Below are 57,671 nucleotides of genomic sequence, written 5' to 3'. Positions count from 1 at the left end.
CCAAATCACGATCACATTCCAGCGTGCGGTAACCCAGTAACGTTGGTTGTACGGAAGTGGAGACACCAACATGCAGACAAAAGCCCAAACGATGGTTAATAAGGTGACCAAAATGGTGAACACGAGAGAACGTACAAACAGGGTGAAACGATGCATCTTATCTCCAAGGGTGAGGCTAATTAACGAATCATCTGGGCGTTAAAGCGGCATTAATTTTCTGCTTCGAGCATCAAAAATTTTTCCACAAAGGTAGCTAAATTGAGATGTACTTGCGCGCCCGGTGGAAGTCCCCCGGCGGCTAAGGTTTTCTCGCCTTTGCCGGTCAGCACCAAATGCGGCGCGCAGCCGACGATGAAACCGGCTTGCAAATCGCGCAGCGAATCACCGACTACAGGAACACCTTTTAAATCGATGTCATAACGTTGGGCGATTTCTTTAATCATGCCCGGCTTGGGTTTGCGGCAATCGCAATTAAAGTCGGCGGCATGCGGGCAGAAAAATACAGCGTCGATCGAAGCACCTGCTAGTTGCGCGGCATCGTGCATTTTGGCATGAATCGCGTTTAGCGTTTCCATGTCAAACAATTTGCGCGAAATCCCTGATTGGTTGGTTGCCACAACCACCTTGTAACCAGCCTGATTCAATTGCGCAATCGCATCCATCGAACCATCAATCGCAATCCATTCATCGGGTGATTTGATGAAGGCGTCCGAATCATGATTAATGACTCCGTCGCGGTCCAAAATAATGAGCTTCGTTTGCGCCATGATAATTGACTTGGTTAGTTTTAACTGTGAAAGAAGTTTTCTGAAACGTTATGCAGCTAGTTTTGAAATGTCCGCTACCTGATTCAAGACCGCATGCAATGACGCCAATAAAGCAATCCGGTTGGCGCGCAACGCAGCATCTTCGGCGTTGACCATCACATCGTTAAAGAACGAATCCACTTGTGGGCGGATCGTTGCCAAAATCTGTAACGCATTATTAAAATCAGCGGCAGCATAAGCAGATTTCACTTTGTCGGCCACTTCTTGGGTTGCCGCAAACAAGGCTTGTTCGGCTGCTTCTTGTAATAAAGCCGGATTCACCGCAGCGTCAACTTGCTCGGATTTTTTCAAAATATTGGTAATGCGTTTATTGGCAGCGGCCAACGCGGCGGCCTCTGGCAACGCGGCAAACGCTTGTACCGCATTTAAGCGCTGGGTAATATTTGCCAGCGAATCCGGTTGCGGAGCGACGACGGCTTCGACTTCGGCAGGACTAAATCCTTGGTCTTTTAAAATCCCGCGCAAACGATCGTAAATAAAAGTAGTCAGCGCGGCGCTAGGATCGGTGAAAGCAGGATTGTCGGCAAATAAAGTCACGGCATGTTGCAGCAGCCCAGACAATGTTAGTGGCAATTGTTTTTCAATGAGCATACGCAAGACGCCGAGCGCATGGCGACGCAAGGCAAATGGATCGCGGTCGCCGGTGGGTTGCAAACCGATTCCCCAAATACCGACTAGGGTTTCGAGTTTGTCAGCCAGTGACAATACCGTTCCCGTGATTGACGTTGGCAACGCATCGCCCGCAAAGCGCGGTTGATAATGCTCCGTCATCGCCAGCGCAACTTGCTCATCTTCGCCATCGATGCGCGCGTAGTACGTGCCCATGATGCCTTGTAATTCAGGGAATTCGCCTACCATATCGGTCAACAAATCAGCCTTAGCTAATTGCGCTGCGCGCTGCGCTAATTTGACGTCAGCGCTTAATTGCGTCGCGATGTAAGCGGCTAACTGTTCAACGCGTTGGGCGCGCTGTGCTTGGTTGCCTAACTTGTTGTGATAGACCACGTTGCTCAAGCCTTGGGCGCGTTCGGTTAGTGGTTTCTTTTGATCTTGTTCAAAGAAGAATTTGGCGTCCGATAAGCGCGGGCGCACGACGGTTTCGTTACCGCGAACGATGTGTTCTGGTGTTGCAGTCGCTAAGTTGGAAACGATTAAAAAGCGTGGGCGCAGTTTGCCTGAGGCATCGGTTAAGGCGAAGTATTTTTGATTGGTTTGCATCGTCAAAATCAAACACTCTTGCGGAACGCTTAAAAACTTTTCTTCAAAATGGCAGTTGTAAATAACTGGCCATTCGACCAGCGCAGTAACTTCGTCCAATAACGCCTCTGGCATCAACACGTGGTCAGCGCCGGCTTGGGCTAACAGGTCGGTGCGAATCTGTTCTTTACGTGTGTCGAAGCTAGCGATGACTTTGCCGTGAGTCTGTAAATCGTTGGCGTAGTCATCGGCATGGTTGATACTGATTTGGCCTTGCGATAAAAAGCGATGACCTTGCGTGATGCGTCCAGCGTGCAAGCCAAGAATGCTCAGATCAACAATTGCTGAACCGTGCAGCGCGATTAAACGGTGCACTGGGCGCGCAAACTGAATATCTTTGCCATTGCGTTGGTAGGTCATTAATTTGGGAATCGGTAATTTGGCAACGCTATCTTCTAACGCTTGCTGCAAGCCCGATGTTAAGTCCACGCCTTGCGCCGTGTAGCTGTAAAAAAAGCTGTCAGCTTTGCCGTCAGCCGCACGTTCTAATTGGCTTACCTGCACATCGGCGAAGCCCATCGCCGCTAATTTTTTTAACAGCGGCGCTGTAGCGTTACCGTTCGCATCCAGTGCGACCGAGACTGGCAACACTTTCTCACGGCATTGCTTATCGGGCGATGTGGCGCGCACTTTTGTGATCGAAACCGCCAAGCGACGCGGTGTCGCATAACTGGTGGCGATGGAATCGGCGTCCAGGAATTCGTTCGTTTTTAAATGGTTGAAGATACCAGCGGCAAACGCTTCGCCCAATTTAATCAAGGCTTTTGGTGGCAATTCTTCGGTAAATAATTCAACTAATAATGTTTGCGTCATGGCGTGTCTGTCAAAAAATGGTATTGGCGTAGCGGTGCTTTATCGTGCTGGGGCTAAGTTAGGCTTGGGCTGCCTCGGTTGGCTTAGATAGCATCGGAAAGCCCAAAGCTTCGCGTGAAGCGTAATAAGCACTGGCAACGGCGCGCGATAAATTACGAATGCGACCAATATAGGCGGCGCGTTCGGTAACAGAAATCGCGCCGCGCGCATCCAATAGATTAAACGTGTGACCGGCTTTTAATACCAATTCATAGGCAGGAAGCGCCAGCGGCACTTCAATCAAACGTTTGGCTTCGGTTTCGTAATTGGTGAACAGCGAAAACAAGAATTCGGTGTTTGAGTATTCAAAGTTAAAGGTCGATTGCTCGACTTCGTTTTGATGGTACACATCACCGTAAGTCAACGTTTTGGTGACACCGTCTTCTTCCCAAGTCGTCCAAATTAAGTCGTAGACGTTTTCAACGTTTTGCAAATACATCGCTAAGCGTTCGATCCCGTAGGTAATTTCGCCCAAGACTGGTTTGCAGTCTAAGCCACCAACTTGTTGGAAGTAGGTGAATTGAGTGACTTCCATTCCATTGAGCCAGACTTCCCAACCCAAGCCCCATGCGCCCAAGGTTGGATTTTCCCAATCGTCTTCAACAAAACGCACATCGTTTTGCTGCAAATCTAAACCGACCGCTTCTAAGGAACCGAGGTACAAATCCAAAATATTTTCTGGCGCTGGTTTGAGCGCGACTTGGTATTGGTAATAGTGTTGCAGGCGATTTGGGTTTTCTCCGTAGCGGCCATCTTTAGGGCGACGCGATGGCTGAACATACGCGGCGCGCCAGGGTTCTGGGCCAATCGCGCGTAGGAAAGTTGCTGGGTGCGATGTGCCAGCGCCGACTTCCAAATCCAGCGGTTGCAGCAGGGCGCAACCTTGTTTGTTCCAATAATCTTGCAGCGTCAGAATAATTTGTTGAAATGTCAGCATGGTGTGAGTGTAATGAGGTTTATTGCTTTAAAGAAATTGCGAATGCGACGTTAATTTGCCAGACAAATGCGCAAATAACCAAACCGCCGATTTTAGCGGTTTTTGTCGTGTCAGTCTGTGTGACTTTGAGGAGGAAGGGGGAAATTGCGTTTTAAAAACATAAAAATGCTTTTTTATGTTTTTAAAAAAATAACTGGATCAGGCGATTAGGGAAGAATGCGCCCTAACCGCCGGAGTGCTTAGTCTGAATCAACTAGTGCGAAGATACCGAAGTTTTGCCGAACGTAATACCTTGCTTACTTAAAATCGCACCGACTTTCCAAGCATAGAAAGCCAAATAAGCGAAGCACAGCACGCCCACAATGTAGCTGACATGAATATTGGTGTAATCAGCCAAAACGCCTTGCACCCAACTCACAATCCCGCCGCCCATAATCATCATGATTAAGAACGCGCTACCTTGGCTGGTATTTTTGCCCAAGCCACTGATTGCCAGCGTAAAGATACACGGCCACAAAGTGCTGCAAAATAATCCCACGCTGGTGAAGGCATACACGCTGATTAAGCCGCTGGTAAACATGCCAATTAACAGCGCAAGAATGCCCAGCGACGAAAAGATTAACAACATCCGAACCGGACTACCTTGGCTGGCAATGTCAGCCGCGATCAACACTAAAATGACCAAACCATACACATAGAATGGCGTTAAATCATGTTGCGCGATCGCGTTGACCGCCAAGAAAATCGCGAACGCCAAATAAGGCACGATAAATTTCAAGGTCTTTTGCAAACTGGCATCCGAACTAAACGCTTCCACCGCGCCAGTCCAACGTCCAATCATCAAGCTAGCCCAGTACAACGAAATAAACGGTGCCGTTTGTTGAATCGAAAATCCCAAGCCGGTGCTCATGTAGGCTGGTAGATTACTCGCAGTCGATACTTCCACGCCGACATACACAAATATCGCGATCATGCCCATGACAAGCTGCGGATACTTTAACGCCGAACTACGGTCGCCAGACGAAGCGCCATCATCGGATGAACTCAACGCTGGTTTGTCGGGCAGGGGAGAGAATTTTAAGATTAGTGCCGCCACCAAAAATGCAAAGCCCAGCACCAGATAAGGGACTTTAACGCTTTCAATACTCATGCTAGCGGCGGAATCATTGTTATGGATGACCGAGCCAAAAATAGCAAAAGTCACGATCAATGGGCCGATGGTCGTGCCTAAATTGTTGATCCCACCGGCCATCGTTAAGCGCTGCGATCCGGTGCTAATCGGGCCTAAGGCAATGGCGAGTGGATTGGCCACCGTTTGCTGCAGCGAGAAGCCCAGCGCAACCGTAAATAAGCCCGCCAGCATTAAAGGGAAGGAACTGGTATTGGCCGCCGGGTAAAACAACAGCGTACCCAAAGCCGAGATAACCAAGCCCAACGCCAAGCCGTTTTTGTAGCCGATTTTATTGACCAAATCTTCTTTCAGTAAAACGGATACGCCCATGTAAATAATCGAGCCGACGGTGTAAGCGATGTAAAAAGCGAGCGAAACTAATTGGCTTTCGCCTTGGCTGAGATCAAAGGTTTTTTTGAAGACCGGAATCAAAATATCGTTGCTGGCCGCAACAAATCCCCAAAAGAAAAAAACAATGATTAGTGGAATAAATTGAGCCCATTTGGTTTGTGTGTTTTCTGGTGTCATGGCATGCAGTCATCAAATTATTGGGAGATTGCACAGCGTCTCGCAATATAGGTCAACACGGCCTCCGCCAATTGAGCTTAATTTTGATACTGCCAAAATCGCGCATTGGCTTTGGGATGGATTTAATCGCTGGATTAAATTTGGTCGAATTATTCTAGTGGAGGATTTTACTTTTTGATAGCAAAAAATATTAAAATTTTTGTAATGATTCAGGATTCGGATTGTTAACAAATTCCGCAAACGCATCGCGAATCTGTGCGCTCGCGCCTATCGTCTGCTGCCACTCCGCAATCCGCGCACCATGATTGAGTCCATGAAATACAAAGTCGTTGCGGTCGGGAATCTTTTGACGCGGCAGGGAACGCACAAACTCGGACGACGGTGCGACCAAGACGACATTGTCGAGCCAATGCAGATTTTTGCCTTTATGGGCCCGACGCCACGCAAATGCCTTATCGAGCCAGCCTGGAATGATGTGGTCGGTAAAGTGTGGGTACAGCACTAAATTGGCCGAAGTTGACTGCGCCGCTTGCATGCAAAGGCGTGAATAAGGAAGTGCCAAATGGTAGTCGATCAAGCCGCCATCCCAATAGGTTCCGGCAGGCGCATCGGGAATGTGACGCACCGGATCCATGATTAATGGCAGCGTGCCGGAGGCCAATAACGCGGTTTGCAAATTGGCCTTGGTGAGCGCAGCGAATTCGGACGGAAACGCATCAAACTTGGTTTTCATCCACGCTAAATTATCGCGCTGGTCACTAAAGATCACCCGCTCCATGTGGCGCGCTAAGTTGGAGCGCGAAGTGATGTTGGCCAATGTCGCCGCAGCAAATCCGGCCTTGGTGCTGAAACTACGTTGTGGCGCGCGCAACAAGCCGCGTCCTTTGATCGTCAAAATATGCAAGCGGTGCAAAGGTTGATCGACGATTTCGTCGATGTGTGCATTGACTAACTCATGCAATAAATCCGACAGCACTTGGGTCACTTCGCTGCTGCTTGGCTTAGCACTATACGTTTGCTGGCAATACAAATCGGCTAAGCGTTTAAATCCTTTAGCCGGATCGGCCATGCTAGCCGCCGCCATGCGCCACGATCCAATCGAAGCACCGATTAAGCTGCGCTGGCGCGGCGAATTGGCTAACCAGTCGCCAAACAACCATTGATCCAACTCGTTGAGAATTAAGCCTTTAGGCCCTCCAGCGGCGGCTGGAATCACAGCGATGTCGCTGGCTTGTAATCCATTTTTGCGGATATGTTCTGCTGCTTTAGGGCCCGCGCGCAGAATGATAGGGGATTTAGTTAAACTCATTTGGTGTGTAATTGCATGGTGGCTGCTTCGAATTTGCCTTCGCACAGCATCGGGATGATTTGCAAACTTTTAGCAAGTGCATCATCGATCAAATGTTGTTCTTCTTTGCGCGGGCGATGCAACACAAAATCAACTACTGGTTGCTGTAAATTCAAGCTGCGCGGATGACCGATGCCCAAGCGCAAGCGCCAATAATCTTGAGTTCCTAATGCCGCGGTGATGTCTTTTAAGCCGTTGTGGCCGCCGGAGGAGCCGCCTTTTTTTAGTTTTGCCACGCCCGGATCAATGTCGAGTTCATCGTGCACCACTAAGATTTCATCGGGCGCGATTTTATAAAAACGCGCTAAAGCGCCGACCGATTGTCCGGAGCGATTCATGTACGTTTGCGGCTCCAGCAGCCAGACTTCTTGTCCACCGATGCTAGTTTTAGCGAGCAACGCGTTCATTTTATTGTCGCGTTGCAGGTGGCAATTGGGCAAACTTTGCGCCAAATTATCAATTAACCAAAATCCAGCATTGTGCCGAGTTTGCTCGTATTCCGGACCGGGATTGCCTAATCCAACAATGAGACGAATAGCCATAATGGTGCGCAGCAAAAAATAAAAGCATCATTATAAGTTGTTCGGCTAGTTCGTTGAGCGGGCGCTTAGAAAAGAAAATGCAGCCTCCGTGGCGTAACTAGTTGTCAGAGGCCAGCAAGTTTTGGCGAGGATTTGCTATTTAATTTTAAAAATAACATCCACGCTTTGCACGATCTTAATCGCCGCGGGTGAGGAAAAATTACGGATCGAATTTTCCCGCCGCGGCGCGTCGTCAAAGTACGGATTACTCACTAAATTTAATTCAGCCCCCAAGTTCATTAAGCGACCAGACGAAACCGCAGCGACTGCGCCCAAATGCCTCCCAAACGATTCAGCGATGATGGTACCGTTTTGCTTGGCGTGATTGATTGCTTCAACAATTAAATCTTCACGCGCTTGTTTGCGTTTGGTGTAATCAAAGGTCGCGTCAAAATTGCCCAGATTCTCTTTGGCTAGTAACGGGGGGGTGAGCAATTCCCATTTACTTAAATCGTGCACATCGATCTGCATTCCTTGTTTCACCTCCACGATGACGCGAGCGGGTTTGCCATCGATGGCTTCCATCGTTCGACTCTTTTTTTGCACCGCATAAATCGTTAAATCGGTTAGCGGAATTTGCAACTGTTCTAGCAGCGCGACGATTTCCGCATTGATCGCAGCCGCTTGCTCAGTCGCCTGCTCTGCCTGGTCGCTCGATGTGGTGATTTCAAAACTAATTTGGCCTAGATCGGGTTGCACATACACGTCGGCATTACCGGTTACATGGATGAAGGGATAATCGGGTAGTTGTGACGCGGCCGAGAGATTTGTAGCGCAAGAAAATGCTATGAATACGATGGGCGTAAGAAGTCGTTGAACGAGTGTTGGAATCATTGGATTTCCTTATTTTGCAGAATTATTTGATACTCAATCGAATAGTTGAACACTATTCGATTGAGTCGCTGAATTTAATCTGGCAGTTTCCAGACGTAGTCAACTTTCGTCCATGCGCTAATGATTTTCCCGCCTTTGGTTGCAGGCGTGAATTTACATTTATTGAGCGCACTCAATGCCGCTTGGTCGAGAAGCGCATGTCCGCTGCTGGAAGTGATTTTTGATTGCGTAATGGTGCCTTTGGTGCCGACTAAAAACGCCATGCGAACAATGCCGACTTCTTTATTGTTCAATGATGTTTGCGGGTAATCCGGTTTGTCGCAGGTTTTAAAATCGATGACTGCTATTGTGTCTGCACTTGTCGCCGCAGCTGCGTTAGTCGTATCCGCCGCGTTGGCATAAAAGGCCGCGCCAGCCAGTATTAAACTCATTGCAGCAAGAGTCGCTTTCAGCCCAATTGGTGGCGCGTTGCAGTTCTCATTCGCTTGAACTAAGCGCTTGATGCGAGCTAATAAATTGCCGCCATTGGCCGCCAAAGCCAACTGATTTTGGCTGGATTGAAATTGTTCCAGCTCGTTCAATGCTAGGGCTAAACGGTGTGGTTCGCCGATCAGTCGGGCTGCCAAATCATCGGCAATTTGCTCACGTTCAATGCGAATTTGGTGCGAGATAAACCACACGGCAGGGTGGTAGAACAACAGGATTTCAACCGCGCCTTGTAATAAATTGACCAAATAATCCATGCGCCGAATGTGGGCCACTTCGTGCGCCAATAAGGCTTCTAGCAAATCGGGTGGCATACCCGAAATCAGTGATGCAGGAACCAGTACAACCGGACGCAGCCAACCAGCAACGGCGGGCGTATTTAAATCCTGTGCAACGCGCAAACGTGGAGTATGTTTGAGGCCGATTTTTTCGCTGAGCGCAGTTAAACGGGTTTGCCAATAAGCATTCTGCCCGTTGCTTTGACTTAGTCTTGCTACCCAGATTAAGCCGCCGAACATACGGATGGAAAATAGCGCAACACAGGTTGCCCAAACGGCCACCATTTGCAGCAAGTGCGCCTGCACCCACAGCATGGTGCTTGAAATTGGCGTGCCGGTCAGTATTGGGCCGTCGAATTCAAACAAACTATCGCCTGCTGATAGCGCGGTGCGCTCAGCCAGTAACGACGCCAAAACGGTATGCAAGGGCAGCGCAAAACACAGTAACAAGGCCATACAAGCGACCAGATAACGCAATTGTGGCGAGGCTTTATGCAGTGTTTTTAAAATAGCTGCTGTGACCAATCCAATGACAGTGCCTTGCCAGACAAAGCTGACCAAACCGAGTCCGATGGCGTTAAATACTTCAGTCAATGTTGCAGTCGAAACGAGATCAAATACGGTCGTCATTTTTTATCTCCTTTGTTATTGAGCAAAGCTTCAATTTCTTCGCGTTCTTGTTTGCTAACATGCGAGCGTAACGCTTCCATCACCAAGGCTTTGCCTGAACCGGCAAATACTTTTTGAATTAAGTCGCTGACCAAATTCGATTGCAACGCGTCTTGGGGATGCGCTGGCGCATAGACATGTGAGCGCTGGCTTTCGTCCCGAATCAACAATCCTTTGGTGTGCATGATTTGTAGTACGCGCAAAATCGTGGCGTAGCTGGTTTCGGGTTGTTCTTTTACGGCTTCTTCAAGCACTTGTTTGGCGGTCGATGGGCCAAGTCGCCACACAAGGCGTAAGACATTCATTTCAACGGCGGTTGGTTTAGGAATCGATGTTTTTTTACTCACGATAAGTCCCTTGAAGGGTTGAACGTGAAACTAGAATAAGTTATCTAGATATGTTTGTCTAGAAATATTTTTCTAGATGTTTTGCTGTTGTATTTGGTGAAACTTTTACACCAAGGCTTGCAGCGACTCGCCCAATTTGGTGCAAGCAGATTGAAGTTGAGCGGTGGAACAATTTGATGCCAGTAATTGTTCGATTTCGACGCAAGCCTGTGCGAGCGGATGGAGTTGATTAATGTAGGCGGCGCCTTTTAGACGATGAATGGCACGCTGTAGGGCGCTGAAGTCAGATTTAATCAGCGCTTGTTGAATCGAGAACCAATCGCGCTGCGATTCGGCTTTAAATAGCGCAAGCGCCACTTCGCTGGGCCTAGAACCGAATGATGGCGCGGCGTTTGGCTTCGGCTTCACGCTGCACCACGCCGCAATCAACTGCCTTAATGCCGGCAGGCGCAGCGGCTTGGTTAATACGCCGTCCATGCCGCTGTCCAAGCAACGCTGGGTGTGCTCGGCATCGTTGGCAGCCGAAATGGCGATAATCGGTAAATGGCGCCCTTTGCTTCGCTCGCTGCGTTGCTCGTGGTTGCGGATCATACGCGCCACCGTATAACCATCCAGCTCTGGCATATTGCAATCAAGTAGCACCAAGGAGAAGTTGTGTTGTGCGATTAAATCTAACGCTGCTTTCCCATCGCTGGCCAGTACCGCATTGCAGCCTAGCTCATGCAATTGTTGTTCTATGACAGCCAGATTGCTGGGGTGATCATCGACCACTAACACGCTCGCCTGAACTGGTTGGTGTGCCACGGTGGTCGGCGGCGCTTCTTGTGCGATTTCGGACTTGGATGCCGCTGGCGCCAATTGTGTAGGTAAAGTTAAGAACAAGGTTGTGCCCAGACCGACTTCACTGGCTAAACTCAATTTGCCGTGCATTGCGTTGACCAAGTCGCGACAAATAGCCAATCCCAAACCAGTGCCGCCGAATCTTCTGCTAGTGGAAATATCGGCCTGCGAAAACGGCTGAAACAATCGAGCTTGTTGCTCCGCGCTGATGCCAATGCCAGTGTCAGCAATTCGAATGGCGAGATGAGCGGCTGTTTCTTGCGTATCGATCGCCAGAAGGCTTAGCGATAGTTCGATGGTGATTTGGCCGCGCTCGGTAAATTTGATCGCATTCGAGATTAAATTGAGCAAAATTTGCTGCAAGCGAGTTGGCTCCAGCATCAGATAAGTATTTTTTCGAATCTTGCTTGCGACTATAAGTACTAAATTTTTTTCATCGGCTTTAGGACGCAGTAGGCTAACAACTTGCTCAAGTACTTCGTTGATGTTGGTCGGGCGGAATTCTAGTTCCATGTGGCGTGATTCGAGTTTGGATAGGTCCAACACATCATCGAGCAAATTTAGCAAACTCTCTGCCGCGTCCTTAGCGAGCTGTGTGAGCTGCTTCTGACGGGTGTCTAATGTTGTGCGGTCAATTAATTCGAGCGCAGAAAGAATTGCGTTCATCGGCGTGCGTATCTCGTGGCTCATCATCGCCAGAAAACGCGACTTGTGTTGTTCGCTGCGTTGCGCGGCAAGTTGCGCCGCTTTAGCTCGATAAGCCAATAGCAGAACCAATCCAATGGCGCTCAAGAGGCATAGCACTTCAATCCGGTAATACAGCAAAAGGCTTCCCCAAGTTGGGGTGCCATAATTGATTCCTTCGAGCCACTTATTCATCATCGAGTTGGCCTGCTTGGCCGTGATTGCATCCAACGACTTATTGAGGATGGCAAGTAGCTCGATTTGATCGCTGCGAATACCAAAGGACACTGGAAGTGGTAAGGATGCCACTGTTCCAACAAGTTGCAGCGTCCCTTTAAAATGCCGTTGCATCGGCGGAATCAAGGCCGCATTCAATCCAAGCGCGGCATCGGCGTTGCCGTTCGCGACTGCCTCTAATAGATCCGCCGTGGCGTTTAATTTAAGTAGCTTCAAGTCCGGAAAGCTCTGCGCTAGTACTGCCTGATAAATCCCATCTTGGTAAATCGCGACCGTCTTGCCATCGAGCTTATGTAAATCGAAAATAATCGATTCCGCCGCTGGACCAATAATCACTGTCGCACCGACAAAATAGGGTTGGCTTAACTGGATTTTAGATTGCCAATTGCTAGGCAAAAACGGTGGTGCAAGTGCCGAGATCAGATCGACCTTTTGTTCAAGTAGCTGTTGCGTGGCTTGACTAAAATTGGCGCTGTTTATGAAGTGAAATTGAAGCCCACTTATTCGACTAATTTGGGTTAAATAGTCAACCGTCAAGCCTTTGTGCTGACCATGCTCGATGTATTGTAGCGGTTGCCATTCGGGATTAACTGCTACGGTAACCGTCGGATGGGCCGCAATCCAAGCTAGTTCTTTGTTTGTAAAGATTGGATTTTTAGTGCTTTGTTGAGCGGGTAATGCCGTCCCGATGAGCGTAACGAAGATGACTGCCATCGACTTTATCCAATAACGAAACATAAGATTTTTCATCGAATTTTAGATTGCGCATGAAGCGTAAATAATTCGCTATCAGTTCGAATGCCGAGTTTGCGAAAGGCTGAGCGTTTTTGTGTGCTGACTGTTTTTACGCTGCGATCAAGCCGTTGTGCAATGTCTGTTACAGAATGCCCGTTTAAATAGTAAGAAAGTACTTCTCGCTCGCGGTTTGATAAAGCCGCATCAGACAACAACACGCTGTTCTGCCGGTAATGACGCAGTTTATTATTGTGGGCGCTGCGTCGTTCATCGATTGCGCTGGATGCTACGGGACGACGCGCGTCATTCGGCATCCAATGGCCTTTGTTTAATTCGAGGAGCTCCATTGATAAATTGGGCGGCAAGTAGGTACGCCCTAAGGCCAGAGTTCTGGCTGCGCCGACTAATTCCTGTAGTGCTTGGTCTTTGCCGATAAATCCATGCGCCCCAGCTTTCATGATGAGTGATACAGCGGCTAAATTATTTTGTCCCGAAAACACCAGAATTTTCGTGTCAGGGAAGCGCTGGCGTAAGGTGCTAATTAAATTCAAACCATCCATATCCCCAGCGGCGAGATGGTAGTCAACAATGAGTATGTCGATTGCGGTATTTTTTGTGTCATCGAGCAGCTCACCGCTGGTTGCAAATGCCGCTACAACTTCAAAGTCAGCCTCTTTTGCCAACAATTCGGTCACGCCGAATCTTACGGCCACGTGATCATCAATTAGGACAATTTTAAAAGGGCGTTGGGCAGGGCGAATCATTGTGGACGATCTTTGCATAGAGGTTGCTATTAATAATACGCACCGCGTTGGTATTTTCAAGATTGGATTGACCATCGCGGTAAAGAGAAATTCGCTCAGTGCGCTTGAATACTGATTACGTTAAATCGTCTGATTTCGATTTGTTAAACAGCTCCACTAATTCTTGGTCGCTGTGGACGTTGAGCTTACTGAAGGCCGACATTTTTTGTGCGCTAATAGTTTTGCGGCTTTTAAAAAATTTATGCGCGATCTGAGTGACCGACATGCCCTCTAATACGCAACGAATGACTTCGTTTTCTCGCGCCGTGAGCAGTCTTGATAGCGGCACCATGTTGGCATTACGAGCCACATAGAATCTATTCGGATCAAGTATAAAGTCGCCGCTGGTTTGTGCTAACTGAAAAATAGCGCCAATCAAAACGTCAAGCGGCTGTGCTTTGCTAACAAAGAGGTGCGCGCCCGCATTTTTTATCAAGGCGATTGTGGTTGCATCGTCAAAAGAAGACATTGCGATGATTTTGCATTCTGGGAATTTGATAGCGAGCATACGCAATAAATTAATTCCATCCATGTCGTGCGCTTGCAAGGAATAATCGACAATTAGAATCTGCGCAGGTTTGGATAGAAGTCCTTTGAGCAACTCTTGGCTGCTGCTGTACGCGCCAGTTACAACGAAGTTTTTTTGCGTGGCCAATGCAAGCTCAATCCCATGCCGGACGATAACGTGGTCATCAAGGATGGCGATGTTGATTGGATTGATGCGATTCATTAACTTCTTGCGCCACTTTATCTAACAGAATTGGTACTAAAGAATGTGTGTAAATCATTCTTAAATTTCCGAGCGTTTTGCAATACCCGCGACTACATTTAAATCGATTAGGACAATTCCTATTTTTATGTTGAGTCTTACTACCTACAATCCTGCGCTGTGATGAGGTGAATTCACTTTATCTAATTTTACTAGCGCCAATTTGCTCGCTAAGCCTTTTCTTAGACGATTAAGTTTGGGCGTTTTTGATCAAATTTTAAAGGACTATTTTTCATGAAAAAAGCAGCATTCGTTTTGGCATTAGCAGCGCTTGGGATGCATCAAGCGGCTAATGCAATTGACGGAACCATTTCATTTAACGGCAGCGTTGATAGCACCACCTGTCCAGTAACTGTTACCGATGTAAATTCCGAAAACAAAAATGGAGTCGTGACCTTGGGCACCGTTCCAGCGTCGATGTTGAGTAAAGCAGGCGAAGTCGCTGGTCACACCGCATTTACGTTAACAATCGATAACAAGGCCGCAGGTTGTTCAATGACTGGTCGCAGCGCAAAGGTGAGTTTTATCACTATGGCTGGCGTGGCGGGACCTAATGTTCAATGGTTGGGATTGGTGCAAGAACAGGGCGCGGCAAAGAACGTAGCAGTGCAAATTCGAGATGCGAATGGCTCAGAAATCATGTTGGGCGAGCGTTCCGCCGTCTACACTGATCTCAATCAACCGCTACGCTTTTATGCCAACTATATCGCAACAGGAAAAGCAACTGCTGGCCCAGCGAATGCAAAAGCGGGCTTCACTATCTATTATCAATAAGTCGAATTTGGCTAGCTGTCACGCGCATTGGTGTTGAGTAGTTTGCTAATGCCGTGGCGCTTGTCTCACCCGAAATCAGTTAAGGCTGAGGTGACAAGGAAAGTCACCTTTTGAACGCGCAATGTTGATACGGTAAGTGGTAAAAGTCGCTCGATAGGAATGAGGATGAGTAAATTCAGTAGCTCCATGGAACAAGCAACTTGCTTAATGCGGCGGCAGCTTCTAGCGTCCCATTTTGCAATGTTGATGATCTTGGTATTAACCACCATCCTCAGTTCTAATGCACATGCCGATATCATTTTGAACGGCACGCGGATTATTTACGACGACAATAAACGTGATGCACTCGTCGTGGTGAGCAATCCTTCCGACCGACCGTATGCTGTTCAAGTTTGGATTAATACCGATTTAGACGATAACTCCACCATCGTGCCGTTTGTGACGACGCCACAGTTATTTCGCTTGGATGCAGGTAAAGAGCAAAGCGTGCGTATTTTGCGCTTACCGGCCAATTTGCCGAGCGATAGAGAGTCACTCTTTTTTCTTAACGCACAAGAAATCCCAAGCGCCACTCCCTCGGCTGAGAACAGTTTGAAGATTGCCATTAGGACGCGGGTGAAATTATTTTTTCGACCTAAGCAGCTTAGAGGCTCATTGTATGAAGCGCTGGCCATGCTTAAGTGGAGCCTAGTTCAGAAGGCAGGGCAATCGGTTTTGCATTTAACCAATCCGAGCGCTTTTCATATTTCATTCGTGGGAATTTATGTTGAAGAAAATGGGAAAAAAAGTGAAATTGCCGACCCAAAAATGGTCGCGCCGATGAGTGAAATCGACTATTCCCTAGCCACACCGATTACTGGTAATGGCGCGCAGGTCAGCTTTTCTGCCATTAATGATTCCGGTGGATATACCGAACTTAAACCGGTTGCATTGACCTCGACGCGTTAATTCGATGATCTGGCGCTGAGATTACCAGACTGTCTGGCCCAAGTTGTGCCGATGTATGAAAGTTTTTATTACCACTTTGTTTGTGATGCCGCGCTTACTTTGCCTGTACGCGTGGCTGATCGCTATGTGCTGTGGCTGCTGTATCCAAACAGTATTTGCTCAAGGTGTTGAGTTTGACGCTGCGTTTATGCAATCCTTGAACGGAGCGAGCGCGCCCAAGATTGATTTAAAACTTCTGACCGAGAACGCTAACATCATGCCGGGTGCTTATCCGGTGACGATTTTTATCAATCAATCCTATTTTGCGCGCCGTGAGCTTATGTTCGATTTTGATGCCGAACTTGGCAAACTTCAGCCTTGCTTGTCGGCGCACTTGTTGACGGATATGGGAGTGAGAATCGACACCGCTGTCAGTTTGATTCCTCCCGACGAGGCCTGCGTGGCGGCTCGCGCAATCAGCGCAGATGCTGCCTATGATTTTGATAGCGGCAAGTTGACGTTAGCAATCAGTATCCCGCAACTCAACATGACCCGAGATGTGGCTACTTATGTCGATCCAACGCAATGGGATCGTGGAATAGACGCGGCAATGTTGAGTTATCAGGTCTCCGCTTCCAATGGCACGGTTGGGACGTCGAACAACCAAGACCAATATAGCGTGTATCTCAATGGCGGATTTAATTGGGGTGATTGGCGCTTTCGTTCCAATGCAGCGTTACAAAGAAATGGCCGCCGATCAGCGCAATGGCAAAACGGGTATAACTACGTGCAACGCGATTTGCCGGGGACCTTAGGCCAGTTCACGCTAGGCCAGTCTTTTACGCCGGGTGATACATTTGATTCGGTGTCGTTCAAAGGCTTGCAAGTCGCGACAGATACAGCGATGCTGCCCGATACGATGCAGGGCTATGCGCCCGTGATTCGGGGAATTGCTAATTCGCGCGCGAAAGTGGATGTGCATCAAAATCGGTTTTTGATTTACACCACCTTTGTCTCGCCCGGCCCGTTTGAGATTGTCGATCTCAATACCCGCTCTGGCAGTGGTGATTTGGTGGTTACGATCACCGAAAGTAACGGCAAGGTCACGCGCTTTGTTCAGCCTTTTTCAACCATGACTAATCTGCTGCGCGAAGACGCTTGGCGCTACAGTGCCGCGCTCGGCTACTATGACGCGCCAGCGCGACCGGGCTTTCATCCCGCCTTTTTGCAAGTCACCGCCGGTAAAGGTGTGGGTTGGGATGCTACCGTTTACGGTGGCTTAATGGCTGCTAGTTTTTATCGCGCCGTTAGTGTGGGTATTGGTAAAAATCTAGGGCGATTGGGCGCGCTGTCGGTCGATATGATTAATGCTGATTCTAGGCGACCAGAACACCTGGATGAACGCGGCCAAAGTTACCGGCTGCAATATAGCAAAACGTTTGAAACAGCGACGAGTTTTAGGCTGGCGGGTTCGCGCTATTCCGAATCTGGTTATCGCAGTTTTGACGAAGTCGCTAGGCAGCAAGTAGTTGTGGGGACAAACGAGTTAATCGCAAAACGCAGCCAAGTAAGCGTTAGCATCGCACAAAATGTATCCTGTTGTGGCTCGCTCTATGTCAATCTTAATCAACGCGATTTTTGGACTTCCAGCCGCGTTGATCGGGAAATCCAAGCGGGCTTTACGACTCAGTTTAAATCTATTTCTGCTGGTATTTATTTCAGCAGCACGCGCTCTCGTAACGCTGCCAATAATGATCAAATCATGTTCAGCGTAAACATTCCAATGGGGATTGGCGCATCGGTGAGCTATAACCCAACGCTAAATCGCAACGGTAGTCTTGATCACCAACTTGGTATCACTGGTCGGCTCAATGAAGATAATCGTTTTACCTATAACTTGAATGCATCGCGTTCTGCCAATAATGGAACAAACCTCGGCGCAACGAACGGTTCTGGCTCGGTGAATTACGCCAGTAACTTTGGTCAAGTTGGCTTGGGTTTTAGTGTGGGTACAGGTGCGGGCACAGATTATCGTCAAACTAGCGCCAATTTATCGGGTTCGATGCTACTGCATGCTGGTGGCGTGTATTTTGGCCCATCACTGGGCGAGACGAGCGTGTTGGTTGAGGTGCCGCAGACCAAAGATGTCGGGCTAGTCGGCGCGCTCACTAAAACTAACGCTGACGGTTTTGGCGTCATCCCTTACGTAGTGCCTTACCGTAAAAATCGGGTTGAGTTGGACAGTAGTTTATTGGATGTCGATACCGATATTGAAAATAGCATTGCAACTGTTATTCCGCGTCGTGGCGCGATTGTTAAAACCACCTTTGAGGTGAGTAAAACGTCCAAAGTATTAGCCACCATTACCACCCAAGACGGCGTTGCAGTGCCGTTTGCGGCTCGCGTTTTGTCGCCGTCCGGCGAATTGCTGGCAATGATTGGGCCAGCGGGACGAGCGTTGTTATCGCTGGGTGCGCAAGCGGAGTTAATGATTATTTCGGGCGATGCGATCAATCAAAAGTGCCGCTTACCGGTAAAGATTGACTCCACTATGTCTAGAGAAGAGGGCTTTTATATTTTGTCTCTAACTTGTTTCCCTCTAGCTTCTGCTGAGCAGCCTTAAGTTTTATTTGGTAATAAAGAATGGTTTTCTTGATGCCTACTTCAATGCAAAAATTTGCCCGCTCAATGGCAACTTGTTCAGCGCAGACGGCGCGTTTGATGCTGTTCGTTGCGGCTTGGTTTTGCTGGGCTCCGCTTTGCGTGGCGCAGCAAACTTGTAATCCGACGCCCTTGAGTGCCGATAATAGTTTTGGCAGCGCGCGGATTCCCTTGGATGCTCCGATTGGTTCGGTAATTGTGCACGACAAGCAATCGCGGTTTGTGACGATGCAGTACCGTGGCACCGATGGCGGTAATGATTTCCTCGATTGTCGCGTGGTTGGTGGCAAGAGCGGCGTACTGCTGGGAAGCGCGATCAATATCGCTGGTTTAGATAGTATCTGGGGCAATTCGGTCTTTAAAACCAATGTTGCCGGCATTGGCCTTGCTGTGCGGTTTATCGGATCGTTCCATCCAGTTGATGGTAGTCAGACCGGATCTGTGGTATTCCCAACTCGGTTGAAGAATCGCAATAGCGCCAATTTCAAAACAAGTTATTACTTGGTTAAAACAGGGCCTATTCCCTCTGGCAATCATGTAGTCAATACGCGCTACGAAGTTGGTTATGAGCAAAGAGGTGTGTATACCGCTGCCTTCACTTTTGCTGTTACTGGCACGGTATACCAAGATGGTTGCAAGGTTAATGCGGCGGCTGCGAATCAAATTTCAGTCGGATTAAAAAATTGGGATCAGTTTCACTTTAAACTGCCCGGTTCGACCACGAGCGCTGTTGGGTTTCAGATTGGTCTAAATTCCTGTACTACTGGGGAATACAGCACCATCCCGAATAACTGGTTTTCCAATGTTTATGCGATGATTGAAATCGAACCAATTAAAGGTTCTGCAGTGATTGATAATGCCAATGGTGTTTTTAGTTTAGATTCAACCTCGACCGCTTCGGGTGTGGCGATTCAATTGTTGGGTGAAGATGGCGTCACGCCACTGCCGATAGGTGCGGGAATTAGCACCGCATTAGCCAAGCTAAGCAACGGAGCGATGTCGTTACCCTTATCGGCGCGCTATATTCGCACTAGCATCGATGCTTTTCCTAGCCCGGGTTCGGCTAACGGGGCGGTTAATTTCACGATTACTTATCGTTAGGTCGGACAAATAAAATACCCAAAAGCGCCCATAAAAAAACCGCCCGAAGGCGGCTTCTTTAACAACCAGAAATAAATCTGATTATTTCTTTTCAGCTTCGGCTTCAGCAGAAGTAGCACCTGCTGGAACAACGGCGATCGCAACAGTTTGGTTGTCGCCGTGAGTAATTGCTGTAACGCCTTCTGGCAATACGATGTCTTTCACGTGCAATGATTGACCAGCATCTAAGTTGGACAAATCAGCAGTGATGAACTCAGGCAATTGACCTGGCAAGCAAGAAACTTCCAATTCAACCATGACGTGGCTGATAACAGCAGCGTGCAATTTCACCGCTGGAGAAACGTCAGCGTTGATGAAATGCAGAGGAACCTTAACGTGGATCTTGTGGTTAGCGTCAACACGTTGGAAATCAGCGTGCAAAACTAATTGTTTGTACGCGTGGACTTGGAAGTCACGCAACAATACTTTTTCTACGACGCCATCAATTTCCAAATCCAAGATGGATGAATGGAACACTTCTTTTTTCAACGCATGGTAGAGCGCGTTGTGATCCAAAGTAATCGAAACTGGCGCTGCTGCACCGCCGTAGACGATACCAGGAGTTTGACCAGATTTACGCAGGCGGCGGCTCGCTCCGGTGCCCTGTAATTCGCGTTTAAATGCAATAACTTTCATGTGATACTCCAAAATGTGCAAAAGTGACCTTTTGCGTTAAGTTCCCCGCGACCAGGGAACAAAAAAGAATAATCAAAACGATTATCCCAAAAACTAAACTTATTCTTAATCAGCAAACAAGGACATCACCGAATCGCCCTTGGTAATACGACGAATTGTTTCTGCCAAAATCGCGTCGCACGACAACTGACGGATTTTGCCGCAAGCTAATGCTGCTGCGGACAAGGGAATCGTGTCGGTAACGACTAATTCATCCAATGGTGAATCGCTAATGCGCTGAATTGCTGGGCCCGATAACACTGGGTGGGTGCAATACGCTAATACTTTTTTCGCGCCGCGTTCTTTTAATACTTCCGCCGCTTTAGTCAAGGTGCCTGCGGTGTCAACCATGTCATCCATGATTACGCAGTTACGACCTTCGACTTCACCGATGATGTTCATGACTTCAGACACATTGGCTTTTGGACGGCGTTTATCAATAATGGCTAAGTCGCAGTTCAAATGTTTAGCCAAAGCGCGGGCGCGAACCACGCCGCCAACGTCTGGTGAAACAACTAATAAATCTTCGTAGTTTTTGGTCAATAAATCACGCAACAAAATTGGTGATGCGTAGATGTTATCCACCGGGATATCAAAGAACCCTTGAATTTGGTCAGCATGCAAATCCATGATGATGACGCGTTCAACGCCAACTTCTTCGAGCATGTTAGCAACGACCTTAGCCGAAATCGCAACACGCGCTGAGCGTGGGCGGCGATCTTGACGGGCGTAACCAAAATACGGAATCGCCGCGGTGATGCGACCGGCGGAAGAGCGCTTGAGCGCATCGACCATCAACATCAATTCCATCAAGCTGTCGTTGGTTGGAACGCAGGTTGATTGAATAATGAAAACGTCTTTACCGCGTACGTTTTCGTTGATTTCAACGGTGATTTCACCATCGGAAAATTTGGACACTACGGCTTTGCCAAGCGACAAACCGAGTTGTTTTGCAACGCCTGCTGCTAAAGCTGGATTGGCGTTACCCGTGAAGACCATCAAATTATCGTTTGCCATGGCTGCCTCTAGGCGAGATTGTTATTTCAAAGAGACTCAGGTGAGTAAGTCCTATTCAACTGATCCTAAAATAATCATAGTCGATTATTTTTTCGCGCGAAGTGAAATCGAAGACTTAAGAATACTCGACTGTCAATACAGCGAACTTGATGAGATGCAAATTAGCTCAAGCTGCATTTAGACTGGGTTTAAACTTAAAAAGCCGCCGCATCTTTTTAATGCGGCGGCTTGTATTTGGCAGGGGATGGAGGACTCGAACCTCCGCATGCTGGAATCAAAATCCAGTGCCTTAACCAACTTGGCGAATCCCCTACGTTTTTATCGTTTTGTTGTTGCAACGATAAAAGTAAAACTGTCTGCTTATTATTTTGAATTTACCAAGCGAGTAAATACGTGCCGTTAATTATTGCTGCCAATTGTTGCCACTAAATCAATCTGCTAACCAATTAGCTAACGGATGTTGATGTAACGTTTTGGCTTTCCAAGCATTCCAACTATGTGGTTTTTTTGGAACGTTTTTGAGAATTTGGTTTGCGGTTTCTTCACTGTCGCAAGCACAAAATACACAAGAACCAGAGCCCGTCATTTTAGCAGTTCCGTAAGCGTTTAGCCAGTCTAATGCAGCTAAAATTTCAGGGAACAGTTGAATTGCGACGCTCTGCAAATCATTTTTCCAAGTTCCTTGCGGGTAACGTTGGAAGTCCGACACTTTAATGGATGGGCTGTTTCTTGTCAACGCTTTTGATGAAAATATTGCGGCAGTTGGTGCCGATACTCCCGGTTCAATCACTACATACCAACAATCCGGTGTTTGTAATGGCGTTAAGGCTTCTCCTATGCCTTGCGCAAAGGCGTTTTGCCCGAATAAAAAGAACGGCACATCGGCGCCCAACTTCAATCCAAGTTCCATTAACTGTTGGCGCGAGAGTTTGCTATTCCATAAGCGATTTAGCGCAATCAAGGTCGTTGCTGCATCGGACGAGCCGCCGCCCAATCCGCCGCCCATTGGTAACTTCTTGTCCAAGGTGATTTCCGCACCAAGTTGGCTACCTGAATGACGTTGCAATAATTTGGCAGCGCGAATGACCAAGTCGGATTCTTGGGGAACGCCGGGCACATCGTTGGTGCGCAAAATCTGCCCGTCGCTGCGTAGCTTAAAGTGCAATAAATCGCTGTGATCTAATAGCTGAAAAGCCGATTCCAGCAAGTGATAGCCATCGTCGCGCCGTCCGGTGACATGCAAAAACAGGTTTAACTTGGCCGGTGCTGGGCAATTCTCTAAGTAGGTTTCGCCAATTTTTATCATGGCTGAGTGCTCCATTCGTCGATCACTACGCGCAACGACACTAAACCTGCTTGCTCTGTTTGGCGCGATAAATCGATGCGTTTCGGGCGAGCGCTGTGTTGGCCGATTTCCCAGGTCGGATAACGTAAATCCCAACCTTCGGCGTTAAAGCTGCGATTTGTATCGCTGGGAGTTGCTGCAAGTTGATGATCTGGCTTGATAAAGCCTTGCAACCAATCACGCAACCCAGCTATGGGTAAAGGCCAACCCAGCATTTCTAAAAATAATTGATTCGGATCATTGGCCGAACGCGGCGGCTTATCGGTCTGCGTTAGCAGCGCGCCTTGGTCATTGATCAAAATGGTTGCCACGGTTTGTCCGGTAGGCGAGCCTAGGGAGATCAAGGTCTGCTCGGGTGTTTGCGACCAGGTGAAATTAATATGAATCGACTGTGGCCCGCTCATGGATTCATATTGCGCGGAAAGGCGGCCTGAGACCTCAATCTTTTGCGCGTAGGCGCGACTGCTGTTGGCTGCTGCGATTTGCGCCGGAGTCAGCGCGGTGCTAGCGCAACCGGCAAGCGCGGTTAGGAGCGCAATCAATATCGCTAAACCTAATTGCCGAATGGCGCGATGGTGGACTGATAGGGTAGTTAGATAAAATCGATTTGACATAAATTTAAAAGGCGTATCTCGCTGAGATACGCCAATTGCTAAGAGATGTTGGGGCAATTAAAGACTAATTTTTAGGCGTTCAAGCGCATCTTTTAACACGCTATTGGCGGGATCTTTTTGCAGCGCTTCTTTAAATATTGCTTTCGCATTTTCTTGGTCGCCGCTAGTCCACAACACTTCACCCAAATGCGCGCCGATTTCCGTGTCGGGTCGCAGTTTGTAGGCGCGTTGCAATAATTTGACCGAGGTGTCGTAATTTTTTTCGCGGTATTCCAACCAACCCATGCTGTCGATAATAAACGCATCGTCGGGCGCAAGCGACAGTGCTTTTTCAATCAGGCTACGCGCTTCGGGTAGGCGCAAATTGCGGTCCGCTAGCGAGTACCCTAATGCGTTGTATGCGTGCTGATTTTCAGGGTTGATCGCAATGACATGGCGCAACGCTTTTTCCATGTCGCCAACTTGGTCAAATTTCTCCGCCAGCATCGCGTAGTCGTAGAGCAGGTCGGGATTGTTGGGATAGGTTTCGGTCGACTTTTCTAGCAGCGCCAAGGCTTCTTTGTCGCGCTTGGCGTTGCGTAATAATTCGGCCTCTAATTGAACTACTTGCACCATCTCTTCGGGCGTGCCTTTGAGTTCATGCAAAAAATCCAGCGCTTGTTCCACGTTTTGGTATTTTGAAATGAGCACGGCGCGGCGCAATTGCGCGTTTAAATACGCCGCATTTTTTCCGTCATACGATTGCACTTTGCTGAGCCAATCCAATGCAGCAACCCCGTCTTTGCGGTCATCGGCAATTTGCGATAAATACAGCAGCGCCGTGGTTGGATCGCGTTGTTCATTTGGCGCGTTATCGGCTGCTTGTACGAAGGCGGCGAGGTTTTTTTCGGCGGCGGCAATATCGTTGAGTTGCAGCGATAAAACGCCCATTGTGTACATCAACGCTGGGTCTTGTGGCTGCGCAGCTTGTAATAACAGGAACTGGGTACGCGCTAAATTAAATTGTTTTTGCTCGATCAACATGCCCGCATAAGCGCGCCGAACTTCGAGCGATTTTGGATTGTCGTTTAAGAAGTTTTCGAGCGCTTTTAAGGCGCTCTCTGGTGATGGGCTCACCTGCGCCAAAGTCATCACTGCCAATTGTGACGTTGGATCGATTTTTTGCGCGGCATGCGCTTCCACCATCGCGCGCACGCTATTGCTGCTGGCAAAAGCGGCTTGCGCTAAAGCGAGGTGGGTTTCAATGTAATCAGGATAAGGCTTGTAAAGATTTTCTAACACGCCAAAGGCGGCTTCTTTATTGTTAGCGCGCATGACCAAACGTTGGGTTTGCAGAATGATCAAGCCGCGCTCTTTGGGCGTGGCTTCTTCAAGGCGCTTGCTAACAATCGAAGTTACTTCGTCAAAATTGTTATTGATTACCATGAAGCCTAAATAATATTGGGTCGCTTCTTCTGAATTAGGCGAATACTCATGCCACATGCGCGCGGCAACAAAGGCCTGCAAGGGCTGCTTGGCAATTAAGGCCATTTCCATCGCCCGTTTGGGTAATCGCGGATCGCGGGTTTGTTGCGCGACAGCCATCGTGGTGGCGTAGGCGGCGGGGAAATCACCGCGTTGGAAGGCGATTTCAGCCGAGACGACTTTAAATAGAATCTCATCGGTCAGCGCGACATTGGGCAAGTCTTCTTTGCTTGGTGCAGGAGTTTCTTCCGGTGCTACTGGCATCGGTTCTGGGGCGACGGTAATCGTTGCCGTTTCAGGCGCAGGTGGGGCAACCGTCGTGCAGCCAGAAAAGATGCCGCATATCAATACCAGCGGTAGCAGAGTTACAATGGAGGAAGAAATTTTCAAGAGATAATCCTGTTGGAATGGCAGTTTTAATTTTATATAGATTGGTATCTGTACTGCAATATAGTGCAAATACGTTACATTTTTATCGAACTTGTGCGGTTTAGTGGAAAATGCGTTGGCACTATTAATCTAGCAAGTTGGCGATAAACAAACAATGTGAATAGACAGAATTATGCCCGAATTACCCGAAGTTGAAGTTACCCGTTTAGGCGTTAGTCCTCATTTGCTCGGCGAGCGCGTCACATCGGTGGTGATGCGGCGCAGCGGATTGCGTTGGCCTTTTCCCGACGATTTAGAACAGCAATTGCTGGGAAAAACCGTGCTCAGCACCGCCCGACGAGGAAAGTATTTGCTGATTGTGTTTCAACATGGCGTGCTCATTATTCATCTGGGCATGTCTGGTCATCTGCGGATTTTGCCAAAAAATACCCCGGCCAAGCTGCACGATCACATTGATATCGGATTCGGAAAGCAAGTTCTAAGAATGACCGATCCGCGTCGTTTCGGGGCCGTGTTGTGGCACGACAATGCCGCTGGAGATGTGCAAAATCATCCATTATTTCAACGACTTGGCGTTGAGCCCTTGACCGAAGAATTTGACGGCACGGTGTTATACAAAGCCACCCGCAACAAAAAGCTGGAGATCAAGCAAATGTTATTGGCGGGGAATATTGTAGTTGGCGTCGGGAACATCTATGCTTCAGAGAGTCTGTTTCGCGCTGGAATTAGTCCTTTCTCTTCCGTGCAACGAATCAGCTTGGCGCGCTACAAAAAACTGGCGCAGGTTATTAAAGAAATTTTGGCGGAAGCCATCGTGCAAGGCGGCAGCACTTTGCGCGATTTTGTTGCTGTAAACGGAAATTCTGGCTATTTTCAGCAAAATTATTATGTTTACGACAGGAATGAGTTGCCATGTCGCAAATGCAACTCTATTATCCAACAAGTTAAACAAGGGCAACGTTCGACTTTTTACTGTGTAAAATGTCAAAAATAGCCGCAATAAAACGTTAAAAATTATAATTAACTTCTTAAGAGTGAATACAATTCGGGGAAATCATGAGCAATCTTGTGAAAAAGTTTCAGCAATATAGCGAATGGCGCAGTGGAGTAATTAGTGCATTGCATCGTTATCGCGCATGGACGCGGGCTGCTGATACTTCCGATGCGGTCACAGAGCAACGCATCACCCATTTGCTTGAAAAACTGACCGACGACAAATTAACCATTGCTTTCGTTGCCGAATTTTCGCGCGGTAAATCGGAGTTAATTAACGCCATTTTCTTTGCCGATTACGGCCAGCGCATTCTGCCGTCCTCGGCTGGGCGCACCACCATGTGTCCGACTGAGCTGCTGTACGACGAAACTTTCCCGCCTAGCATTCGCTTGCTGCCGATCGAAACCCGCGCCGAATCCCAAACTACCAGTGAATTTAAAGCCCAAAACCAAGTTTGGACGGTGCTGCCGCTCAATATTAAATCGTCCGAAGGCATGCTCGAAGCGTTCAAGCAAGTCAGCTTAACCAAGCGCGTCACCGTGGCCGAAGCCAAATCCTATGGTTTGTACGACGAGGACGATCCCGATGCCGCCTTGGAGTTGGATGAGCAAGGCATGGTTGAAGTATCGCAATGGCGGCACGCGATTATCAATTTCCCGCATCCACTATTAAAAGACGGTTTGATCATTGTTGACACGCCGGGCTTGAACGCAATTGGTACGGAACCAGAGTTGACCTTGAACTTGATTCCCAACGCGCATGCGGTGTTGTTTATTTTGGCCGCCGACACTGGCGTAACCAAGAGCGATATCGACGTGTGGCGCAATCATATTGGTGCTGGTCCAGGGCGTATGGTGATTTTGAATAAGATCGACAGCATGTGGGACGAGCTGCGTTCGGAAGCCGAAGTCGAAAGTCAAATTAAGAGCCAAATCACGACCGCCGCACATCTGTTATCGCTGCAAGAGAACCAAATTTTCCCAGTTTCGGCGCAAAAAGGTTTGGTCGCAAAAATTCATGGCGACGCGCATTTGCTGGCTAAAAGCCGCTTGCCTAAATTGGAATACGCCTTGTCGGATGAATTGATCCCCGCAAAACAAGAAATTATTCGGACCCAATTAAACAAAGATATTCACGGCCTGTTGGCAGTACAACATTCCTTGCTGGGAGCGCGGCATCGTGGCGTTTTTGAGCAATTGTCTGAATTAAAAAGCCTGCGCGGTAAGAACAAAAAAGTCATCGAGCACATGATGAAGCGCGTCGAAATCGAGAAGCAAGAATTCGATCAAAGTCTGATGAAGTTGCAAGGAACGCGCGCCGTATTTACGCGCTTATCGACCGAAGTGTTCACCAGCCTCGGTATGGATATTTTGAAAGAAGAAGTGCGCCGCACCCGCGACACGATGGCTAATAGCCGCTTATCAGCCGGCTTAGTCGATGCGGTCAAAGAATTCTTCGCGCGCAATAAGCGCAATTTGCATATGTCCAATCAAAAGACCAATGAGATTTTTGAAATGATGAGCATCATGTACAAAAAATTCTCAACCGAACACGGTCTGGCTTTAAGCACGCCGATGCCATTCTCATTGGACAAATACCGCGCCGAATTAGATGCCGTTGAAGCGGTGTTCCATCAGCAATTTGGCGTAGTAACTTTGATGACCAATTCGCGCGTGGCCTTGATGCAAAAGTTTTTTGATTCGATCGCCAATCGCGTTAAGCAATGTTTTTTAAGCGCCAATCGTGACGTCGAAGCGTGGCAAAAAGCGATCATGGCACCGCTGGAAGCGCAAATTCAAGAGCACAAATCTCAGCTAAAAAATCGCATGCAATCGATACAGCGCATCCACATGGCAACCGACAGTTTAGAAGACAAAATTATGTCGTTTGAAGTGATGCAGTCGGATTTGGAAGGCCTCAAAAATGGCTTGGCTGAACTCGAGGCTGAAATCAATTCCGCCTTGGCGGGCACAATTGGAAATATACCGGTGGCAGCTTGAAGCGACTTGTAAAATCGGTTTCTGAACAAGATAGCGCCAGTCATTCCGAAGTAAATCCATACGCCGATCCGAGCTTTTCGGACGATGTCGTCAACTGGCAAAAAGTCCACGGCAGACACAGTTTGCCGTGGCAGCAAAGCCGCGAAGCATACCGCGTTTGGTTATCTGAAATCATGTTGCAGCAGACTCAGGTAACCGCGGTCATTCCCTACTATCAAAAATTTCTCAGCAGTTTTCCGACGGTTTTCGACCTCGCCAAAGCCAGCAGCGAACAGGTCATGTCGCATTGGAGTGGCCTTGGCTATTACACCCGCGCTCGAAACCTGCACGCTTGCGCTAAGCGGGTAGTGGCTGAATACAACGGCGTGTTCCCGCATCAGCCAGAATTGCTCGCCGATTTGCCCGGCATAGGTCGCTCGACTGCGGCAGCAATCGCCGCATTTTCCTACGGCGCGCGCGCTGCGATTTTGGATGGCAATGTGAAGCGCGTATTTACCCGCGTGTTTGGCATTGACGGATTGCCTTCGACCCGGGTCGTTGAAGAAGACTTGTGGCAACGCGCCGAAGCCTTAATGCCCGATGCACGCGAGACCGAAAAAATCCAAGCCTACACCCAGGGCTTAATGGATTTGGGTGCGACTTTGTGCACTCGAACTAAGCCGCTTTGTCTGGTTTGTCCCCTACAAAAAAGATGCGTGGCGTTAGCGACCAATCGGGTTGCTGAGTTGCCTACTAAAAAGGCTAAGAAAATCACGCCGACCAAACAAGTCATCATGTTGATGGTGGTCGATAACGAGCAGGTGTTATTGGAAAAACGGCCCGAGAGCGGGATTTGGGGTGGCTTATTTTCATTGCCTGAACTCGATTTTCTCGACCCAGAAGACTCTGAAAATCCCTCGATTGCCGCAGAACTGCGCTCCAATTTCCAACGCGCCTTGGACGCCTTTGGTGAACTCGATGCGGTACAAAAACTCGATCAAATCAGCCATGCATTCAGCCATTACAAGCTCGACATCACGCCTTATCGTTGCACCTTAAAGCAACGGACAACAGCAATCGCGGAGGATGCCTACGTTTGGTATCCGCTAGAGCGTTGCGCCGACGCACCGTTGCCCGCGCCGATTAAAAAATTATTGTTGCTGTCATTTAACTAAAGGTAGAATCGTTGCTCCTTCGTTATTCCGAGAGTAACAATGAATCATTCCCCGCTGCGGAAGTTTTCTCTTCCTAAATTGATTCCCTCTTTGTTGTTCGCCTTTTTCTCGTTGAACCATTCTGCCGCGCAGGCTACCGACTTGCTCCATTCGTGTCGGGTCGAAGGCTTCGCCCAGCAGGTGCAATGCGGCCAATTAAAGCGACCGTTAAATCCGAATGAGCCGAGCGGCAAGCAAATTGATTTGCATTTTATTGTGCTGCCAGCGCAAGACAAAAGCAAAGCGCCGGATCCGATTTTCTTGTTAGCCGGCGGCCCAGGACAGAGCGCGATTAGCGTGGCAAGTTGGATGCAAACTTTATTTGAGAAACTGCAGCGGCGGCATGATTTGGTCTTCGTCGATCAACGCGGCACGGGTAAATCTGCGCCGCTAGAATGTCCCGAAAGCGACGGCTTGAGTGGCATCGGCCAGCCCGATTTTGAAGTGCAGGAAATCTTAAAATGCAAGACCAAGCTGGAGAAATTACCACACGGTGATTTACGTTGGTACACCACCAGCATCGCCATGCAAGATTTAGATGCGGTGCGCGCAGCGTTAAATTATCCGCAAATCGACTTGATTGGAATTTCGTATGGAACACGCGCCGCGCTGGAATACGTGCGCCAGTTCCCAGCAAATGTGCATCGTACGATTTTGGATGGCGTGGTTCAGCCTGAGGTCATGCTGGCCGATGACGATTTACAGAAATCCTTGAATCGCCTATTTGACGATTGCAGTAAAGATGCCCTCTGCCAAAAAGCCTATCCAAGGTTGCAGCAAGATTGGAAAAAATTATTGGCTGGTTTGCCGCAAAAGACCCAATTAACGCACCCCCGTTTAGGAACTACCGAATCGGTCACCATTACCCGCGACGATGTCTTGGGTTGGGTGAGCCGCGTTATTTACACCCCTGTCAACACAGCCGGTTTGCCTAACGCTATTCTGCAAGCCAATCGCGGCAACTTTAATCCCTTGCTCGCTTTAAGCGGCGCTGGCGGTTTGCCAAATCCGGGCGCTATTTCGTTCGGGATGCATTTTTCGGTAGTGTGTTCTGAAGAATACGACAGCATGTTGAAGAATGCATCGCCGCCTCGGGAAGGCAACGATTTCGGGGATTTACACAAACAACTGTATTTGAAAGTCTGTAAGAACTGGCCGCGCAGCAGCGTACCGCAAGCTTTTTATACGACGCCGGTGAGTAGCACGCCAGTCTTGTTATTGAGTGGCGGCGCTGATCCGGTCACTCCGCCTTGGCATGCAGCGCAGGTCGCCAAAGCCTTGGGCGCAAAAACGCGTCATATCGTCTTAGATAACTCAGGTCACGGCGTGCTAACGCAAACCTGCTTGGCTGACGTGGCGACCGATTTTATTAATGCCAAATCCGAGCAAGAAGCGATTAACGTAGATGCGTCTTGCGTAAAGCAAATTCCCCGCCCTAGCGTCTGGATCGCGCCCACTGCGCCATCAACTTCTGTTGCGAAAGAGGTGCAACCATGATCGTGGTAGAAAACCTATCCAAGCAATTCATCCGCCCATCCACTAAGCGTTGGTCACGTTCCAAAGGCGAAGTGGTGCAGGCGGTAAAAAATATCGGCTTTACCGCAGAAGATGGAAAAGTCACCGGCCTGTTGGGCGCAAACGGTGCGGGAAAAACTACCACCTTGCGTATGATTGCCGCGTTACTCAAACAAGATGGTGGACAGATTTTGGTCGATGGCGTTGCGGTTCACGCTGGAGAACAAACCACCCAAGCAAAAATGGGCGTGCTGTCGGATGCACGTGGTTTATATCCACGCTTAACCGCGCGTGAAAATATCGTCTATTACGGCGTCTTGCACGGCATGTCGCGCCAACAAGCCGATCAACGGGCTGATTTTTTAGCCGAAGCGCTGGATTTAAAATCACTCTTAGAGCGCCGCTGCGATGGATTTAGTCAGGGCGAAAAAATGAAGACCGCCTTGGCGCGCGCATTAGTGCACGACCCAAAAAATATTATTTTGGACGAACCAACCAATGGTTTGGATGTGGTTGCGACGCGCGCCTTACGTGAGTTTTTGCGTTGGCTGCGTTCGCCTGAGGGCGGTAGTAAATGTATTGTTTTCTCAACCCATATCATGCAAGAAGTTGAACGGCTTTGCGATGATGTCGTGGTGGTCGCGCACGGCAATACCGTCGCGCAAGGAACGGTAGGGCAGCTATTGGAACAAGCCGGCGAAACCGATTTCGAAGATGCCTTTGTTAAATTAGCCTTTGAATCGAAAGCACAATTGCGAGGTGCCGTATGAAGATGATTCTAGCCATCGCCTATAAAGAATTGCTCGACAGCCTGCGCGACAAACGCACCATGATGATGGTCGTGGTGCTGGCCTTATTTGGTATGCCGTTCATGATGATTTTTATGTCAGAAATGACGAATCGGATTGAAAAGCAAGTTGAGAAAAAAGTGATCTTGGTTTCGGGAATTAAGAATGCACCGCAATTCCAAAATTTTGTCGAGCGCCAAGGATACGAAATCAAAGAGGCACCAGCTGACTATGAAGAGCAATTACAAAGCAAAAATCTGATTGATCCAGTTTTGGTGATCGATAAAGATTTCTCTGACAAGCTAGCACATGGCGAGCGACCAACCGTGTACATCGTGCTTGATGTGGCCAATCAAGATACCCAAACCGGTGTCCGTCCACTGAAGCATTTAATGCAAAGTTTTGCTAACGAAATGGCGGTGATGAATTTATCCATGCGCGGTGTATCGCCCGATATATTAAACGTGGTCGATGTACAAGAACGTCACTTAAGCCGCACCGCCGATACAGGCGCGCAACTCAAAAGTGTGATGTCGATGATGTTAATGTTGACCATGGTGTCGGCTGGGTTGTACGCCGCGATTGATACCTCGGCGGGTGAGCGCGAACGTGGGTCGCTAGAACCATTGATGATGAATCCGGTAGCGAGCTGGACTTTTGCGATTGGGAAGTGGTTAGCGGTGAGCACGTTGACGATGTTGGTGGTGATATTTAGTGTGCTCAGTATTTTCCCTTCGTCCTTATTGATACGGAACGAAACGGTCAAAATTCTATTGCAGTTTAGCGGCTCCGAAATGCTGATGATGGTGCTGGTGCTATTGCCCTTGGGTTTTTGTTTGTCTGCTCTGCAAATCGCCATTGCAATTAACGGCAAAACACATAAAGAAGCCCAAGCGCGCGCCACGCTCTTGGTTGTGATTGCACCGTTGATTTCGATGATGAGTATGTTTAAGCAAGGCGCCGATCCAGTGTGGTTTAAATGGATCCCGCTGATTTCGCAAAATCAATTAATGACCAAAATTTTGAATAACGAAGTGGTAACGACACTGGATATGTTGGCGCCGATCATTACCTGCGTCGTCTTGGCTGTGTTGGCGTTGTGGTACACCAGCGATAGGATGCGTAAAGTGCTGATGTGAGGTTTATCTGGGGCGTGCTTGCAGCAAACGCAAATTGATGAAAAAAATGGCTGAAGAAATTCAGCCATTTTTTATGCAGCGCTTAGGTGAAATTGCGTGGGCGATTATTGAATTTCGCGGTGCCGGATAATGACTTGTTCGGTGGCTTTGAAGCGTTCAGCCAATTGCTCAACAAAATACACCGAGCGATGTTGTCCGCCGGTGCAGCCGATACAAATAGTGAGATAACTGCGATTATCGTATTTAAATGAGGGCAGCCATTTTTCAATAAAACTGCTGATGTCACCGAGCATTTCTTGCGCTTCTTCTTGGTCTTCCAAAAACAGCTTGACCGGCAAATCTTTGCCGGTCAACGGGCGTAAATTAACGTCGTAATGTGGATTCGGAATCGTCCGAACGTCAAACACTAAATCCGCATTGAGCGGCACGCCAACTTTGAAGGCGAAAGATTCAAACAAGATCGTGATGCTGCTACGTTCGATTTTGACCAGATCTTTGATCCAAATACGCAGTTGATTGGCTTTAAGCCCAGAGGTGTCAATGACGGCGGCCAGCACTTCAATATCACTGAGCAGTTTGCGCTCGATGTGTATGCACTCAATGAGCGTGCGCGGATCGTTTGGATTTTGACCTGGCAGCAGTCGGTGCGACAGCGGATGGCTGCGGCGGGTTTCGGAAAAGCGGGCAATTAATGAGTCGGTTTTAGCCGTCAGAAATAATAAATCAAGTTGGTGGCCGCGTGATTTGAGCAGATGCATGCTATTGATTAAGCCGCCCATCGAACTGGAACTGCGCGCGTCAATCGCAACGGCAACGTTATCGATTCCATCGCGTGCCAAGGTATCAATTAACTGCAATAACAACGACGGTGGAAGATTATCCACGCAATAAAAACCAGCGTCTTCGAGAACGTTTAATGCGACCGATTTACCCGATCCCGAAATGCCTGAAATGAGAAAAATACGCATGGTTTTCCAGAGTTAAAGGTGGGTGATTACTCTTCTTCGTCGCTCATGGCTTTGCGTTGTCGCTCCATGAATTCTTGGAGAGTATCAATGCCGCGCAACTGCAAAATCGTGTTCCGAACCGCGGCCTCCAACAACACCGCAATATTTCGACCAGCGGCCACTGGAATGGTTACTTTGCGGATGGCAAGGCCCAGCACTTCTTCGGTTTGCGCGTCAATCGGCAAGCGTTCAAAGTTTTCTTCTAACGTGCTACGCCGAACTAGGTGCACGATCAACTTCAAACGCATTTTGCGGCGCACCGCAGTTTCCCCAAAAATGGCACGAATATCCAACAAGCCCAAGCCGCGTACTTCGAGTAAATTTTGCAGTAATGGCGGGCAGCGGCCTTCAATCATGTTTGGCGCAATGCGCGAAAACTCGACCGCATCGTCGGCCACTAAACCGTGGCTACGAGAAATCAACTCCAAGCCCAACTCGCTCTTGCCCAAACCGGATTCGCCCGTAATCAACACGCCAACGCCGAGCACGTCCATGAAAACGCCGTGCATGGTTGTTTGTTGCGCTAAACGTTTGGATAAAAACACGCGCAGGAAGTCGATGACTTGAGCGGAAGGCAGCGGGGTAGAGAACAGCGGAATATTATTGTCGTCGCACACCGCCATCAAATCGGCGGGCGTTTCAAGGCCTTGAGCAATAATTACCGCGGGCGTGCCACCCGCAACCAGATCGCGGAACAGGTGAGCGCGGGTATTGACCGAGATGCGCTCGTAGTAGGCTTTTTCTTGGTGTCCCATGACTTGAATCCGACCTGGGTGGATTAAGTTTAAATGGCCAACTTGGTCAGCGGCAGATGTGGCATCACCAAAGATTAATTTATCGCCGCCCGAGCAGCCCGCAAACCAGCCCAATTTGAGCAAATCGCGGTTGTCTTCGTAGATGTTTTGGATCGAAAGCGTACTAGGATTTGGCATGAAGGGGTGACCCAGAGCGAGTTAAATTAACGGTCTATTATAGCCATTAATTAGCGCCCTTAACCACAGCCGCTCGCTCTAATGCCTAGGCTTTATTGCTGAATTCTTAATTAAGCCGTTATTTGAGGTTGCCAAGCCATCAGGCGTTGATGCACTGCGGTTGCATCGGCTTCGGTGCTGAGTTCATTGCGCACGGTGGCGTCGGAAAACATCTCAGCGATTTCGGCCAGAATCGCCAAATGCTGCTTGGTGACATTGTCAGGCATGAGCAAAAAGATCAGCAGATGCACAGGTTCGCCGTCGGGCGACTCAAATGGAATTGGCTCAGCCAAGCGGATGAAGGCCGCAACAGGCTTTTTTAATCCTTTGATGCGCCCATGAGGAATTGCTACGCCATGTCCCAAGCCAGTGGAGCCTAAACGCTCGCGCGCGAACAGGTTTTCAGACACAGTTGATCGGGCTATTCCGCAATTATTTTCGAACAAAAGTCCGGCTTGTTCAAAAGCCCGCTTTTTGCTGGAAACTTCAAGATTTAATAGCACGTTCGTGGCAGGCAGGATTTTTGAAATATTCGTCATGGTGCTAGGAAGGAGTAAAACAACGCCTCAAAAGTTCGCGTGGCGCAAATTATAGGCTTCTTGCCACAATGTGCAACTTCGAGAGCTTTTTCTGTTGGATATTGAGCAGAGTAACTCTCGATGTGTGTAACAAACTTAAATTAATTGCCTTTTAATTACTTAACTGCCACGCGCAAGTTGAAATACAGCACGTTACCGTTGACGCTGCCAGACAGATGCGGCACATAAGTCATGGTGACTTTGGTGTCGCGCGTGCCGACTGAAAACATCGGCAAAATGCCTGGGAATGGAATGCTGTTAAAGATGTCGGTGCGGCTAACCAAGCCAGCATTAACGCCAGCGCCAATTTCCCAATTGCCGCCAATTGGCTTCATCCATTGATAGGTGTAGCTCGCGTTAATTTGTGGTTTGAAATGCGAATCGGAAATCGCCAAGATTTGGATACTTTCTTCATTATCTTTCGCGTCGCGCAATTCTTTACTCACACCGAAACCCCAAGCGTCGGCATTTAAGGTTGCGCGTTTTGCTGGCGAATAGGTGCGCGGATCGTGCCAAGTGTAACCCGACAAAATAATCGATAAACGACCGTTGTCGTACAGATTTTCTGTGGTAGTGACGGCGCTGTTATACAGCGTTGAGATGCTCGGAAACCAACTAGATTGATCGGTGTTTGCTGGGCTAGTTGTTTCGGTTTGGGCGTTCGCTGAAAAAGCGCTGCTTAATACCAATAAAGCCGCTAGGTTGCGTAAATTAAGAATGGTCATGGCGGATAGTTAAAGTAAAAAATTATTGTCGCGAATTGCGTAAATTGGACGGGGTTTGATTGCTAGAAAAATTACTGCGCCACGGATTAATATCCAATCCACCACGGCGGGTGTAGCGCGCATAGACAGCCAGTTTTTGCGGCTTACAGGCGACTAAAATATCGTTGAAAATACGCTCAACGCATTGCTCGTGGAATTCGTTGTGGTTGCGAAATCCGATTAAATATTTCAGCAAACCTTCTTGCTCAATCGGCGCGCCGACATAATGAATTTGCACACTTGCCCAGTCGGGTTGGCCGGTGACTAAGCAATTGGATTTCAATAAATGAGACACCAAGGTTTCTTCGATTGGCGCGGCTTCACTATCCGATTTCAACAACGCGGTATTCGGTGAATATTGGTCAACGTCGATGTCCAGCCGATCTAATAATAATCCGCTCAATTCACCGAATTGATATTGCGAAAATTGCTCAGGCAACGTCAACTTAATTTGCACTGGCGCGCCAAAGCCGGCCGAAATATCTTGCTTAAGCAACGTTAATAAAGCATCCGAATCAGCCAACTTCGTTTGGTTGAATGAATTTAAATACAGCTTGAACGATTTGGATTCAATGATGTTGTGCGAATCGGCTGGCACCATAAACGTGGCAATCGCGATTTGTGGTTTGCCACGTAAATTTAACCAAGAAACCTCATAGGCATTCCAAATATCCATGCCAAAAAATGGCAGGCTTGCGCCCAAGCCAATTTCGGCGCGTTTGGCCGCGCGCGGGATCGGAAACAGCAAACTGGCGTCATATTGCGTGACGTAGGTACTAGTTTTGCCAAGGGCAGAATTGTCGGGAGTATTTTCTTGCATGACTTATTTCTGATTGCCTTGAGCTAAGAATAATTTGTACACAGGATTGCTGCTTTCGTCCCAATGGCGGTAGCCCAAATTGGCGAGGAATTTTTTGAATTCGCGCATTTCGTTTTTCGGCACTTGCAGGCCGACCAAAATACGGCCGTAATCCGCGCCGTGATTGCGGTAATGGAATAAGCTGATATTCCAATTCGGCGCCATGCTGGACAAGAAGCGCATCAACGCGCCCGGACGTTCTGGGAATTCAAAGCGGTATAGGATTTCATCCTTAGCCAAATCGCTCTTGCCGCCGACCAAATGGCGGATATGTAATTTGGCCAATTCATCGCCCGACAAATCGAGCGTGGCAAAACCGTGCTTGATAAAACTCTTGGCGATTTTGCCCGATTCATCGCGGTTGTTGACTTGGATGCCGATGAAGATGTGGGCCGATTGTTGGTCGCTGATGCGGTAATTAAATTCGGTCACATTACGCGGCCCGACCAATTCGCAGAACCGCTTGAAGCTGCCGCGTTCTTCTGGGATGGTCACCGCAAAAACGGCTTCGCGTGCTTCACCGACTTCGGCGCGTTCAGCGACGAAGCGCAGACGATCAAAGTTCATGTTCGCGCCGCTGGCGATGGTGATGAGGCTTTCATTTTTAAGCGGCGTTTTATTGGCTTTTGCTCGTTCCAAATAGGCTTTAGCACCCGCAATCGACAACGCGCCGGACGGTTCCAAAATACTGCGCGTGTCTTGAAATACGTCTTTTAAGGCGGCGCAAATCGCGTCGGTATCGACCAAGATGACTTCATCAACATAAAGCTGCGCGAGGCGGAAAGTTTCGTCGCCGACCAATTTAACGGCGGTGCCGTCAGCAAATAAACCGACTTCCGGTAAATCAACCCGCTTGCCGGTTTCTAAGCTGCGTTTCATCGCATCAGCATCTACCGTCTCAACGCCGATGATTTTGATTTCTGGGCGCACAGCTTTAACGTAGGCCGCCACACCGCCCAACAAACCGCCGCCGCCAACTGGGATAAAAATCGCGTGGATAGGCTCGGCGTGTTGACGCAAAATTTCCATCCCGATGGTACCTTGTCCAGCGATGACATCAGGATCGTTGAAGGGATGGGCGAAAGTTAGCTTGTGCTTTTTTTGTAGCATTAGCGCGTGAGCGTACGCGTCCGAATAGGAGTCGCCATGCAGGACAACTTCTACATTGTTACCACCGTGCATTCTGACCGCATCGATTTTGACTTGCGGTGTCGAGCTAGGCATTACGATAGTGGCGTGGCACTTCAGTTTGGCGGCTGAATACGCCACACCTTGCGCGTGATTACCAGCCGAGGCGCAAATGACGCCGCGCTTTAATTCTTGCGGCGAGAGCTGCGCCATGCGGTTGTACGCGCCGCGAATTTTGAAGCTAAACACGTTTTGCATGTCTTCACGCTTGAAGAAAATGCGGTTGTGGTAGCGCTCGGTCAGGGTGGGGGAGAGTTCTAACGGACTTTCGATGGCGACATCATAAACACGGGAAGTTAATATTTTTTTTAAATAGTCGGTACTCATAAAGGCCAGCCAAATCCGTTGCAAAATAATCGAGCATTATAAGCTGAAAACCACTGCTTTAACTTCGTGGAGTAGTCATAAGTGGTTGAATAAATATGATTATTTCAGTGAAATCGGGTGTAATTTGGGCCGTTTGTAATCCATTAATTCATTTTGTTTAAGGGGCTGGGCAAAATGACGTGGAATATTTGGCGCACGAACGGGTAGTTAAGAAATCGGCTGAATAAAATAGTGCAAAGCCAAATAAATTTCGATTTTTTGTCCAATTTGGGGCGAAAAGGACGCCTTATTCCTAATTTAATTTCGTTTTGACGCGAGAAAGAGTTACACAGGTACAACGTGGTGCAACGCAATACGATAAAATGGTGCGAATTATTTTCTATGCCTTACCTTGCTGGGCGCAGTTTTTCGTTTAATAAAGTCTTTATTTAAGAATTTCGTCACTTTTTTGCCGAAATTGACCGAAGTTGTGTTGTTTTGCTGATATTTCGGTTCCACGGTTTGCTGCCCTTGCATTTTTATAACAAGCTCCCATGAACGCTCCTGCTCAAATTCACGCTCTAAATCTTGCTCGTCCCGATGCCGCACCTACGCGCTTGCGCGAAATTCCGTACAACTACACCTCATTTTCCGACCGCGAAATCGTGATTCGTTTGTTGGGTGAACCCGCTTGGCACGTTTTGGATACCTTGCGCGCAGCGCGTCAAACCGGCCGTTCGGCACGCATGTTGTACGAAGTATTGGGCGATATCTGGGTGGTGCAGCGTAATCCGTATTTGCAGGACGACTTGCTCGACAATCCCAAACGCCGCCAAGCGTTAATCGATGCGCTCAATCATCGGCTAGCCGAGGTGGAAAAGCGTCGTGTGCAAGACCCAGACCAAGACGAACAAGGGATAGAACGCAGTAAAAGCGTAGCGATATTGTTGCAAGCGGCACGTGGCGCGGTCGAAAAATTCGCCCAAGAGTTTCGTAATACCTACGATTTACGCAAACGCGCCACCAAATTATTGGCCCGTTACACCGCCAAAGATAATATCAAGTTTGACGGTTTATCCCGCGTTTCGCACGTCACCGACGCGACCGACTGGCGCGTGGAATACCCGTTCGTGGTGCTCACACCAGATACCGAAGACGAAATGGCGGGGCTAGTTAAAAGCTGCTTCGAGTTAGGACTAACTATCATCCCGCGCGGCGGCGGAACAGGTTATACCGGCGGCGCGATTCCATTAACACCGCGCTCGGCGGTGATTAATACCGAAAAATTAGAAACCCTGGGCGCGGTAGAAATGACCGTCTTGCCGGGACTAAGCACGCCATACGCCACGATTTATTCGGGTGCTGGCGTGGTCACTAAACGCGTAACTGATGCGGCTGAAAAAGCCGGCTTCGTGTTTGCGGTCGATCCAACTTCTGCCGAAGCATCCTGCATAGGCGGTAACGTGGCGATGAATGCGGGCGGTAAAAAAGCCGTGTTATGGGGCACCGCACTGGACAATTTAGCGTCATGGCGCATGGTTGATCCGAATGGCGATTGGCTAGAAGTCACGCGCTTGGAGCACAACCTAGGCAAGATTCACGATGTAGAAGTCGCCAAATTTAAATTGGAATGGACTCATCCCGGCCAGCAAACGCCGTTTAAAACTGAACAACTCGACATCCCCGGTCGCACCTTCCGCAAAGAAGGTTTGGGTAAAGACGTCACCGATAAATTCTTAGCTGGTTTGCCCGGAATTCAAAAAGAAGGTTGCGACGGCTTGATCACCTCAGCGCGCTGGATTTTGCACAAGATGCCAAAATTTGCGCGCACGGTTTGCTTGGAGTTTTTCGGCCAAGCGCGCGATGCGATTCCGTCGATTGTGGAGATCAAAGATTACTTAGACGGACAAACCAAACAAGGCGGCGCGATTTTGGCTGGCTTGGAACATTTGGACGAACGTTATCTACGCGCAGTTGGTTACACCACCAAATCTAAACGCGGCGTCTTACCAAAGATGGCGCTGTTTGGCGACATCGTGGGCGACGATGAAAACGCGGTCGCGTTGGCGGCGTCGGAAGTTATTCGGATTGCGAACACCCGCGTGGGCGAAGGCTTCGTCGCCGTTTCGCCTGAAGCGCGCAAAAAGTTTTGGCTCGATCGCGCTAAAACTGCCGCCATTTCCAAGCATACCAACGCCTTCAAAATCAACGAAGACGTGGTAATCCCCCTTGATCGCATGGGTGAATACACCGACGGGATCGAGCGCATCAATATTGAATTGTCGATTCAAAATAAATTGGCCTTGGTTGCGGCGTTACGTGATTATTTCGCGACGGGGAATCTACCTCTAGGTAAAAACGAAGACGCGGATGGCGAAGAAATTCCTGCGGCCGAAATTTTCGAAGACCGGATCGCGCAAGCGCAAGTGTTGCTGCAAGCAGTCGGTACTCGCTGGGAAACGCTATTGCAGGAATTGGATAAGCCGCTAGTCGAGTTCATTTCGCAACTAGCAGACATTGGCTTGGAAAAACTCACGCCAGTCTTAGAAGAACGTTTGCAACGGCAACCGACAGCGACCTTATTCGATGTGGTGCAAGATCGCACGATTCGGATTTCATGGAAAAACGAATTACGCGCCCAATTGCGCCAATTGTTTACCGGTTCGGCCTTTAAATTAATCTTGGATCAATGCGTCGCGACGCACAAAAAAGTGTTGCGTAGCCGCGTATTTGTCGCGCTGCACATGCATGCTGGTGACGGCAATGTGCACACCAATTTACCGGTCAATTCCGACGATTACGATATGCTGCAAGTCGCGCACAAAGCGGTTGATCGCATTATGGTTTTGGCGCGTCGCTTGAATGGGGTGATATCTGGCGAGCACGGAATTGGTATCACCAAGTTGGAATATCTCACCGAAGCCGAGATTAAAGATTTCCGCGACTACAAATTACGCATCGATCCTGAAGGTCGTTTTAACAAAGGTAAATTGCTTAATTTATCTGGCTTAGACGCCGATTTGCGTAACGCCTACACACCGTCATTCGGTTTGATGGGGCACGAATCGCTCATCATGCAGCAAAGCGATATCGGTGCGATTGCCAATAGCGTGAAAGATTGTTTGCGCTGCGGTAAATGCAAACCGGTGTGCGCGACCCACGTTCCGCGCGCTAATTTATTGTATTCACCACGCAATAAAATTTTAGCGACCTCGCTGCTGGTAGAAGCCTTTTTATACGAAGAACAAACGCGGCGCGGGATATCGATCAAGCATTGGGAAGAATTTGAAGACGTGGCCGATCATTGCACCGTTTGCCATAAGTGTTTAACCCCTTGCCCGGTCAATATTGACTTTGGTGATGTGTCGATGAATATGCGTAATTTATTGCGCAAGATGGACAAAAAGTCCTTCAATCCCGGCACCGCGACCTCGATGTTTTTCTTGAATGCGAAAGACCCTGCGACGATCAAAGCGGCACGCACGATGATTTTTGGCGTCGGTGTTACAGCCCAGCGTTGGGGAAATACTTTGCTCAAATCGTGGGTTAAAAAGCAAACCAAAGCGCCGCCATCGTCTGTTGGTAAAGCGCCGATCAAAGAACAGGTAATCCACTTCATCAATAAAAAAATGCCGGGTAATCTGCCCAAGAAAACCGCGCGTGCTTTGCTCGATATTGAGGACGATAAAGTCGTGCCGATTATTCGTAATCCGCAGCAAACAAATGCGGATACCGAAGCGGTATTTTATTTCCCGGGTTGCGGCTCAGAACGGTTGTTCTCCCAAGTCGGTTTGGCAACCCAAGCCATGTTGTGGCATGTTGGTGTGCAAACGGTGCTACCACCGGGTTACTTGTGTTGCGGCTATCCGCAGCGCAGCGCGGGCGATTTTGAAAAAGGCGACAAAATCATCACTGACAATCGCGTGCTGTTCCATCGCATGGCGAACACCTTAAATTACCTCGATATTAAAACCGTGGTGGTGTCGTGCGGTACGTGCTACGACCAATTGGCGGGTTACCAGTTTGAGAAAATTTTCCCGGGTTGCCGCATGCTCGATATTCACGAATATCTATTGGAAAAGAACGTTAAATTAGAAGGCGTAACGGGTACGCGGTATATGTATCACGACCCGTGCCATACACCGATGAAATTGCAAGACCCGCTTAAAACGGTGAACGGTTTGATCACCACGGTCGATGCACAAAAGATTGAGAAGAACGATCGTTGCTGCGGCGAAGCCGGTACGTTGGCGGTTTCCCGTCCAGATGTTTCTACCCAAATCCGCTTCCGCAAAGAAGACGAGATGACGAAAGGCGCAAACAAACTGCGTGCCGATGGTTTTGATGGTGACGTCAAAATCCTCACCTCGTGTCCCGCTTGCTTGCAAGGCTTGTCCCGCTTTAATGAGGACAGCGGCAGCACTGCTGATTACATCGTGGTCGAGATGGCCAAGCATTTGTTGGGCGAAAACTGGATGCAAGACTATGTTGCCAACGCCAACAACGGCGGCATTGAGCGCGTGTTAGTGTGATTATTTTCGTCCATAGGAACCGATGAACATGCCCAATAGCCAGTGCGAGTTATGTCAGCAACAAGGTGACGTGATTGTCAAAGCCGACGAATGGCGCGTTGTGTTAGTCAACGATGCGCACTATCCCGGTTTTTGTCGCGTCATCTGGCACGAGCACGTGCAGGAAATGAGCGATTTGCCGTTGGAAAAGCGTACCTTGATGATGAATGTAGTTTGGCAGGTTGAGCAGGCGATTCGTGACGTGATTCAACCCGATAAAATCAACTTAGCCAGTTTTGGCAACATGGTGCCGCATCTGCATTGGCATGTGATTCCACGTTTTAAAGACGATATGCATTTTCCTAACCCAATTTGGGGGCAGGTTGAGCGCAGCATTAATCCCGCAATGCGAGAGCGCGCTGGCTTGATTCCGGCGTTAAAAGCGGCCATCCAAGCGCGCTTAGCCTAGTCTTTTGCAACCTCTACAACAAAATAACATCATGACTCCAACAGCTATCCAAGTCCGCACTCAATCCAAAGTGCTCGAAATCGAATTTGAGTCGGTAACTTTTTCATTACCCTTTGAATTCTTGCGCGTGTATTCCCCGTCCGCCGAAGTGCAAGGGCACGGAGAAGGGCAGCAAACTTTGCAAACTGGTAAGCGTAATGTGTCTTTAACGGCGCTAGAGCCAGTCGGTAACTACGCGGTCCAGCCACATTTTAATGATGGTCACAACAGCGGCTTATTCACTTGGGAATACTTGTATTGGCTGGGTGAAAATCAAGCGACGCTGTGGCAAGAGTATTTAGATAAGCTGCAAGCGGCGGGCTATCCTGCTGAGACGGGGCGGGATATTCCCATGATGGCCGCACCCAAAGGCTGCTCGTCGCATTAAGAAGTGAATCGGCAGGTCACCATTTCTGTACAGGCAACCCGCGCGGTTACCATCCGCTCGCAGCACCAATAACGTGAATTCCGCAACCAAGGACAAGCGCCACCGCTGTCCCGATCTAATACCGAGAAATCCCAGCTAGTTTTGTAACCCCAGGGCAAAACAACTATAATTCAGCATCTTTCGGTTCCACGCTAAATTGAGCACAAATCATGACAAATACCACCCATTTTGGTTACGCCACAGTCGAAGAAAATGAAAAAGTCCACAAAGTGGCGGAAGTTTTTCATTCTGTCGCATCCAAATACGACGTGATGAACGATTTAATGTCGGCCGGTTTGCATCGGGCGTGGAAGATATTTACGATTGCTCAAGCTGGTGTGCGCCCAGGATTTAAAGTGCTCGATATCGCCGGTGGTACGGGTGATTTGTCTAAAGAATTCGCCAAACAAGCCGGCCCATCCGGTGAAGTGTGGTTGACCGATATTAACGAATCGATGTTGCGCGTTGGTCGCGATCGCTTGCTTAACAAAGGCATTTTGACCCCGACCTTGTTATGCGACGCCGAAAAAATCCCCTTCCCAGACAATTATTTTGATCGTGTCACCGTAGCTTTTGGATTGCGCAATATGACCCACAAAGATGCCGCCTTAGCCGAAATGCGACGCGTACTCAAACCGGGTGGCAAATTATTGGTGTTGGAATTCTCTAAAGTCGCGACCGCTTTGCAAAAGCCGTATGACGTTTATTCCTTTTCTGTTTTGCCATGGCTAGGAAAAATGATCGCCAATGACGCCGACAGCTATCGGTATTTGGCGGAATCAATTCGGATGCATCCTGATCAAGAAACCTTAAAAACGATGATGCAAGAAGCCGGTTTGGATTGCGTGAATTACTTCAATCTATCGGCTGGTGTGGCGGCTTTGCATACTGGTATTAAGCTGTAAATAAGTTGTAATAAAGCTGCAGTAAAGCGGCGAATAGGCAGCCTAACCGTTGCGACGAGATTTTTTCCAAGATTCAAATCGATGCACGACTAATGTTGACCTGACGCTTAACCAGCTCAACTGATAACCAGAAAATGAACCCAACTTTAATTCTGCCCGCCCTCAATCACCTACTAGCCCAAGAACCTTGGGCCGCTGAGCAATTGCAGCAACACGCCGGCAAAGTCGCGTGCATTGAAATTGCGCCGATCGCATTGCGTTTAAAAATTAACGCACAGGGACAGCTTGATTCAGCCGCGGACGATGAAGTCGCCAATGTCACGATCCGCATCAATCCCTCGGACGTGCCCTTGATTTTGCAAAACAAAGAGCGCGCTGCCTCGTATGTAAAGTTAGAAGGCGACGCGGATTTGGCGCAAACTATTTCTGACCTAGGTAAAAATTTACGGCCTGATCTAGAGCATGAGTTAAGCAAAGTGTTTGGCGACATCGCAGGCCGCCGAATTGCACAAACCAGTAAATCAGTTTTCTCCACCTTGCAAAGCAATGCGCAAAAACTGCAAGAAAATCTAGCGGAATATTTTTTAGAAGAAAATCCCATGCTAGTTCGTCCGTCCCAAGTCGCTGAATTTGCGCAAAACGTGAGTCGCACTCGGGATGATGTTGAGCGCTTAATGAAGCGATTAGAAAAATGTGAAAAGGCGCGTTCGGATGTTGGGTAAATTTTCTCGATTATTAAAAATATTTTCAGTCACCGCGCGTTATGGATTAGACGAAATTGCGTTTTCAACCTTGGGCGCTGGAAGAGCGGTGCGTGCTTTAGAGTTGCTGCTGTTTTGGCGCGACTTGAGTGCGCCGCGCGGCCAGCGGTTGCGGCTTGCGCTAGAAGAATTGGGCCCGATTTTTGTTAAGTTTGGTCAGGTGTTATCGACCCGGCGCGATTTGATGCCGATGGATATTGCCGATGAACTCGCCAAGCTGCAAGACCGCGTTCCACCGTTTGATAGCGATTTGGCGATTGCCCAAATTACCAAATCATTGGGCGCGCCGCCGGATCAATTATTTGCCACTTTTGAGCGCATTCCGGTGGCTTCCGCCTCGATTGCGCAAGTGCATTTTGCGACCTTAAAAGACGGTCGTGAAGTCGCGGTCAAAGTGCTGCGCCCAGCCATGAAAAAAAGCATCGATCAAGACGTGGCCTTGATGCACGTTGCGGCTGGTTTGCTGGAATGGGGCTGGAAAGACGGCAAGCGCCTTAAACCCAAGGAAGTCGTTGCTGAGTTCGATAAATATCTGCACGACGAATTAGATTTAATGCGCGAAGCCGCCAACGGCAGCCAATTGCGTCGTAATTTCGCCGATGGCAAATTGCTGTTGGTGCCAGAAATGATTTGGGATTTTTGCTCGGACTCGGTCATCGTGATGGAGCGCATGCGTGGCGTTCCAGTGTCGCAAATCGATAAGCTGATCGAAGCCGGTGTCGATTTGAACAAGCTCTCGCGCGACGGTGTGGAAATCTTCTTCACCCAAGTTTTTCGTGACGGCTTTTTTCACGCTGATATGCATCCCGGTAACATCATGGTGTCGATTGATCCTGCTACCTTGGGCCGCTATATTGCGCTCGATTTTGGGATTGTCGGCACGCTCAATGATTTCGACAAAGATTATTTATCGCAAAATTTCTTGGCCTTTTTTAGACGCGATTACAAGCGCGTGGCACAAGCGCATATTGAATCCGGTTGGGCGCCAAAAGATACTCGGGTCGATGAATTAGAAGCTGCGGTGCGGGCTTGTTGTGAGCCGATTTTTGATCGCCCATTAAAAGATATTTCGTTTGGTAACGTGCTGCTGCGCTTATTCCAAACGTCGCGTCGCTTTAACGTGGAAGTGCAACCGCAATTGGTTTTGCTGCAAAAAACCTTGCTCAATATCGAAGGTTTAGGTCGTCAGCTTGACCCAGAATTGGACTTGTGGAAAACGGCCAAACCGTATTTGGAAAGCTGGATGGCCGAGCAAATGGGTTGGCAGGGTTTGTGGCAAAACTTGAAAAATGAAGCGCCGCGTTACGCGCACATCTTGCCGCAGTTGCCGCGTTTGGTGCACGGCGCATTAAGTCGCGCCGCCGAAGACACGCAACCGCAATTAATCACGCAACTGCTGCACGAACAACGCACCACCAATCGCCTTTTGCGCACCATTATTTGGTTTGCAGGCGGATTCTTGGGTGGCGTGGTTTTATTGCAGCTTTGGTCGTTCTTTATGGAGTAGTTCGCTCCACTCCATGCCTCATTCGCCCACCTTTACCCAACGCGACGCCAGCAATCCTGCTTTTTGGGATGAACGGTTTGAGCGGCAGTTTATGCCTTGGGATAAGGGCGGCGTTCCGCACGCTGCGCAGCGCTATTTTTCCTCTATCACTCACCACTCAAATCAGGCTTGTTTAATTCCCGGTTGCGGAACGGGTTATGAGGCGGCGTTCCTCGCGCAGCTTGGTTGGGATGTGGCGGCGATTGACTTTTCACCTGCCGCCGTTGCCGCTGCCAAAGCTGCCCATCCTGCCTGCGCTGATCGCTTTGTTGAAGCCGATTTCTTTGAATTTCAGCCCGCCGAGCCGCTGGCGTTCATTTATGAACGCGCTTTTTTATGCGCGCTGCCGCTACATTTGCGTGCGCAGCTTGCGGCGCGGTGGGCTCAATTGCTGCCTGCCAAGTCCTTATTACTGGGATTCTTTTTTATCACCGAAGCCACGTCCAAAAGTGGCCCGCCTTTCTCCATTAGCCAAGCCGAGTTAGATGGGTTGTTAGCGCCTCATTTCGATTGCCTAGAAAACAATCCAGTCGATGATTCTATCCCCGTTTTTGCTGGTAACGAGCGCTGGCAAATCTGGCAAAAGCGCGATTAATTTTATTCACTTGACGCAATGCAACATAAGCGAGGAAAATCACGTTTAACGGCGAATTTTCAGAATTTAATTTTGAAAGTTCGCGTTTTTCTGTGTTTAAACAAATTATTTTGCTTGTCTTCCGATTAATTTTGCTATTTGATAAAGATTCCTAGCATGAACGCTCTGGTTACGCCTGCTGCATCCAATTCCTCCGATCTCAATAATCTCGCTGGCGCTGACGACAAAGATCAGCAATTGCGTGACGACATCCGTCATTTAGGCCGCATTTTGGGCGATACGGTACGCAGCCAGCACGGCGAAGCGATCTTCAACATTATTGAATCGGTGCGCCAGAGTGCGATTCGATTTAGCCGCGATGGCGATGAAGCAGGTAAGAAGAGTTTGGAGCAGTCGCTCAATTCATTAAGCAATGACAATTTGACCCGCGTGATTCGCGCCTTTAGCTATTTTTCGCACCTCTCCAATATCGCCGAAGACCAACATCATATTCGCCGCTCACGCGCCCACTTGATTGCTGGCTCACCACCAAAGCAAGGCAGCTTGGCCTTCACTCTGAGTTCATTGTTAGACAGCGGACACAAGCCAGCCGAATTACTCGAATTCTTTCAAACGGCTTTAATCAGCCCAGTGCTGACCGCGCACCCCACCGAAGTGCAGCGCAAAAGTATTTTGAACTGCCAAATGGTGATTGGTCGTTTGCTCAATGAACGCGACCGCATGCAGCTTACGCCCGAAGAATCAGCCGCTAACGAAGAAGCCTTAAATCGCGCGGTCTTAACCCTGTGGCAGACCCGCATGCTGCGTACGTCTAAATTGTCGGTCTTGGATGAAGTTGAAAACGGCCTGACTTTTTATGATTACACCCTGCTGCGCGAACTGCCAAATTTGTACGCTGGATTGGAAGATTTATTAAGTCAGCAATTCAACTCTAATCCTGCGGTGGAATTGCCCAGCTTCTTTAAAATGGGAAGCTGGATTGGTGGCGACCGCGATGGCAATCCTTTTGTGACCGCCGATATTTTGGAAAAAACCTTGGCCATGCAATGTGGCCGCGCTCTGCGTTTTTATTTGGAAGAATTGCACGCGCTGGGTTCGCAATTATCGGTGGCGCAATTATTGGTTGGCGCGTCGGACGAGTTGCTGCAATTGGCGGCCCATTCGCCCGATCAATCCCAGCATCGCTCAGACGAGCCGTATCGCCGCGCGATTGCCGGCATGTATGCGCGCTTAGCGGCAACGTATCGGCATTTGTTGGGCGGTGAACCGGTGATTCATCCAACGGGCGACGCAGAGGCGTATCAAAACGTTGAGCAGTTGTCGGCCGATTTAGCGATTGTGCATCGCTCCTTGTTGTCCAACGGCTCCGCTGCTTTAGCGCGCGGTCGTTTGCGTCATTTGCGTCGTGCGGTTGATGTATTCGGCTTCTCGTTAGCGCCGATCGACTTGCGCCAGAACTCCGATGTGCACGAACGCGTGGTGGCTGAATTATTAGCCAGCGCCAATCCTGAGTGCCGCTATTTAGAGCAAGACGAAGCAGGGCGGATTCAATTGCTGCTGGCCGAAATCAGCACACCGCGCCCGTTGGCTTCGCCTTACATCACCTATTCCGAAGAAACGCAATCCGAGCTATCCATTTACCGCGCCGCCCGCACCGCGCAAGATCGCTACGGCAAAGCCGCAGTGCCGAACTGCATTATCTCCAAAACCGATAGCGTCTCTGATTTATTGGAATTGGCGGTTCTGTTAAAAGAGGCCGGTTTATTGCATCCGCAAGAAGCGCGTTTGGATGTGAACATTATTCCGCTGTTTGAAACCATCGGCGATTTGCAAAACAGCGCGCCGATCATGCGGCATTTATTAAGCTTGCCCGAATACGCTCGCTTGTTGGCAAGCCGCGATAATGCGCAAGAAGTGATGTTGGGCTATTCCGATAGCAATAAAGATGGCGGCTTCTTAACCTCAGGTTGGGAATTGTACAAAGCCGAGTTAGCTTTGATCGACGTATTCGCCGAAAAAAATGTGCGCCTGCGTTTATTCCACGGTCGCGGCGGCTCAGTCGGTCGGGGCGGTGGACCGAGCTACCAAGCGATTTTGGCCCAGCCTGCTGGTGCGGTACAAGGTCAAATTCGTTTAACCGAACAAGGCGAAGTCATCACCGCCAAATACGCTAACCCCGAAGTCGGTCGTCGCAATTTAGAAGTATTAGCCGCCGCCACCTTGGAAGCGAGTTTGCTAGCTAAAACTGAACCTGCACCCAAGCCAGAATATTTGGCTTGCATGGACGCATTATCCGAACATGCTTTCACTGCTTACCGCGATTTGGTTTATGAAACCGAAGGGTTCGAGCAGTATTTTTGGGAATCCACCGTGATCTCAGAAATCGCTGGACTAAACATCGGTAGCCGCCCAGCTTCGCGTAAAAAAACCACCGCGATTGAAGACTTACGCGCCATTCCGTGGGTCTTTAGCTGGTCGCAATGCCGCTTGATGCTACCCGGCTGGTACGGTTTCGGTTCCGCGGTCAACGCCTATTTAGCCGCTAACCCTGACACTGGCTTGGCTTTGCTGCAAGAGATGTTTGTTAACTGGCCGTTCTTCACCACCTTGTTATCCAATATGGAAATGGTCTTAGCAAAAAGCGACCTCAACATCGCCCGCCGCTACTCGGAACTAGTCAACGACGAGCAGTTACGCAACACCATCTTCAACCGTATTTGCGAGGGACATAGCGCCACCATCACCGCATTGAAATCAATCTCGGGCCAAAGCGATTTATTAGCCGCCAACCCGCTATTAAAGCGCTCGATCCGCAATCGCTTCCCCTACATGTCGCCACTCAATCACGTGCAAGTGGAGCTGCTAAAACGTTACCGCAACGGCGACCAAGACGAACGTGTACGGCGCGGGATACACATGACGATTAACGGCGTGGCAGCGGGGTTGCGCAATAGTGGTTAATTGACGATGATCTTGGAGTTCTTGATTGCCCTTGGTTCAGGGCAATGGTTTTCTTAGATAGATAGATAGACAGATAAGGCCTAGTCGACTTTATCTGTCTGTTAGTTGGAATCACAGCGCTCTGGTGTTCAAAATGCCTCCTTCATTTTCTGCCAGCCATCCTCCACGTACTTGGTGACATTCACCACGATTCGCTCACCTGTTTGTTCGACTTCAAGCGCCAAGGATTTGGTTTCGTTTGCGGCAGAAAGTACCATTTTTTCACCTGCATCAAAGGTTTTGGTCGCCATCTTACTCGTGCTGTCGATGATCTCTAGCGCATAGGTTTTTCCGGTCGTGATAATAAATTTCTCGCCGACGGCATAGGTTCGTTGAATGTCTTTTTTGCCTTGGGTCCACCGCTCTACGACCACCTTCTCAGCACTGTAATAAACCCGAATCACGTTCTGCGAAACGTCTTTGGCGACCTCATCAAACCAGCGCAAACCGCGCGCTAGGATGTTGATGCTGGATTCAGTTACGCCGCGTTGGCGAAAGTAGCTAAACGGTTCAGCCCCCATCAAAAAACCTGCTTTGGAATCGTGCACATAACTGGCAAACATCGTTTGGATTGCTGGCGTGGCAAAGCTATTCCACGCATCCAACGACCATTTCGGTACCGTGAGCATTTGGGCGTAGGCCGCGGCGCTGGCGTCTTTGAGTGCGGCGGCGGCACCGACAACAGGGATCGTGTAATGCAGCACATTGGCGATAGTCACCTTGTGCGATTGTTGTAGGCCGTGCCGGATAAATCGTGCCTCCTCATCAATCCCCGCCCAGAGCCGAAAACTCTGTCTCTCGGTTTGACCCGGCGTAGTTTTATTGTGACGCGCCAGCGTACCCAAGCCCGAATATAGCGCCACCATATGTTGCTTAACCTGCTGTTCGACCGAACCGCTTGGTGCAACGGCGCGCATGTAATTAGTAAAATCCGTGACCACTTTAGGATCGACATGAAAGCGTTCATCGTAGGTCTGCGCCGCTACTTTTTTTAACTCTTCCAATGAATACATCCGCACCCCCGCATTAAGCGCAAATTGCATCATGCGATGTTGTGGTATGCGCCCGAGCTGATTGGTAATGCCCTGATTCTTAGGCTCATATCCACCCCCGACGTCCGAATGCACGCCCGGATAGACGTATTCATTCCAGTTAGCTGGGAGCCTACCTTGGTAGCGGATCAAATCAACTGGAAAGCTAAAGCGCAGTTCGTGCGCCGCTACAAAGTGCACACATCGCTCCACTTGCTTGGGTACTCGCAGATTCTTTTCGGTAAAGAACGAATCCATATTGGCAGCAGGTAGGCCGAACGACGCTACGGTATCAAACAAGCCCATAAAATGGATGAACACGGGAAAGCCTTGGTAAAGCAATTGCCCATCGACCACGGTGCAGCCACTGACAAAATCATTACTGAACGCCCGAGCCAACGCAGCACCGCGCGAAAAACCAAAGATCGACAAATTAATACGGCGAATGAGTCGGTGTCCGCCTAGCGCCTTGGTCAATTCATGTACCGATAGCGCTTGACCTTTCGTCGCGTAGCGTTTCTCTTCGGTGTTAAGCTGTTGTGCGCCCGCGAGCAGGGCTTGTTTTAAAGCGTTGTTGACGTTGTCCTGTCCAAATTCGGTGCGCCGAGTACCACCAGCACCGGACGCGCCGCCAGCAATATTGTCTTCGGCTTTGATCAGTTTATCGTCGATCCAGTTAGCGGCCGTGCCATTGAAGGGAGTGCCTACGCCGGAGATGTAGATGGGGTAGTTGTTTTTTATTCCCTTGTTAAACTGGTCCTGAGAGCGCACATAAGTTGAATCGTGTATGCGTGCGATATTGCTCCATTTTTTATTCTTATCATCTGAGCTTTTATTGTTGCCAGTACCGTCAAAGAACACACTTATATTAATCACGTCAGCGCAGTCTTGATTGTGTGTATGGGGTGTGTCAGGAATTTCGCGATTGCATGCCATTGCGCGAATCAATGTTTTGTTAGGGGTTTGCATTGGACGTTCTCCGTTTAATAATGGCGTCACGTAGTAATTTTCCTCTGGGTGTTTCTTGCGGATAGCCATCAACCGCAAAATTGAATTCGGCGGTTTCGTCGGGATAAATATGAATTCCTATGTAAACTGATCCTTTGGGGATATTTTCTGGTTTTAGAATTAAATTATTCTTTGCTGTGACGGTTTCGCCTTGACGTGGCATACCCTCTGGGCCACCTAATCGCCATGTCAGCTTTTGAGGGCCTAAAGTAAATTTGGCATTTACAATCACGCCAGTTCCACTTCCACCGCCTCCCACCCATGTGTCGTTCATAAAGACGTCAAAGATCATGACGTTAAAGCGACCAATTTGGTCGTAATAACTAAATAAAACAGCATTTAAATTAACCGATTCAGGTTGCATTAGTCCTCCAAGTGGATTGTGTTGTCCGCAAGCGGAAAGAGGTAAGCCAAGTGCCAGTGCTGCCAGTCGTTGCAGGGTTTTGCGTTTGGTTGTGATAGGTTGAATATTGGGGATCAGTGGAGCGTTAACTTCATCGTTGTATGCCACCGCGCTGAAAAGAGGCTTATCAGTTGCCTGCATTGTGCAAACTCCTTCTCCTGTTATAACGCGATTTTTGTAGTTCTTGATCTTTTGGAGTTTCCGGAGGATAGCTATCAGTCGAAAAATTGAACTCGGCGGTTTCATCGGGATAAATATGTATGCCGATATAGTTCGTTCCCGGAGGCACATCCTCACGACGTAAAACTAAATGATTTTTTGCAGTAACAGTATCACCATTCCTTGGCATCCCCTCTGGGCCACCCAGTCGCCATGTGATTATTTGAGGGCCAAAGGTAAATTTAGCTCCGACAATTACCCCAGTGCCGCTGCCGCCATCTCCGACCCATACACCGTTAATAAAGACATCAAAGATGACCACATTAAAATTATCTATATGGTCGTACGAGCTAAATAAAACTGCATTTAAATGAATCGTTTCAGATTGCATTAGTCCTCCAAGTAGATCGTGTTGTCCGCAAGCGGACAGTGGTAAGCCAAGCGCCAGTGCTGCGAGTCGTTGCAGGTTTTTGCGTCTGTGTGTTTTGGCGTGATTAGTTGGGCTGACAGAGTCGTTAGGAATGCTGCCATCGCATGCAAGTGGGTTGCTTACTCTGCCTTTACTTCGCTGCATGCGACGTCCTCCTTTTAATAATGGCATCTATTAATTTTTTTCCGCGTGGTGTTTCTTGTGGGTAGTTATCTGTTGAAAAATTAAATTCGGCTGTTTCATCTGGGTAAATGTGAATCCCGATGTAATTTGATCCTTTGGGGATATCTACTGGTTTTAGAATTAAATTATTCTTTGCTGTGACGGTTTCGCCTAGACGCGGCATACGCTCTGGGCCACCTAATCGCCAAGTAAGTTTTTGAGGGCCAAAAAATAATTTCACTCCGGTTATGACCGATCCACCACCACCTGCCCCGCCTACCCATACACCGTTTAAAAAGACGTCAAATGTCGTTGCATTAAATCCATCGATTTGATCGTAATAACTCCACAGAACTGCATTTAAAATAATTGAATTAGGTTGCATTAATCCTCCAAGTGGATTGTGTTGTCCGCAAGCGCTAATAGGTAAGCTAAGCGCTAATGCTGCGAATCGTTGCAGGGTTTTGCGTTTGGTTGGAATAGGTTGCTTATTAATAGTCGCTATTGGGTTGCTGTCAGTGCGGTGGCATTTCATCGCACGGCTTATTGAACTTTTAACGCGACGCATTCGACGTTCTCCGTTTAATGATGGCGTCACGTAGTACTTTTCCTCTGGGTGTTTCTTGCGGATAGCTATCAACCGCAAAATTGAATTCGGCGGTCTCGTCGGGATAAATATGTATGCCAATATAATTTGCGCCTTTGGGTATGTCTTCGCGACTTAAATTCAATGGATTCTTCGCTGCCACGATTTCGCCCAGACTAGGCATACCCTCTGGACCATCTAATCGCCATGTCAGCTTTTGAGGGCCTAAAGTAAATTTGGCATTTACAATCACGCCAGTTCCACTTCCACCGCCTCCCACCCATGTGTCGTTCATAAAGACGTCAAAGATCATGGCGTTAAAGCGACCAATTTGGTCGTAATAGCTAAATAAAACAGCATTTAAATTAACCGATTTAGGTTGCATTAGTCCTCCAAGTGGATTGTGTTGTCCGCAAGCGCTAATAGGTAAGCTAAGCGCTAATGCTGCGAATCGTTGCAGGGTTTTGCGTTTGGCTAAATTGGCTTTTACGGATGTTGGTTTGGTCATAATTGATTACGGTTTTAAGGGAACTGTTCCAGTGCTTGTGTGAGCGTGATTTGCTGTTCGTGGACTTGTTGTAGCAGTTGTCTGATACTGCTATTGGTGTGCATCTGCGTGCCATAAATCAAAGTGGCGCAGATGTAGTTGAGACGATCGCGCATATTTTGGAGGCCAATTTGATTTGCTTGGCTCAACGCTGCTCGGACCGTTTCGTACCGTTGCTTTTGGGGTATCGGCTCAATTAAGTTGGATTGATTTTCGTATAGATAGGCTAGCAGTTGGTCTGGCAGATTAACGTCCGTTAGCGCGTCGAGTTGTTGCTGTGTCAGTAGTAGGGGGAGCGTAACGGGTTGCGCTGTGAGCGGTGGTGTCGGTGTTGGCGCTTTGGGTACAAGTTGGTGGATGTCACCATCGCGTGCGCTGTACCACCATGAATTAATTGGTACTAGAAATGCCTCCCGTTGTGAGCGCGTCAAAATCGGACCGGTGACGTAAAGGCTGGTATCAGAAGGGTTGCCTAATAGTGCCGCAAGCACGATGGGATCCCATAGTGCTAGGACCATCTCAGTATTATCCGTAGGTAGTTGAACTAGCATCCATGCCGCTAAATGATCGTGTAGCACTTGGCCTGTGTTGGGGCTAGCAATCAGCGTCAGGGATGCGGGATTGTTGGTTAATTGACTCGATACCCTTTGCCATAGGGGCGACGATTCAACATAGGGCGGCAAGGCGATCAAGGCCGGGGAGGCTATCTCGATCTCACTAAAAAACACTATCGGTGTGAGTAAGGGCTCTAGTTTGGTGAGTTCGCTAATTATGTTTGGCGCTTGTGCGGTATCAATTAAGGCCAATAATGTGTTCATTTGGGAAGCTGCGGCGAGCTGTAGTTGTAGGGAATTTGTTGGCATGATTAATCTCCAAATTGAACAAGCGATGCGCGGGACTGCGCTCTTTTAAGCATGCATTCAATGCAAATATGTTTAGGGAAAGTTGGAAGCTTTGGGAAGTTGCTCTTTGGCCCCGCCATCAAATGCGCTGCCGCGTGTTCCAACCAATACCCGTTGGTGCCGTGGGTGATGCCATCTTTGCTCCATTCGGTAAAGCTGCCGCCACCGTTGATGACGACTTTTTTCTTGGCAGTGATGTAGATGCTTTCGTGGTCGCTGCGGAAAGTGAGTTCGCGTAACGCTTTGAGTTTGATGGCGTCCTTTTGCGCTTGAATCGTCACCACTCCGCTGCCCGCGATAAGCTTGGCACCGAGTTGATACACCATGATGGAGCAGCCGCGTTTGATGGCGGTAATTAATGATTTGCCCACCGAAATAGAGGTATCTTTGCCGCTGGTGATTGCAATATGTTCGCCGCTGCTAATGTGGGTCGATGCGGGGGTGGTGGCGTGGATGCCCGCTGCGCCAGCGAGCACGACATGGGGCGCGCTGAATTCGGGGAAGCTGCCCGCTTGGCTTGCTTGCGAGCCTTGAATGGCGGCATTGTCGCGTTTGAGTGTATCGGGGATGTCGTTGGGAGTTTGTCCGTCAATGTGCGCGTGATGACGATGCGCCAAGTCCGCTAATTCCTCCTGCTGTTGCTGCGCTTGCTGTAACCGATCAATCGTCTCGTCCATATCGGTGATGTGATTGTGCGCGTTGGGACGTGCTTCGGTGGTGATGAGTAAGCCTTTGCCGGCGCGCACGGCACCGTGTCCGTCGGTGCGGAGTTCAAAGCCCTGGCCGCGTGGATCGGTGCGTCCTGCGTTGTCGTCGATACGGGTGATGTGCCCGAGTGACAGTTGGCTGTCTAAATGGTCGCTCTTGAGTTGGGTCTGAATCTGACCGGGACTGTCGTCCATGATCAGATGGTTGCTGCGCCCACTGGCACTGTTGCCCCCGTTGGGTGTGAGTTCGCGCGAACGCATGCCCGAGAGCGCTTGCTGGGACGGTAAATTCCACGGCGGTAGATTGGATTGGTTATAGACGCGTCCCGTGCAGATCGGTAAATCGGGGTCGTTTTCCATAAAGCTAACCAACACCTCTTGCCCAATGCGCGGCAAGGCGATACTGCCCAATTGATTGCCCGCCCAAGTGCTGGTGGTGCGCAGCCAGCAACTGCTGTGTTGATTATGTTGGCCCAATCTGTCCCACGGAAACTGGACTTTGATGCGCCCGAGTTGATCGGTCCAGATGGATTGGTCTGGCGGTCCAACGACCACAGCGGTGGTCATGGACATGCGCGGCTTGGGTGTGGTGCGGTCGGGGCGATAGACTTCGTTCATGGGATGGGCTTCGAAGCTCAGGTCTACGCGGTACTGTTGGGTGCGGGCTGAGGGCAGTGCGGATGAGGTAGCGGTTTCGCTGTTTGTTGAGGTGCTAATGGGAGCAATGTTGCTAGTGCTGCTGGTGGCCTGATTGGCTTGGGTTTCTTGATCGACGTCGGTAATGGTGAACTGGGTGGCGAGAATGAGGTAATCGGTATTGGCGGCATTGGCGGGATGCTGGGTTAAACGAAAGCGGTGGCCGGGGACCATGCCGCGCAGATTGCCTTGCCCAAAGGCCCGTCGCCCCGGACTGCGTAGCGCCTCCATGCGCAGTCGGGCGATAAAGTCGCCTTCGTCCCGCGGCGCATTCGGTCCCGCCGTTCCCGCATTG

General features: G+C 49.0%; 49 protein-coding genes and 1 tRNA gene (1 of these 50 running past the window's edge). 18 read left to right on the top strand and 32 right to left on the bottom strand.

Annotation, left to right across the window (positions count from 1 at the left end; genetic code table 11):
- From E2I14_RS12570 to E2I14_RS12510, 13 genes are all read right to left on the bottom strand, one after another.
- A protein-coding gene (locus E2I14_RS12570; protein WP_133329034.1) for a lysophospholipid acyltransferase family protein crosses the window boundary here: on the bottom strand, positions 1-156 show its beginning. It extends 582 nt beyond the left edge of the window; the window shows 156 of its 738 coding nt (coding positions 1-156); it begins with the start codon at positions 154-156; its stop codon lies off the left edge, out of view.
- 53 nt (positions 157-209) lie between these two features.
- Complete coding sequence (gene gmhB / locus E2I14_RS12565) at positions 210-767, bottom strand: D-glycero-beta-D-manno-heptose 1,7-bisphosphate 7-phosphatase (protein ID WP_133329032.1); 558 nt, start codon at positions 765-767, stop codon at positions 210-212.
- Between the two features lie 48 nt (positions 768-815).
- On the bottom strand, positions 816-2,897 hold the full coding sequence (glyS, locus tag E2I14_RS12560; protein ID WP_133329030.1) for a glycine--tRNA ligase subunit beta: 2,082 nt from the start codon (positions 2,895-2,897) through the stop codon (positions 816-818).
- A 58-nt stretch (positions 2,898-2,955) separates the two neighbouring features.
- On the bottom strand, positions 2,956-3,873 hold the full coding sequence (gene glyQ / locus E2I14_RS12555) for a glycine--tRNA ligase subunit alpha (protein ID WP_133329028.1): 918 nt from the start codon (positions 3,871-3,873) through the stop codon (positions 2,956-2,958).
- A gap of 253 nt (positions 3,874-4,126) precedes the next feature.
- Entirely contained in the window at positions 4,127-5,572 is a 1,446-nt protein-coding gene (locus E2I14_RS12550; RefSeq protein ID WP_133329026.1) for an MFS transporter, read from the bottom strand.
- A 190-nt stretch (positions 5,573-5,762) separates the two neighbouring features.
- On the bottom strand, positions 5,763-6,881 hold the full coding sequence (locus tag E2I14_RS12545) for a patatin-like phospholipase family protein (protein WP_133329024.1): 1,119 nt from the start codon (positions 6,879-6,881) through the stop codon (positions 5,763-5,765).
- Positions 6,878-7,462, bottom strand: coding sequence for an aminoacyl-tRNA hydrolase (gene pth / locus E2I14_RS12540; RefSeq protein WP_133329022.1), 585 nt, complete (start codon positions 7,460-7,462; stop codon positions 6,878-6,880). Before pth ends, E2I14_RS12545 begins: the two co-directional genes overlap by 4 nt.
- Before the next feature lie 135 nt (positions 7,463-7,597).
- Positions 7,598-8,335 (bottom strand): SIMPL domain-containing protein, encoded by a 738-nt coding sequence (locus E2I14_RS12535; protein WP_133329020.1) that lies wholly within the window; start codon positions 8,333-8,335, stop codon positions 7,598-7,600.
- 74 nt (positions 8,336-8,409) lie between these two features.
- The gene (locus tag E2I14_RS12530) at positions 8,410-9,729 is read right to left on the bottom strand and encodes a M56 family metallopeptidase (RefSeq protein WP_133329018.1); all 1,320 of its coding nucleotides are present in this window, start codon (positions 9,727-9,729) and stop codon (positions 8,410-8,412) included.
- Entirely contained in the window at positions 9,726-10,115 is a 390-nt protein-coding gene (locus E2I14_RS12525; protein ID WP_227544726.1) for a BlaI/MecI/CopY family transcriptional regulator, read from the bottom strand. The genes E2I14_RS12530 and E2I14_RS12525 overlap by 4 nt, the downstream gene beginning before the upstream one ends.
- A 105-nt stretch (positions 10,116-10,220) precedes the next feature.
- On the bottom strand, positions 10,221-12,590 hold the full coding sequence (locus E2I14_RS12520; protein ID WP_165967825.1) for an ATP-binding protein: 2,370 nt from the start codon (positions 12,588-12,590) through the stop codon (positions 10,221-10,223).
- Positions 12,591-12,622: 32 nt separating this feature from the next.
- Entirely contained in the window at positions 12,623-13,375 is a 753-nt protein-coding gene (locus tag E2I14_RS12515; protein WP_133329277.1) for a response regulator transcription factor, read from the bottom strand.
- A 115-nt stretch (positions 13,376-13,490) separates the two neighbouring features.
- Positions 13,491-14,144, bottom strand: a complete 654-nt coding sequence (locus tag E2I14_RS12510) for a response regulator transcription factor (RefSeq protein ID WP_133329014.1) — start codon at positions 14,142-14,144, stop codon at positions 13,491-13,493.
- 273 nt (positions 14,145-14,417) lie between these two features.
- Between E2I14_RS12510 and E2I14_RS12505 the strand changes: the two genes are divergently transcribed.
- The 4 genes from E2I14_RS12505 (at position 14,418) to E2I14_RS12490 (ending at position 19,646) form a co-directional block, all read left to right on the top strand.
- Positions 14,418-14,957: a fimbrial protein gene (locus E2I14_RS12505; RefSeq protein WP_133329012.1), complete on the top strand. Its 540-nt coding sequence runs from the start codon at positions 14,418-14,420 to the stop codon at positions 14,955-14,957.
- A 165-nt stretch (positions 14,958-15,122) separates the two neighbouring features.
- Positions 15,123-15,905: a fimbrial biogenesis chaperone gene (locus E2I14_RS12500; protein ID WP_206105638.1), complete on the top strand. Its 783-nt coding sequence runs from the start codon at positions 15,123-15,125 to the stop codon at positions 15,903-15,905.
- 55 nt (positions 15,906-15,960) lie between these two features.
- A complete protein-coding gene (locus E2I14_RS12495) occupies positions 15,961-18,507 on the top strand; it encodes a fimbria/pilus outer membrane usher protein (RefSeq protein WP_133329010.1) in 2,547 nt (848 codons plus the stop codon).
- A gap of 44 nt (positions 18,508-18,551) precedes the next feature.
- Positions 18,552-19,646 carry a fimbrial protein gene (locus tag E2I14_RS12490; protein ID WP_165967824.1) on the top strand — a complete coding sequence of 365 codons (1,095 nt, stop codon included), beginning with the start codon at positions 18,552-18,554 and terminating at the stop codon, positions 19,644-19,646.
- Positions 19,647-19,727: 81 nt separating this feature from the next.
- Here the strand turns inward: E2I14_RS12490 and E2I14_RS12485 are convergent, their stop codons facing one another.
- The 6 genes from E2I14_RS12485 to E2I14_RS12460 form a co-directional block, all read right to left on the bottom strand.
- Entirely contained in the window at positions 19,728-20,321 is a 594-nt protein-coding gene (locus E2I14_RS12485) for a 50S ribosomal protein L25/general stress protein Ctc (RefSeq protein WP_133329006.1), read from the bottom strand.
- 105 nt (positions 20,322-20,426) lie between these two features.
- Positions 20,427-21,377 carry a ribose-phosphate pyrophosphokinase gene (locus tag E2I14_RS12480; protein WP_133329004.1) on the bottom strand — a complete coding sequence of 317 codons (951 nt, stop codon included), beginning with the start codon at positions 21,375-21,377 and terminating at the stop codon, positions 20,427-20,429.
- Between the two features lie 235 nt (positions 21,378-21,612).
- A tRNA-Gln gene (locus tag E2I14_RS12475) sits at positions 21,613-21,689 on the bottom strand.
- A 118-nt stretch (positions 21,690-21,807) separates the two neighbouring features.
- Positions 21,808-22,683, bottom strand: coding sequence for a 4-(cytidine 5'-diphospho)-2-C-methyl-D-erythritol kinase (gene ispE, locus E2I14_RS12470; RefSeq protein ID WP_133329002.1), 876 nt, complete (start codon positions 22,681-22,683; stop codon positions 21,808-21,810).
- A complete protein-coding gene (locus E2I14_RS12465) occupies positions 22,680-23,336 on the bottom strand; it encodes an outer membrane lipoprotein LolB (protein WP_133329000.1) in 657 nt (218 codons plus the stop codon). The genes ispE and E2I14_RS12465 overlap by 4 nt, the downstream gene beginning before the upstream one ends.
- 57 nt (positions 23,337-23,393) lie before the next feature.
- Positions 23,394-25,190, bottom strand: a complete 1,797-nt coding sequence (locus E2I14_RS12460) for a tetratricopeptide repeat protein (RefSeq protein ID WP_227544725.1) — start codon at positions 25,188-25,190, stop codon at positions 23,394-23,396.
- A 172-nt stretch (positions 25,191-25,362) separates the two neighbouring features.
- Between E2I14_RS12460 and mutM the strand changes: the two genes are divergently transcribed.
- The 6 genes from mutM (at position 25,363) to E2I14_RS12430 (ending at position 32,819) form a co-directional block, all read left to right on the top strand.
- The gene (mutM, locus tag E2I14_RS12455; RefSeq protein WP_133328996.1) at positions 25,363-26,184 is read left to right on the top strand and encodes a bifunctional DNA-formamidopyrimidine glycosylase/DNA-(apurinic or apyrimidinic site) lyase; all 822 of its coding nucleotides are present in this window, start codon (positions 25,363-25,365) and stop codon (positions 26,182-26,184) included.
- A gap of 62 nt (positions 26,185-26,246) precedes the next feature.
- Complete coding sequence (locus E2I14_RS12450; protein WP_133328994.1) at positions 26,247-28,184, top strand: dynamin family protein; 1,938 nt, start codon at positions 26,247-26,249, stop codon at positions 28,182-28,184.
- Positions 28,181-29,338, top strand: a complete 1,158-nt coding sequence (mutY, locus tag E2I14_RS12445) for an A/G-specific adenine glycosylase (RefSeq protein WP_133328992.1) — start codon at positions 28,181-28,183, stop codon at positions 29,336-29,338. Before E2I14_RS12450 ends, mutY begins: the two co-directional genes overlap by 4 nt.
- A gap of 39 nt (positions 29,339-29,377) precedes the next feature.
- Entirely contained in the window at positions 29,378-30,874 is a 1,497-nt protein-coding gene (locus E2I14_RS12440; RefSeq protein WP_133328990.1) for an alpha/beta hydrolase, read from the top strand.
- Entirely contained in the window at positions 30,871-31,662 is a 792-nt protein-coding gene (locus E2I14_RS12435) for an ABC transporter ATP-binding protein (RefSeq protein ID WP_133328988.1), read from the top strand. The genes E2I14_RS12440 and E2I14_RS12435 overlap by 4 nt, the downstream gene beginning before the upstream one ends.
- Entirely contained in the window at positions 31,659-32,819 is a 1,161-nt protein-coding gene (locus E2I14_RS12430; protein ID WP_133328986.1) for an ABC transporter permease, read from the top strand. The genes E2I14_RS12435 and E2I14_RS12430 overlap by 4 nt, the downstream gene beginning before the upstream one ends.
- Positions 32,820-32,923: 104 nt before the next feature.
- Here the strand turns inward: E2I14_RS12430 and rapZ are convergent, their stop codons facing one another.
- The 6 genes from rapZ to ilvA all read right to left on the bottom strand — a co-directional run bounded on the left by rapZ (position 32,924) and on the right by ilvA (position 38,513).
- On the bottom strand, positions 32,924-33,787 hold the full coding sequence (rapZ, locus tag E2I14_RS12425) for an RNase adapter RapZ (RefSeq protein WP_133328984.1): 864 nt from the start codon (positions 33,785-33,787) through the stop codon (positions 32,924-32,926).
- A gap of 26 nt (positions 33,788-33,813) precedes the next feature.
- Positions 33,814-34,758, bottom strand: coding sequence for an HPr(Ser) kinase/phosphatase (hprK, locus tag E2I14_RS12420; RefSeq protein WP_133328982.1), 945 nt, complete (start codon positions 34,756-34,758; stop codon positions 33,814-33,816).
- A gap of 110 nt (positions 34,759-34,868) precedes the next feature.
- Complete coding sequence (locus E2I14_RS12415) at positions 34,869-35,336, bottom strand: PTS sugar transporter subunit IIA (RefSeq protein WP_133328980.1); 468 nt, start codon at positions 35,334-35,336, stop codon at positions 34,869-34,871.
- Between the two features lie 155 nt (positions 35,337-35,491).
- Positions 35,492-36,100, bottom strand: a complete 609-nt coding sequence (locus E2I14_RS12410; protein ID WP_133328978.1) for a hypothetical protein — start codon at positions 36,098-36,100, stop codon at positions 35,492-35,494.
- A gap of 22 nt (positions 36,101-36,122) precedes the next feature.
- Entirely contained in the window at positions 36,123-36,959 is an 837-nt protein-coding gene (gene queF / locus E2I14_RS12405) for an NADPH-dependent 7-cyano-7-deazaguanine reductase QueF (protein ID WP_133328976.1), read from the bottom strand.
- 3 nt (positions 36,960-36,962) lie between these two features.
- On the bottom strand, positions 36,963-38,513 hold the full coding sequence (gene ilvA, locus E2I14_RS12400; RefSeq protein WP_133328974.1) for a threonine ammonia-lyase, biosynthetic: 1,551 nt from the start codon (positions 38,511-38,513) through the stop codon (positions 36,963-36,965).
- A 533-nt stretch (positions 38,514-39,046) separates the two neighbouring features.
- Here ilvA and E2I14_RS12395 point away from each other — a divergent pair.
- The 8 genes from E2I14_RS12395 to ppc all read left to right on the top strand — a co-directional run bounded on the left by E2I14_RS12395 (position 39,047) and on the right by ppc (position 50,706).
- Positions 39,047-43,024, top strand: coding sequence for a DUF3683 domain-containing protein (locus E2I14_RS12395; protein ID WP_133328972.1), 3,978 nt, complete (start codon positions 39,047-39,049; stop codon positions 43,022-43,024).
- 28 nt (positions 43,025-43,052) lie between these two features.
- Entirely contained in the window at positions 43,053-43,472 is a 420-nt protein-coding gene (locus E2I14_RS12390) for an HIT family protein (protein ID WP_227544724.1), read from the top strand.
- A 31-nt stretch (positions 43,473-43,503) separates the two neighbouring features.
- Positions 43,504-43,899 carry a gamma-butyrobetaine hydroxylase-like domain-containing protein gene (locus E2I14_RS12385; RefSeq protein ID WP_133328968.1) on the top strand — a complete coding sequence of 132 codons (396 nt, stop codon included), beginning with the start codon at positions 43,504-43,506 and terminating at the stop codon, positions 43,897-43,899.
- Between the two features lie 209 nt (positions 43,900-44,108).
- Positions 44,109-44,843: a bifunctional demethylmenaquinone methyltransferase/2-methoxy-6-polyprenyl-1,4-benzoquinol methylase UbiE gene (gene ubiE / locus E2I14_RS12380; protein WP_133328967.1), complete on the top strand. Its 735-nt coding sequence runs from the start codon at positions 44,109-44,111 to the stop codon at positions 44,841-44,843.
- 134 nt (positions 44,844-44,977) lie between these two features.
- The gene (locus E2I14_RS12375; protein ID WP_133328965.1) at positions 44,978-45,565 is read left to right on the top strand and encodes a ubiquinone biosynthesis accessory factor UbiJ; all 588 of its coding nucleotides are present in this window, start codon (positions 44,978-44,980) and stop codon (positions 45,563-45,565) included.
- Positions 45,555-47,111, top strand: a complete 1,557-nt coding sequence (gene ubiB, locus E2I14_RS12370) for a ubiquinone biosynthesis regulatory protein kinase UbiB (protein WP_133328963.1) — start codon at positions 45,555-45,557, stop codon at positions 47,109-47,111. Before E2I14_RS12375 ends, ubiB begins: the two co-directional genes overlap by 11 nt.
- Positions 47,112-47,124: 13 nt before the next feature.
- Complete coding sequence (locus tag E2I14_RS12365; RefSeq protein ID WP_133328961.1) at positions 47,125-47,745, top strand: methyltransferase domain-containing protein; 621 nt, start codon at positions 47,125-47,127, stop codon at positions 47,743-47,745.
- A 156-nt stretch (positions 47,746-47,901) separates the two neighbouring features.
- Positions 47,902-50,706 (top strand): phosphoenolpyruvate carboxylase, encoded by a 2,805-nt coding sequence (gene ppc, locus E2I14_RS12360; RefSeq protein ID WP_133328959.1) that lies wholly within the window; start codon positions 47,902-47,904, stop codon positions 50,704-50,706.
- Positions 50,707-50,834: 128 nt separating this feature from the next.
- Here the strand turns inward: ppc and E2I14_RS12355 are convergent, their stop codons facing one another.
- The 7 genes from E2I14_RS12355 to E2I14_RS12325 form a co-directional block, all read right to left on the bottom strand.
- Complete coding sequence (locus tag E2I14_RS12355; protein WP_165967823.1) at positions 50,835-52,745, bottom strand: T6SS phospholipase effector Tle1-like catalytic domain-containing protein; 1,911 nt, start codon at positions 52,743-52,745, stop codon at positions 50,835-50,837.
- On the bottom strand, positions 52,732-53,328 hold the full coding sequence (locus E2I14_RS12350) for a hypothetical protein (protein WP_133328955.1): 597 nt from the start codon (positions 53,326-53,328) through the stop codon (positions 52,732-52,734). Before E2I14_RS12350 ends, E2I14_RS12355 begins: the two co-directional genes overlap by 14 nt.
- The gene (locus tag E2I14_RS12345) at positions 53,315-53,920 is read right to left on the bottom strand and encodes a hypothetical protein (RefSeq protein ID WP_133328953.1); all 606 of its coding nucleotides are present in this window, start codon (positions 53,918-53,920) and stop codon (positions 53,315-53,317) included. The genes E2I14_RS12350 and E2I14_RS12345 overlap by 14 nt, the downstream gene beginning before the upstream one ends.
- A complete protein-coding gene (locus tag E2I14_RS12340; protein WP_133328951.1) occupies positions 53,907-54,506 on the bottom strand; it encodes a hypothetical protein in 600 nt (199 codons plus the stop codon). The genes E2I14_RS12345 and E2I14_RS12340 overlap by 14 nt, the downstream gene beginning before the upstream one ends.
- The gene (locus E2I14_RS12335; protein WP_133328949.1) at positions 54,493-55,032 is read right to left on the bottom strand and encodes a hypothetical protein; all 540 of its coding nucleotides are present in this window, start codon (positions 55,030-55,032) and stop codon (positions 54,493-54,495) included. The genes E2I14_RS12340 and E2I14_RS12335 overlap by 14 nt, the downstream gene beginning before the upstream one ends.
- Positions 55,033-55,046: 14 nt before the next feature.
- Positions 55,047-55,934, bottom strand: coding sequence for a DUF4123 domain-containing protein (locus E2I14_RS12330; RefSeq protein ID WP_133328948.1), 888 nt, complete (start codon positions 55,932-55,934; stop codon positions 55,047-55,049).
- Between the two features lie 2 nt (positions 55,935-55,936).
- Positions 55,937-57,671: type VI secretion system Vgr family protein (locus E2I14_RS12325; protein ID WP_133328946.1), on the bottom strand; the 1,735-nt coding region annotated here is incomplete at its 5' end.

The sequence above is a fragment of the Sapientia aquatica genome (assembly GCF_004358105.1).
Taxonomy (GTDB): domain Bacteria; phylum Pseudomonadota; class Gammaproteobacteria; order Burkholderiales; family Burkholderiaceae_D; genus Solimicrobium; species Solimicrobium aquaticum.
This window is presented reverse-complemented; position numbering and strand designations above follow the sequence as displayed.

Coding starts and splice junctions, on each gene's coding strand:
- gmhB (WP_133329032.1), bottom strand. CDS start 767: ATGGCGCAAACGAAGCTCATTATTTTGGACCGCGACGGAGTCATTAAT.
- glyS (WP_133329030.1), bottom strand. CDS start 2,897: ATGACGCAAACATTATTAGTTGAATTATTTACCGAAGAATTGCCACCA.
- glyQ (WP_133329028.1), bottom strand. CDS start 3,873: ATGCTGACATTTCAACAAATTATTCTGACGCTGCAAGATTATTGGAAC.
- E2I14_RS12550 (WP_133329026.1), bottom strand. CDS start 5,572: ATGACACCAGAAAACACACAAACCAAATGGGCTCAATTTATTCCACTA.
- E2I14_RS12545 (WP_133329024.1), bottom strand. CDS start 6,881: ATGAGTTTAACTAAATCCCCTATCATTCTGCGCGCGGGCCCTAAAGCA.
- pth (WP_133329022.1), bottom strand. CDS start 7,462: ATGGCTATTCGTCTCATTGTTGGATTAGGCAATCCCGGTCCGGAATAC.
- E2I14_RS12535 (WP_133329020.1), bottom strand. CDS start 8,335: ATGATTCCAACACTCGTTCAACGACTTCTTACGCCCATCGTATTCATA.
- E2I14_RS12530 (WP_133329018.1), bottom strand. CDS start 9,729: ATGACGACCGTATTTGATCTCGTTTCGACTGCAACATTGACTGAAGTA.
- E2I14_RS12520 (WP_165967825.1), bottom strand. CDS start 12,590: ATGGCAGTCATCTTCGTTACGCTCATCGGGACGGCATTACCCGCTCAA.
- E2I14_RS12515 (WP_133329277.1), bottom strand. CDS start 13,375: ATGATTCGCCCTGCCCAACGCCCTTTTAAAATTGTCCTAATTGATGAT.
- E2I14_RS12510 (WP_133329014.1), bottom strand. CDS start 14,144: ATGAATCGCATCAATCCAATCAACATCGCCATCCTTGATGACCACGTT.
- E2I14_RS12505 (WP_133329012.1), top strand. CDS start 14,418: ATGAAAAAAGCAGCATTCGTTTTGGCATTAGCAGCGCTTGGGATGCAT.
- E2I14_RS12500 (WP_206105638.1), top strand. CDS start 15,123: ATGAGTAAATTCAGTAGCTCCATGGAACAAGCAACTTGCTTAATGCGG.
- E2I14_RS12495 (WP_133329010.1), top strand. CDS start 15,961: ATGAAAGTTTTTATTACCACTTTGTTTGTGATGCCGCGCTTACTTTGC.
- E2I14_RS12490 (WP_165967824.1), top strand. CDS start 18,552: ATGCAAAAATTTGCCCGCTCAATGGCAACTTGTTCAGCGCAGACGGCG.
- E2I14_RS12485 (WP_133329006.1), bottom strand. CDS start 20,321: ATGAAAGTTATTGCATTTAAACGCGAATTACAGGGCACCGGAGCGAGC.
- E2I14_RS12480 (WP_133329004.1), bottom strand. CDS start 21,377: ATGGCAAACGATAATTTGATGGTCTTCACGGGTAACGCCAATCCAGCT.
- ispE (WP_133329002.1), bottom strand. CDS start 22,683: ATGATAAAAATTGGCGAAACCTACTTAGAGAATTGCCCAGCACCGGCC.
- E2I14_RS12465 (WP_133329000.1), bottom strand. CDS start 23,336: ATGTCAAATCGATTTTATCTAACTACCCTATCAGTCCACCATCGCGCC.
- mutM (WP_133328996.1), top strand. CDS start 25,363: ATGCCCGAATTACCCGAAGTTGAAGTTACCCGTTTAGGCGTTAGTCCT.
- E2I14_RS12450 (WP_133328994.1), top strand. CDS start 26,247: ATGAGCAATCTTGTGAAAAAGTTTCAGCAATATAGCGAATGGCGCAGT.
- E2I14_RS12440 (WP_133328990.1), top strand. CDS start 29,378: ATGAATCATTCCCCGCTGCGGAAGTTTTCTCTTCCTAAATTGATTCCC.
- E2I14_RS12435 (WP_133328988.1), top strand. CDS start 30,871: ATGATCGTGGTAGAAAACCTATCCAAGCAATTCATCCGCCCATCCACT.
- E2I14_RS12430 (WP_133328986.1), top strand. CDS start 31,659: ATGAAGATGATTCTAGCCATCGCCTATAAAGAATTGCTCGACAGCCTG.
- rapZ (WP_133328984.1), bottom strand. CDS start 33,787: ATGCGTATTTTTCTCATTTCAGGCATTTCGGGATCGGGTAAATCGGTC.
- hprK (WP_133328982.1), bottom strand. CDS start 34,758: ATGCCAAATCCTAGTACGCTTTCGATCCAAAACATCTACGAAGACAAC.
- E2I14_RS12415 (WP_133328980.1), bottom strand. CDS start 35,336: ATGACGAATATTTCAAAAATCCTGCCTGCCACGAACGTGCTATTAAAT.
- E2I14_RS12410 (WP_133328978.1), bottom strand. CDS start 36,100: ATGACCATTCTTAATTTACGCAACCTAGCGGCTTTATTGGTATTAAGC.
- queF (WP_133328976.1), bottom strand. CDS start 36,959: ATGCAAGAAAATACTCCCGACAATTCTGCCCTTGGCAAAACTAGTACC.
- ilvA (WP_133328974.1), bottom strand. CDS start 38,513: ATGAGTACCGACTATTTAAAAAAAATATTAACTTCCCGTGTTTATGAT.
- E2I14_RS12395 (WP_133328972.1), top strand. CDS start 39,047: ATGAACGCTCCTGCTCAAATTCACGCTCTAAATCTTGCTCGTCCCGAT.
- E2I14_RS12390 (WP_227544724.1), top strand. CDS start 43,053: ATGCCCAATAGCCAGTGCGAGTTATGTCAGCAACAAGGTGACGTGATT.
- E2I14_RS12385 (WP_133328968.1), top strand. CDS start 43,504: ATGACTCCAACAGCTATCCAAGTCCGCACTCAATCCAAAGTGCTCGAA.
- ubiE (WP_133328967.1), top strand. CDS start 44,109: ATGACAAATACCACCCATTTTGGTTACGCCACAGTCGAAGAAAATGAA.
- E2I14_RS12375 (WP_133328965.1), top strand. CDS start 44,978: ATGAACCCAACTTTAATTCTGCCCGCCCTCAATCACCTACTAGCCCAA.
- ubiB (WP_133328963.1), top strand. CDS start 45,555: ATGTTGGGTAAATTTTCTCGATTATTAAAAATATTTTCAGTCACCGCG.
- E2I14_RS12365 (WP_133328961.1), top strand. CDS start 47,125: ATGCCTCATTCGCCCACCTTTACCCAACGCGACGCCAGCAATCCTGCT.
- ppc (WP_133328959.1), top strand. CDS start 47,902: ATGAACGCTCTGGTTACGCCTGCTGCATCCAATTCCTCCGATCTCAAT.
- E2I14_RS12355 (WP_165967823.1), bottom strand. CDS start 52,745: ATGCAAACCCCTAACAAAACATTGATTCGCGCAATGGCATGCAATCGC.
- E2I14_RS12350 (WP_133328955.1), bottom strand. CDS start 53,328: ATGCAGGCAACTGATAAGCCTCTTTTCAGCGCGGTGGCATACAACGAT.
- E2I14_RS12345 (WP_133328953.1), bottom strand. CDS start 53,920: ATGCAGCGAAGTAAAGGCAGAGTAAGCAACCCACTTGCATGCGATGGC.
- E2I14_RS12340 (WP_133328951.1), bottom strand. CDS start 54,506: ATGCGTCGCGTTAAAAGTTCAATAAGCCGTGCGATGAAATGCCACCGC.
- E2I14_RS12335 (WP_133328949.1), bottom strand. CDS start 55,032: ATGACCAAACCAACATCCGTAAAAGCCAATTTAGCCAAACGCAAAACC.
- E2I14_RS12330 (WP_133328948.1), bottom strand. CDS start 55,934: ATGCCAACAAATTCCCTACAACTACAGCTCGCCGCAGCTTCCCAAATG.